The sequence below is a fragment of the Nocardia nova NBRC 15556 genome (assembly GCF_001613005.1).
GTDB classification, from domain to species: Bacteria; Actinomycetota; Actinomycetes; order Mycobacteriales; family Mycobacteriaceae; genus Nocardia; species Nocardia nova.
Genome location: NZ_BDBN01000031.1, coordinates 1 through 57,671 on the forward strand (window position 1 = coordinate 1; position 57,671 = coordinate 57,671).

At 69.9% G+C, this 57,671-nt stretch carries 19 protein-coding genes (1 of these 19 running past the window's edge); 6 read left to right on the forward strand and 13 right to left on the reverse strand.

The window, feature by feature from the left end; translation table 11 throughout:
• The 4 genes from NN2_RS13520 to mftF all read right to left on the reverse strand — a co-directional run.
• Positions 1–21,382 (reverse strand): non-ribosomal peptide synthetase (locus tag NN2_RS13520; RefSeq protein WP_063013604.1); only part of this gene is annotated, 21,382 nt, incomplete at its 3' end.
• Positions 21,382–39,039, reverse strand: a complete 17,658-nt coding sequence (locus NN2_RS13525) for a non-ribosomal peptide synthetase (RefSeq protein ID WP_063013606.1) — start codon at positions 39,037–39,039, stop codon at positions 21,382–21,384. The genes NN2_RS13525 and NN2_RS13520, both read right to left, overlap by 1 nt.
• Positions 39,040–39,490: 451 nt before the next feature.
• Positions 39,491–40,864 carry a GAF domain-containing protein gene (locus NN2_RS13530; RefSeq protein ID WP_063013607.1) on the reverse strand — a complete coding sequence of 458 codons (1,374 nt, stop codon included), beginning with the start codon at positions 40,862–40,864 and terminating at the stop codon, positions 39,491–39,493.
• A gap of 147 nt (positions 40,865–41,011) precedes the next feature.
• On the reverse strand, positions 41,012–42,409 hold the full coding sequence (mftF, locus tag NN2_RS13535) for a mycofactocin biosynthesis glycosyltransferase MftF (RefSeq protein WP_063013608.1): 1,398 nt from the start codon (positions 42,407–42,409) through the stop codon (positions 41,012–41,014).
• A gap of 373 nt (positions 42,410–42,782) precedes the next feature.
• On the opposite strand from mftF, the gene mftR2 reads away from it, so the two are divergent.
• Both mftR2 and NN2_RS13545 read left to right on the forward strand, forming a co-directional pair.
• A complete protein-coding gene (gene mftR2, locus NN2_RS13540) occupies positions 42,783–43,406 on the forward strand; it encodes a mycofactocin system transcriptional regulator MftR2 (protein ID WP_063013610.1) in 624 nt (207 codons plus the stop codon).
• 53 nt (positions 43,407–43,459) lie between these two features.
• Positions 43,460–44,521 carry a ferredoxin--NADP reductase gene (locus NN2_RS13545; protein ID WP_063013612.1) on the forward strand — a complete coding sequence of 354 codons (1,062 nt, stop codon included), beginning with the start codon at positions 43,460–43,462 and terminating at the stop codon, positions 44,519–44,521.
• Between the two features lie 112 nt (positions 44,522–44,633).
• On the opposite strand, the gene NN2_RS13550 is transcribed toward NN2_RS13545, so the two are convergent.
• The 4 genes from NN2_RS13550 to NN2_RS13565 form a co-directional block, all read right to left on the reverse strand.
• Complete coding sequence (locus NN2_RS13550) at positions 44,634–45,383, reverse strand: DNA alkylation repair protein (RefSeq protein WP_063013614.1); 750 nt, start codon at positions 45,381–45,383, stop codon at positions 44,634–44,636.
• 145 nt (positions 45,384–45,528) lie between these two features.
• Complete coding sequence (locus NN2_RS13555) at positions 45,529–46,692, reverse strand: hypothetical protein (RefSeq protein WP_156511332.1); 1,164 nt, start codon at positions 46,690–46,692, stop codon at positions 45,529–45,531.
• A 449-nt stretch (positions 46,693–47,141) separates the two neighbouring features.
• The gene (locus tag NN2_RS13560; RefSeq protein ID WP_063013618.1) at positions 47,142–47,921 is read right to left on the reverse strand and encodes a glutamate racemase; all 780 of its coding nucleotides are present in this window, start codon (positions 47,919–47,921) and stop codon (positions 47,142–47,144) included.
• Between the two features lie 126 nt (positions 47,922–48,047).
• The gene (locus NN2_RS13565) at positions 48,048–49,235 is read right to left on the reverse strand and encodes an NAD(P)/FAD-dependent oxidoreductase (RefSeq protein ID WP_063013620.1); all 1,188 of its coding nucleotides are present in this window, start codon (positions 49,233–49,235) and stop codon (positions 48,048–48,050) included.
• Between the two features lie 199 nt (positions 49,236–49,434).
• On the opposite strand from NN2_RS13565, the gene NN2_RS13570 reads away from it, so the two are divergent.
• Complete coding sequence (locus NN2_RS13570) at positions 49,435–49,782, forward strand: SPW repeat protein (RefSeq protein WP_030517125.1); 348 nt, start codon at positions 49,435–49,437, stop codon at positions 49,780–49,782.
• On the forward strand, positions 49,782–50,411 hold the full coding sequence (locus NN2_RS13575; protein ID WP_104364590.1) for a TetR/AcrR family transcriptional regulator: 630 nt from the start codon (positions 49,782–49,784) through the stop codon (positions 50,409–50,411). Before NN2_RS13570 ends, NN2_RS13575 begins: the two co-directional genes overlap by 1 nt.
• A 15-nt stretch (positions 50,412–50,426) precedes the next feature.
• On the opposite strand, the gene NN2_RS13580 is transcribed toward NN2_RS13575, so the two are convergent.
• Positions 50,427–50,687: a TetR/AcrR family transcriptional regulator C-terminal domain-containing protein gene (locus NN2_RS13580; RefSeq protein WP_218022021.1), complete on the reverse strand. Its 261-nt coding sequence runs from the start codon at positions 50,685–50,687 to the stop codon at positions 50,427–50,429.
• 68 nt (positions 50,688–50,755) lie between these two features.
• Here NN2_RS13580 and NN2_RS13585 point away from each other — a divergent pair, with 68 nt between their 5' ends.
• A complete protein-coding gene (locus NN2_RS13585) occupies positions 50,756–51,055 on the forward strand; it encodes a cupin domain-containing protein (protein ID WP_245658696.1) in 300 nt (99 codons plus the stop codon).
• Between the two features lie 81 nt (positions 51,056–51,136).
• The gene (locus tag NN2_RS13590) at positions 51,137–53,335 is read left to right on the forward strand and encodes a hypothetical protein (RefSeq protein WP_063013624.1); all 2,199 of its coding nucleotides are present in this window, start codon (positions 51,137–51,139) and stop codon (positions 53,333–53,335) included.
• Positions 53,336–53,416: 81 nt separating this feature from the next.
• On the opposite strand, the gene tuf is transcribed toward NN2_RS13590, so the two are convergent.
• The 4 genes from tuf to rpsL all read right to left on the reverse strand — a co-directional run.
• Positions 53,417–54,607 carry an elongation factor Tu gene (gene tuf, locus NN2_RS13595; RefSeq protein ID WP_063013626.1) on the reverse strand — a complete coding sequence of 397 codons (1,191 nt, stop codon included), beginning with the start codon at positions 54,605–54,607 and terminating at the stop codon, positions 53,417–53,419.
• Between the two features lie 115 nt (positions 54,608–54,722).
• On the reverse strand, positions 54,723–56,825 hold the full coding sequence (fusA, locus tag NN2_RS13600; protein WP_063013628.1) for an elongation factor G: 2,103 nt from the start codon (positions 56,823–56,825) through the stop codon (positions 54,723–54,725).
• Positions 56,826–57,030: 205 nt separating this feature from the next.
• Positions 57,031–57,501 carry a 30S ribosomal protein S7 gene (gene rpsG, locus NN2_RS13605; RefSeq protein WP_030517120.1) on the reverse strand — a complete coding sequence of 157 codons (471 nt, stop codon included), beginning with the start codon at positions 57,499–57,501 and terminating at the stop codon, positions 57,031–57,033.
• Position 57,502: 1 nt separating this feature from the next.
• Positions 57,503–57,671 carry the 3' end of a 30S ribosomal protein S12 gene (gene rpsL, locus NN2_RS13610; protein ID WP_014353064.1) on the reverse strand. The gene runs 206 nt beyond the window's last position, so the window shows 169 of its 375 coding nt (coding positions 207–375); the start codon falls outside the window, past its right edge; it ends in the stop codon at positions 57,503–57,505.

Here is a 57,671-nt window from a genome sequence, read left to right on the forward strand (position 1 = left end):
CCGGCGCGCCCTCCGGCGCCGCGGCGACGGCCGCCAGGGCGGCCACGGTGGGATGTTCGAAGACGGCGCGCACCGGCACCGTCGTGTCGAATGCCGATCCGAGCCGCGCGGCCAACCGGGTTGCGGTGAGCGAGTTGCCACCGAGTGCGAAGAAGTCGTCGTCGAGGCCGATGCGGCGGGCTTCGCCGAGGCCGAGCACCCCGGCCACGATGTCGGCGACCGTGGATTCGGCGGCCGTGCGCGGGGCGCGGAATTCGGCTACCCGGAAAACCGGCTCCGGCAACGCCTTCCGATCCAGTTTTCCGGTCGGCGTCAGCGGAATCTCGTCGATGACCATGATCGCGGCCGGGACCATGTACGCGGTGAGGCTGCGGGAGGCGTGGGCCACCAGTTCGTCCACGTCGACTACGTGCCCGGCTGCGGCGACCACATAGGCGACCAGCGAGGTCTCCCCCGCCGCATCGAGATGGCCGAGGGTGGCGGCGAATCCGACCGACTCGTGCGCCGCGAGCACCGCGTCGATCTCGCCGAGTTCGATACGCAGGCCGCGCACCTTCACCTGATGGTCGGAGCGGCCCACGTATTCGACGACGTAGTCCTCGCCGCGCGCCACCCAGCGCACCAGATCGCCGGTGCGGTAGAGCCGCTCGCCCGGCGCACCGTACGGATCGGCGACGAAGCGCTCGGCCGTCAGCGCCGCCCGCGCGTGATAACCGCGCGCGAGCCCGGGGCCGCGCAGATACAACTCACCGGTGACGCCGAGTGGCACCGGGCGCAGCCGCCCGTCGAGTACCACCGCCGACATTCCGGCGATCGGGGCGCCCATGTCCAGCGGGTCGCCCGGACGCTTCACCGCGCTCACGGTGGCGAACACGGTCGTCTCGGTCGGGCCGTAGGTGTTGTGGAATTCGCGGCCCGCGGCCCAGTGAGCCATCAGGTCCGGACCGTAGGCCTCACCACCGACCGTCAGCCGTCGCAGCCGGGGCAGCGCGGCGGGGTCGAGGGTCCGCAGCACGGCGGGTGTGATGAAGGCGTGCGAAACACGCTGCGCTGCCAGCAGTTCCGTCAGCTCGTCGCCGCCGTACACGCCGACCGGTGCGATGACGGCGGTCGCCGAGCCCGCGAAGGCCATCAGCAGTTCCAGCATCGACGCGTCGAAGCTCGGGGAGGAGGCGTGCAGCACCCGCGCGCCCGAATCGACCCGATAGTGCCGGCGATGCGCGGCCACGATGGCCCCGATACCGCCGTGGGTCACCACGACGCCCTTCGGCTTACCGGTCGTGCCGGAGGTGTAGATCATCCATGCCGGATTCTGCAACCGGACCGGGCGCAGCAGTTCGTGCGCCTCGATCGGCTCGGGAGAGATATTCCGCAGGCGCGCAGCGAATTCCGGCGCGTCGACGGTGAGCGCGCGCAGCGTCGCCGGGAGCGCGACGGCGTCCGCGACGGTGGTGATACCCACGGCCGCACCGGAATCGGCGAGCATATGGGCGATCCGCTCCGCCGGATAGTCCGGATCGACGGGCAGGAAGGCGGCACCCGCCTTCGCCACCGCCCACCAGGCCACCACCCACCGCACCGAGCGGGTGATCGCGATCGCGACGAAATCCTCCGCGCCGACGCCGGATTCGATCAGGACCCGCGCCAATCGGCTCGATTCGGCATCCAGTTCCGCGTAGGTCACATCCCGGCCGTCGCCACACAGCGCGATACCGGTGGGATTGCGTCGCGCCGCCTCCGCCAGGAAATCCGCGAGTGTGCGGGCGGCGACGAACGGCGTGGGCCGAGCGTCGAGCAGGGCCGCGTGTTCGGCCGGGGACAGCAGGTCGATATCGCCGACGGCGCGCCGCGGTTCGGCGACGGCGGCACCGATCACCCGGCCCAGCCGCCGCAGCAGTCCCGCCGCGGTGGCCGGGTCGTACAGGTCGGTGGCATAGGTGAGTTCGAGCGGCAAGTGCCCGTCGGCGTCCAGTTCGTCCGACACGGTGAACTGCAGGTCGAATTTGGCCACGGGATTGTCGAATTCGACCGGTTCGAGGATCAGCCCCGGCACGGCGTGGGTGTGCGAGCCGAGGTTGAGATAGCTCAGCGACACCGTGAACAGTGGGTTGCGATCCGCGGTGCGTGCCACGCCCAGGGCGTCGACCACGCGATCGAAAGGCAGTGCCGCATGAGCGAATGCGGCCAGGTCGACGGCGCGGGTGTGCGCGAGCACCGCATCGAAACTGTCGCCGATCCGAGGTCTCGTCCGCAGCGTCAGGGTGTTGACGAACATGCCGATCAGCTCGTCGAGTGCACTGGCGCCGCGTCCGGCGACAGGGGTGCCGATCGCGATGTCGTCACCGCCGGACAGCCGGCCCAGCAGCACGGTCAGGGCGGCATGCCAGACCATGAACGGGGTCGCGCCGTGCGCCTTGGCGAGGCGGTGGACCGCACCGGCGACGGCGCCGTCGATACGACCGCGCACGACCGCACCCCGGCGCGAGGCCACGGCGGGGCGCGGCCGGTCGGCGGGCAGGGCGAGTTCGCCGGGCAGATCCGCCAGCGTCCGGGTCCAGAAGTCCAGATGTTCGGCCTCGGCGGCAGCCAGCGACTGTCGTTGCCACAGTGCGTAATCCGCATACTGCACGGGCAGCGCGGGCCAGTTCGGCGCGGTCCGCGTCCGACGGGCCAGATAGGCGGCGATCAGATCCCGCAGCAGCGGATTCAGCGAATAGCCGTCCGCGGCGATGTGGTGGACGACCACGACGAAGACGTGGCTGGTGTCGGATTCGCGGATGAGCAGGGCCCGTACCGGCGGTGCGGCGGTGACGTCGAAACCGCGTCCGGCGAAGTCGGCGATCGGCTGCGCCGCGGCGCCCGTTCGGCTCTCGAACTCGATATGCGCCTGTTCCGGAGGCAGCACTGCCTGGCAGCCCTCGCCCTCGGCATCGAGCGGATAGTAGGTGCGCAGCGCCTCGTGGCGGGCGACCACATCGGTGAAGGCGCCGTACATGGTCGCCTCGTCCAGATCGCCGAGGATGCGCACCGCGACCGCGATATTGTCGGCCGCCGAATCCGGAGCCAGGCGGTTGAGGAACCACATGCCCTGCTGCACCGGCGCCAGCGGAACGACCTCGGGCCGTTCGGCGGCGACGGGCCCGGGCAGATCCGTTGCACTGCCGTCGATGTCGCTGATGGCGGCGGCCAGACCGGCGACGGTCGGGTGTTCGAACAGCAGGCGCACCGGAATGCGACGGCCGTGGCGCTCGCCGAGCCGGGCCAGTACCCGCGTGGCGACCAGCGAATTACCGCCGAGGGCGAAGAAGTCGTCGTCGGCGCCGACCCGTTCGATGCCGAGTACCTGTGCGAAGGTTTCGGCGACCAGTCGTTGAGCCGGTGTGCTCGGCTCCCGGTACTCGCCACCGCCGAAGACCGCCGCGACCCGCGGATCACCGGCATCGGGCAGCGCAGTGCGATCGAGCTTGCCGGAAGCATTGAGCGGGAACGCGTCCAGGACGACCACGGCCGACGGGACCATGTACCCGGGCAGTTGCGCGACGGCGGCGTCGCGCGCCCGCTCGCCGAGGCCGGATGCGGCGGAGCCGTCGCCGGCCGGGGTGACGAAACCGATGAGGTGATCGCCACCCGGAGCCGTCACGGTTCGCACGGCCGCCGCGGCGACACCGGGCACCGCCGCGAGCACCGCCTCGATCTCGCCGAGTTCGATGCGCTGACCCCGGAACTTCACCTGGAAGTCGGTGCGGCCGAGGTAGATCAGTTCCGGTGCGCCGCCGCCGACGTCCCAGCGCACCAGATCACCGGTGCGGTACATCCGGGAGCCGGGTTCGCCGGCGCCGTTCGACACCGCGAACGGATCGGCGACGAACCGGTCGGCGGTGAGGTCGGCGCGGCCGTAGTAACCGCGCGCCAGCTGGGCGCCGGCCAGATACAACTCCCCCGCGACACCCGGCGGGGTCGGCCGCAGCCGCGAATCCAGCACGTAGACGCGGCTGTTCCATTCGGGCCGGCCGATCGGCAGGGCCGGGCGGTCGGTCACCCCGGTGACATCCCGGTAGGTGATCGAGACTGCCGCCTCGGTGGGCCCGTACAGGTTGTGCAGCCGCGCCGAGCTGATCGCGCCGAACGCCCGCACCGTCTCGGCGGGCAGCGCCTCACCGATCACGAACACCTGTCGCAGCGACCGCACCTGCGCCGAGCCGACCTGCGCGGCGAAGACACTGAGCATCGAGGGCACGAAATCGGTGACGGTGACGCCGTATTCGGCGATGGTCTCGGCGAGGTAGCCCGGATCGCGGTGGCCGTCCGGAGCGGCCAGCACCAGGGTGGCGCCGATCCGCAACGGCAGGAAGTAGCCCCACAGCGAGACGTCGAAGGTGGTCGCGGTCTTCTGCAGGTACACATCGGCGGCGGTGAGCCGGTATTCGGCCTGCATCCACGTCATCTGATTGACGATCGCCGCGTGAGTGACGGTGACGCCCTTGGGCTTTCCGGTCGAACCGGAGGTGAAGATCACGTAGGCCGGATGGTTCGCGTACATCGGGCTGTGGCGTTCGTTCACCGCGATCGGGTCGTCGCGGTAGGCGTCGAGGGCGACGGAGTCGACCGCGACGGTCGGGCCGTCGAAGTCCACCTCGGCACCGGCGGTGGTGAGCAGGACCGCGGGCCGGGCCGTCTCCAGGATGTGGGCGATGCGCTGGGCCGGATGGTCGGGATCGATCGGAACGTAGGCCCCGCCGGCCTTGAGCACGGCGTACATCGCCACCACCAACGCCGGCGAACGCCGAATCGACAGGGCGACCAGCGATTCCGGGCCCGCCCCGGCGGCGATGAGGTGGCGGGCGAGCCGGTTGCTGCGGCTGTCCAGCTCGCCGTAGGTGAGGACGGTCGGCGCCGACCCGTCGTCCGGGATGTAGCGCACCGCGGGCAGTTGCGGCGCGGTCGCGGCCTGGGCTTCGAATTCGTCGAGCAGCAGTTCCGCGCCGAAACCGATATGCGCCGAATCGTTCCACTCGGTGAGGACGCGCTCGCGCTCACCGGCGGCGAACAGGTCGATATCGCCGACGACGCGCTGCGGCTCGTCGACGACCGACTCGAGCACCCGCAGGAACCGCGCGGCCAGCCCCTCGACCGTCGCCGCCTCGAAAAGTGCTGTCGCATAGGTGAACCCGATCTCGCGATCGGTGACGGTGACCTGGAGGTCGAACGGATTCACCGCGGTGTCGAGGCGCACCTCGCCGACGGTCAGCTCACCCAGTTCGACCGTCACCGGATTCAGGTTCTGGAAGAACAAGGCCACCTGGAACAGCGGGTGGTGGGCTTGCGATCGAGGCGGGTCGAGCACCTCCACCAACCGCTCGAACGGGATGTCGGCGTGGGCGAAGGCGGCGAGATCACTCTCGCGCACCTGCCGCAGCACGGCCGAGAACGGCAGCGCCGCCTGAATATCGGAGCGCAGCACGAGGGTGTTGACGAACATGCCGACCAGATCGTCGAGCACGGCCGCACCACGTCCGGCGACCGGTGCGCCGATGGCGATGTCGGCCGTACCCGACATCCGGGCGAGCAGTACCGCGAGCGCGGCGTGCACCACCATGAAGGGCGTGCTCTCGTAGCGTCCGGCCAGGTCGTCCAGGCCGGCGCGCAGCCGCGCGTCGAAGTCGACGGTGATCGTGGCCGCCGCGTGATCGGCCACCGCCGGGCGTGGCCGGTCGGTGGGCAGGTCCAGCCGGGCCGGAAGTCCGCGCAACCGGTCGCGCCAGAACTCCAGTTGGCGCGCGGCCGAGGACTCGGGATCGGATTCCGCGCCGAGTACTTCGCGCTGCCACAGCGCGTAGTCGGCGTACTGGATCGCCAGCTCGTGCCACTGCGGCGCGGTCCCGGCACTGCGGGCCGCGTAGGCCGTGGCGATATCGCGCGCGAGCGGTCCCATCGAGAAGCCGTCCGCGGCGATGTGGTGAACGACGAGAACCAGAATATGTTCGGGCGCAGCGCTTTCCGATCGCACCGGCAAAAGGGCCACGCGCAGCGGAACCTCGGCGGTCACATCGAAGGGTTCGCCGACGACCGCGGCGATGTCGTCGCCGTGCAGCCGCGACAACACCGGTACGTGGTCGGCGGGCCGAATCTGCTGGTAGCCGATGCCGCCGATATCCGGGTACACCGTGCGCAGCGTCTCGTGGCGCGCGACGATATCGGCGAGTGCGGATTCCAGCGCCGCCGTATCCAGCGCACCGGTGAGGCGCAGCGCGACGGGGATGTTGTGCACGCTCTGCCCGGGGTCGAACCGGTTGAGGAACCACATCCGCTGCTGCGCCGGCGAGAGCGGCACCAGGTCCGGGCGCGGGCGCGCGATCAGCGGCACGGCGGCGCCGCGGCCCGCGAATTCCGCGGCGCGGGCGGCCAAGGCGCCGACGGCCGGCGCATCGAAGATCAGGCGTACCGGTAGTTCGGCGTCGAGTTCGGCGCCCAGCCGGGCGGCCACACGGGTGGCGGTCAGCGAATTGCCGCCGAGGGCGAAGAAGTCGTCGTCCAGTCCGACCCGGTCCAGACCCAGCAGCTCCGCGTAGACGGCGGCGACGGCGAGTTCGGCCCGCGTGCCGGGAGCGCGGTAGGCGCGTGCCCGGAAAGCCGGCTCCGGCAGGGCTTTCCGGTCCAGTTTGCCCGACGCGTTGAGGGGCAGGGCGTCCATGGTCATGAGCACCGCGGGGACCATGTATTCGGGCAGCCGCCGGGCACAGTCGGCGCGCACCCGCTCGGCATCCAGGTCACGGCCGGACGCGGCGACCACGTAGGCGACGATCCGATCGCCGGTGTCGCGGTCGTCGCGCACCACGGCCACGGCTTGGGCGACGCCCTCGGATTCGCGCAGGGCGGCCTCGATCTCACCGAGTTCGATGCGCAGGCCGCGCACCTTCACCTGGAAATCGGCGCGGCCCACGTATTCCAGTTCGCCCGTGGCCTGCCAGCGTGCGATATCGCCGGTGCGATACATGCGTTCACCGGCGCGGAACGGATCGGCCACGAAGCGGTCCGCGGTCAGGTCGGGCCGGGCGACATACCCCTCGGCCAATTGTGCTCCGGCGAGGTACAACTCGCCCGCCACACCGGCGGGGACGGGACGCAGAGCCGAATCCAGCACGTAGACACGGGTATTGGCCACTGGACGGCCGATCGGCACGGTCACGGTGTCGGCATCGGTCACCTCGTGGAAGGTGACATCGACCGCGGCCTCGGTCGGACCGTACAAATTGTGCAGCGGCGCACCACCGAGCTCACGCCAGCGCGCGGCCGTATCCGCGGGCAACGCCTCACCCGAGGTGAACACCCGGCGCAGGCGCGCGGGAACCATCGCGGAGGCATCGGCCGCCGCGTCGACGAAGACCGACAGCATCGAGGGCACGAAGTGCGCGGTCGTGATCGCCTCGTCGTCCATCACGCGCGCGAGGTAGGCCGGGTCGCGGTGGCCGTCCGGACGCGCCACCACCAGCCGCGCACCCACCTGCAACGGCCAGAAGAACTCCCATACCGACACATCGAAGGTCGCCGGAGTCTTCTGCAACACCGCATCATCCGCACCGAGGCGATACTCCGACTGCATCCACACCAGACGATTCACGATCGCCCCGTGACTCACCGCCACACCCTTGGGACGACCCGTCGACCCCGACGTGAAAATCACATACGCCACATGCTCCGGCCGCAGCTTGCCCAGCCGATCCACATCGGTCAGCGGACCGTCGGCGTAGCCGGACACGTCCAGCCGATCGAGGTCGAGCACCGGCGGCGCCGACTCCGCGCGTACCGGCGCATCCGTGGTCGCGAGTACACAGGCCGGACGCGCGGTGTCGAGGACGTACCGGATGCGTTCGGCGGGATGGTCGGGGTCCAGCGGCACATAGCCGGCCCCCGCGGCGACGGTCGCGTACATGCCGACCACGAGTTCCAGCGATCGGCGCATATGCAGCGCCACCAGCGATCCGGGGCCCACGCCCTGCGCGATCAGGTGGCGGGCGAGCCGGTTCACGCGGGCGCCGAATTCGGCGTAGGTCAGCGTCGTCTCCGCGTAGGTGAGCGCGGGCGCCTTGGGCGTGCGCGCGGCCTGCACATCGAACAGCACGGGAAGTGTTGCGGTGCGGTCGATTTCGGCAGCGGTCGCATTCCAGATGTCGAGGACCTGCAACCGTTCGGACAGTTCCAGCAGGTCGATGTCGCGGATGCGGACGTCGGGGTCCGCCGTCACCGCGGTGAGCACCCGCAGCAGCCGGCGACCGAGTGCGGTCACCGTCGACGCGTCGAACAGATCGGTGGCATACCGCAGCACCGCCTGGAGTTCGCGGCCCTGCGCGCCGTCGACCTCGGCCAGCGACAGCGCGAGATCGAATTGCGCCACGGGATTGGCGAGCGGGTAATCGGTAACCTCCAGCCCGGGTAGCCGCAGGTCGGTGCCGGAGCGCTGCTCGAACGACAGCAGCACCTGCACGATCGGCGCATAGGCCTGGGAGCGTTCGGGATTCACCTCCTCGACCAGCCGGTCGAACGGCAGGTCGGCGTGGGCGAAGGCCCGCACGTCGGCGTCGCGAACCTGGGCGAGCAGCTCACCGAACCGTTCGTGCGCGCCGATCCGGGTGCGCAGGACCAGCGTGTTGACGAACATGCCGACCAGGTCGTCCAGCGCCTGCGCCGATCGGCCCGCGATCGGTGTGCCGACGGCCAGGTCCCCGGTACCGGACAGCTTGGCGAGCAGGGTGGCGTAGGCGGCGTGCAGCACCATGAAGGTGGACACGCCCGCGCGCCGGGCCAGGGTCTCGACGGCGGCGGTCAGCTCGGCCGGAATGCGGAATTCGATCGCCGCGCCCGCGCCCGACGCCACCGCCGGCCGCGGCCGGTCGCCCGGCAGGTCGACGACCGCGGGCAGGTCGGCCAGCTCGGCGCGCCAGAATTCTAGGTGGCGGGCCAGGCGGGATTCGGGGTCGTCGGCGCGACCCAGGACCGCGTGCTGCCACAGCGCGAAATCGGCGTACTGCACCGGCAGCGGCTGCCAGTCGGGTACCGCCGCGGCCCTGCGGGCGGCGTAAGCGGTCACCAGATCGCGAGCCAGCGGCGCGGTGGACACGCCGTCGGCCGCGATGTGGTGCACGACCACCAGCAGGATGTGTTCGTCGGGCGCTACCCGGAAAGCTCTGATCCGCAACGGAATGTCGTGCCGCAGATCGAAGCCGCGCGACGCCGCGGCGGCGAGTTCGGCATCCACGTCGCCGGCATTCACGGTATGTAGCGTGAGGGCCGTGGCGGCGCAGTCCTCGACGGCGCGAATGTCCTGGCGCGGGCCTTCGGCATCCTCGGGGAAGGCCGTGCGCAGCGACTCGTGCCGAGCCAGGACATCGGTGACCGCCTCGGAGAGGGCGAATTCGTCCAGATCGCCGCGCAGGCGCAGGGCGAACGGGATGTTGTACATCGCCGAATCCGGCTCGATGCGGTTCAGCAGCCAGATGCGAGTTTGGGCGAGCGACAACGGAATTCGGTCGGGACGCGGCCCGGCGATCAGCGGCGGGACGGTCGCGCCCGGTGCGTCGTCGACGAGGCGGGCGAGCAGAGCGGCGGTGGGTGCGCCGAAGATCTCGGCGACGTTGAGATCGCAGCCCAGCGCCTCGTTGACCCGGGCGACCACCCGCATGGCGAGCAGGGAGTTACCGCCCGCGGCGAAGAAGTCGTCGTCGGCACCGAAGCGATCGGCACCGGCCGGGTCGAGGCCCAGCAGTTCGGCCATCACGGCGGCGACCACGGCCTCGGCCCCTTCGGCCGGGGCGCGGTAGACGGACTTCTCCCCCGGGTCCACGGCCGGCAGTGCGGCGCGGTCGAGCTTTCCGGAGCTGTTCACCGGTAGTTGCGCCAGCACCGTGACCCCGGCCGGGACCATGTACGCCGGCAGGGCGCGGCCCGCGGCGGCCAGGACGGCAGCGGAATCGACGGAGGCACCCGCCACCGGCACCACGTAGGCGTGCAGCCGGGCCCGCTCGCCCGCTCCCGTCACCACCACCGCCGCCTGGGCGACGCCGACCCGGCCGGTCAGCGCGGCCTCGATCTCGCCGAGTTCGATGCGCAGTCCGCGCAACTTCACCTGGAAGTCGTTGCGGCCCAAGTATTCCAGTTCACCGTTGCGGTTCCATCGGACCAGATCGCCGGTGCGGTACATCCGTGCTCCGGCGTCGAACGGGTCGGCGACGAAGCGATCGGAGGTCAGGTCGGGCCGGCCGACGTACCCGCGCGCAAGCTGATCGCCCGCAAGGTACAGCTCGCCGGTGACACCGACGGGGACGGGACGCAGCGTCGAATCCAGCACGTAGACACGGGTATTGGCCACCGGACGGCCGATCGGCACGGTCACCGCGTCCGCCTCGGTCACCTCGTGGAAGGTGACATCGACCGCGGCCTCGGTCGGACCGTACAAATTGTGCAGCGGCGCACCACCGAGCTCACGCCAGCGCGCGGCCGTATCCGCGGGCAACGCCTCACCCGAGGTGAACACGCGACGCAACGACGCCGGGGCCGCCGCCACCGAGCTGACGAATACGGCCAGCATCGAGGGGACGAAGTGCGCCGTGGTCACGGCCTCCTCGTCCATCGACCGCGCGAGATACGCCGGATCGCGGTGCCCGTCGGGGCGCGCCACCACCAGCCGCGCACCCACCTGCAACGGCCAGAAGAACTCCCACACCGACACATCGAACGTCGCCGGAGTCTTCTGCAACACCACATCGTCGGAGCTCAACCCGTACTCGGCCTGCATCCACGCCAGACGATTCACGATCGCCCCGTGACTCACCGCCACACCCTTGGGACGACCCGTCGACCCCGACGTGAAAATCACATACGCCATATGCTCCGGCCGCAGTGGCGACACCCGGTCGGCATCGGTCACCGCGTCGTCGGCACAGCCGGACAAATCCAGCCGGTCCAGCCGCACCGCGTCCACACCGGCCGGTAATTCGGGTGCGTCGGTGGTGGTCAGCACACACGCGGGTCGCGCGGTGTCGAGGACGTGGCGCACCCGATCGGCGGGGTGGTCGGGGTCCAGCGGTACGTAGGCCGCCCCGGCGGTGACGATCGCGTGGATGGCGACGACCAACTCCAGCGAGCGCGGAATGCGCACGGCCACAGCGGTATCCGGTCGCACGCCGCGGGCGATCAGATAGCGCGCGAGCCGGTGCACCCGCCGGTCGAATTCGCGATAGGACAGACTGGTGCCCTCGAAGGTCACCGCCTGCGCGGCCGGGCGCTGCGGCCGGGCGGCGAGAAGTTCGGGCAGGGTACGGGGGCCGACCGGGTAGGCGGTGGCATTGTGCCCGCCGATCAGCCGCTCGCGTTCGGCCGGCGACATCAGCTCGACGTCGGCGACCCGGGTGGTCCCGTCGGCCGCCATCGCCGCCACGATCCGCTCAAACCCGTCCAGCAGCGCCGCGACGGTCTCCGGATCGAACAGGTCGGCGGCATAGTGCACGTGCAGGTCGATACCCGCGGCCGTACCGTCCGGCGCGTAGGTCTCGTTCGCGGTCCAGTGCTGGTCGACCTGGATCGGCGCCGCCGCGGGTTCGACCGCGGCGATCTCCAGCCCGTCGAGCCGCAACTGCGCGCGGGTCTGGTTCTGCAGCGTCAACGACACCTGGTACAGCGGCGAATGTGCCCGGGAGCGAGCCGGATTCAGGACGTCGACGAGCTGTTCGAACGGCACCGCGGCATGGTCGAACGCCGCGAGGTCGACGGCCCGCACGTGGTCGAGATGTTCGGCGAGACTGTCCCCGCCGTGCACCGGCGTCCGCAGCACCAGGGTGTTGACGAACATGCCGACCAGATCGTCGAGCGCCTGATCACCGCGCCCGGCGACCGGGGCGCCGATCACGATGTCGTCGCTGCCTCCGAATCGGGACAGCAGCACCGACAGCGCGGCGTGCAGCACCATGAACGGTGTCACCCGATGCGCGGCCGCGAGATCGTGAATGCGCTGGTGCAGGGCGGGACTCAGCCGCGCGGTGCGGGCACCGCCCCGCTGGGAGGCGATCGCGGGGCGCGGACGGTCGGTCGGCAGCGCCGACAGCTCCGGCGCCCCGGACAGTTGCGTACGCCAGAATTCCAGCTGCCGAGCCGAGTCCGAGTCCGGATCGGCGATCGACCCGAACGTGCGCTGCTGCCACAGCGCGTAATCGGCGTACTGGATCGGCAGCGGCGACCACTGCGGCGCAGCGCCCGCGGTGCGGGCCTGGTAGGCGACGGCGAGGTCTCTGGTCAGCGGGGCGAAGGACCAGCCGTCGGCCGCGATGTGGTGGACGACGAACAGCAACACGTGGGTCTGTGCGGCGCGATCGGCGTCGGGGGCGCGGCGCACCCGCAACAGCCGGATCCGCACGGGCACCTCGTCCGCCACGTCGAAACGACTGTGCGCCAGGGTTTCCGCCATGGCGGCGACCTCGGTGGCATCGATATCGGTGACCGCGAGATCCGGGACGGCGGCGGGTAGAACGCATTGGGTCGCCGCCCCGTCCCGCTCGGGGTAGCGGGTACGCAGGGTTTCGTGCCGCTCGATCACATCGGCGATCGCGGCGCGCAGGGCGGCGATGTGCAGATTGCCGGTCAGCCGCAGCGCGAACGCGATGTTGTAGCTGCCGCCGCCGGTGTCCAGGCGGTTGAGCATCCACATGCGCTGCTGAGCGATCGACAGCGGCACGATCTCCGGGCGCGGGACCACGGCACTCGGCCCGGTGTCACGGGAACCGTTGTCCGACAGTGTGATCCGTGCCGCCAGCGCCCGTACGGTCGGCGCGTCGAAGACCGCGCGCACCGGCACCGTGTCCCCGGTCGCCTTGTTCAGGCGTGCGGCGAGCTGCGTGGCGACGAGCGAGTTGCCGCCCAGGGCGAAGAAGTCGTCGTCCGCACCCACCTGTTCGACGCCGAGCAGGGCGGCGAAGGTGTTCGCGACCAGCACCTCGGCGGCGCCGACCGGCGCCCGGAACCGCGCCGGCGCCAGCACCGGTTCGGGCAGCGCCTTGCGGTCCACCTTGCCCACCGGGGTCAGCGGAATCTTGTCCAGGACGACCAGTGCGGCCGGCACCATATGCGAGGGCAACCGGCGAGCCGCGAAATCGGTGAGGCCGGCGGGGTCGATCGCGCGTCCCGGCTTCGGCAGGACGTAGGACACCAGCATGGTGCCGCGGGTGTCGTGGTCGCGGCCCAGGGTGGTCGCGTAATCGACGTCGGGGTGGGCGCCGAGCACCGCGTCGATCTCGCCGAGTTCGACCCGGAAGCCGCGGATCTTCACCTGGAAATCCGAGCGCCCGACGTACTCCAGCTCCCATTCCGGCTGTGCCTGCCGCACGGTCGGCGCGATCGCCCGCCAGCGCACGACGTCGCCGGTGCGATACATCCGGCTGCCCGGCGCACCCCAGGGGTTGGGCACGAACCGCTCGGCGGTGCCTCCCGATCGGTTGCGGTATCCCCGCGCCAGGCCACCACCCGCCAGGTACAACTCACCGGCCACTCCGGGCGCCACGGGCCGCAGCCGTCGGTCCAGCACGAGCGCCGACATACCGTGCACCGGAGTTCCGATGGTGACCGGCCGACCGGCGGTCAGGCGCGCGTAGGAGGAGATGATGGTGGTTTCGGTCGGACCGTAGCCGTTGAAATAGCGGCGGCCGGGCTCCCAGGTCGCCAGCAGTTCGTCGGTGGTGACATCGCCGCCGACCGAAAGTACCTGCAGCTGTGGCTGTTCCGCGGCATCCAGGGTGCCCAGCACGGCGGGCGTGATGATCGCGTGCGTCACCACCTCCGTGCGCAGCAACGCGCCCAGCTCGGGGCCGCCGATGACGCGCGCCGGCACGATCACCAGCGTCGCGCCGGTGGCGAAGGCGCAGATCCATTCCAGGACCGAGGGGTCGAAGCTCGGCGAGCAGATGTGCAGCATGCGATGTTCGGGCCGCAACCCGTACCGCTCGATCGCGTACTGGGCCAGCCCGCCCAGGCCGGCGTGCGTCACGGTGACGCCCTTGGGCATACCCGTCGAGCCCGACGTGTAGATCACATACGCCGGATGGGACATCCGCAGCGTGGCGATCCGTTCGGCGTCGCCGATCGGCCCGGCGGGCAGGGCGGCGAGCTCGGCCTCCGTCGCCGGTGCGTCGAGGACCAGCCAGCGCACGCCCTCGGGCAGTGCGTCGGCGTACGCGGCGACCGTGATGCCGACCCGCGCCGCCGAGTCGGTGACCATGTAGCGCACCCGCTCCGCGGGATAGGTGGGGTCGACCGGCACGTGTGCGCCGCCGGCCTTGGCCACCGCCACGGCCGCGGCGACCATCTCGAAGGACCGCGGAAGCGCCACGGCCACCAGCTGTTCCGGGCCGACGCCCGCTGCGATCAACCGGCGGGCCAGCCGGGAGGAGTAGTCGTCGAGGTCGCCGTAGGTGATCGAACGGCCCTCGTAACGCACCGCGATCCGGTCGCGCCCCAGACTCAGCCCGGCGGTGAGCAGTTCCGGCAGCAGCGCGGTCGCCATCACCTCGTCGGGCCGCACCCGGGTCAACCGGACGTATTCGTCGGCACTGAGCAGCGACGTATCACCGACCGCGGCCTCCGGATCGGCGACCAGCTGCCGCAGCAGACCGAGGAAGCGGCTCGCGAAGCCCTCGATCGTGGCGTGGTCGAAAAGGTCGCGGGCATAGGCGAATTCCGCGGCCATCCCGTCGGCCGTCTCCCGGATGTTCAGGGCCAGATCGAATTTCGCGGTTCCGGCGTCCGGCTCGACCGTGCCGACCCGCAGCCCCGGCAGCTCCAGCTCACCGGTGGGCAGATTCTCGAAGGCCAGCGCCACCTGGAAAAACGGATGCCGCGCGGTGGACCGTTCCGGATCGAGCAGTTCCACCAGTCGCTCGAACGGCAGGTCGGCGTGTGCGAAGGCACGCAGGTCGGCCTCGCGGGTGCGGTCGAGCAGTTCGGTGAAGCTCGCGCCGCCGGGCACCGGGGTCCGCAACACGACGGTGTTGACGAACATGCCGATCAGATCGTCGAGTTCGCGCTCGCCGCGCCCGGCGATCGGCGAGCCGATCGCCACGTCGTCGGTACCGGCCATGCGGGCCAGGAAGATCGCCAGCGCGGTGTGCACGGCCATGAAGGTGGTGGCCTGCCGCCGCTGGGCGAGTTCGCGCAGGCCGTCGCGGATGTCGCCGCCGATATCGAATCGCACCCGGCCACCGGCGTAGGAGGGACGCATCGGGCGCGGCCGGTCGGTGGGCAGATTCAGCTCGTCGGCCAGCCCGGCGAGCGTCGCCCGCCAGTAGGCCGCCTGGGCGGCCAGGACACTGTCGGGATCCGATTCCGAACCCAGCACCGCGTGCTGCCAGATGCTGAAATCCGCGTACTGCACGGGCAGCGGTTCCCACTGCGGTGCGGTCCCGGCCACGCGGTGGCCGTAGGCGGTCATGAGGTCGCGGGTCAGCGGGGCGATCGACCAGCCGTCGGCCGCGATGTGGTGGGCCACGAAGACGAGGATGTGCTCGGGCTCCGCGCCGTCCGGGCCGGCGGCGCCGATGTCGCTGCCGTCGTCGGCGCGGCTGCGCAGCAACGCGATGCGCAGTGGCGGTTCGGCGGTGACGTCGAATCCCCGCGCGGTGAGCGCGGCGATGCGGCCCGCGATCTCCGCCGCCGGCACATCGACCGGTGTCAGGTCCACGCGCACATCGGCGGCGGGCAGCACCTCCTGGGCGGGCCCGTCCTCGTGTTCGGGATAGCGCGTGCGCAGGGTCTCGTGGCGTTCCAGCACATCCGCGACGGCGGCGGCCAGCGCCGCGACATCCAGGGCGCCGGTCAGCCGGACCGCGACCGGAATGTTGTGGACACCGGACTCGGGATCGAACCGGTTGAGGAACCACATCCGCTGCTGCGCCGGCGAGAGCGGAATGCGCTGCGGCCGTCGCTGTTTCACCAGCGCGGGCCGGGCCCGCTCGGCCACGTCACCGCCGACGGCGGCCGCGAACGCGGCGACGGTCGAGGCCTCGAACAGGGTGCGCACCGGTACCCGGGCATCCACGATCCGGCCGACGCGGGCACTGACCTGGGTGGCGTCGAGCGAACTACCGCCGAGGGCGAAGAAGTCGTCGTCGCGGCCGACCCGCTCCAGCCCGAGCACGTCGGCGAACACCGCGGCCACCCGCTCCTCGAGGGGGGTGCGCGGGGCGTGGAATTCGGCGGCCGCCAGCACCGGTAGCGGTAACGCCGCGCGGTCCAATTTGCCGCTGCTGTTGAGCGGGAATTCGGTCAGTTCGACGACGGCGGTGGGAATCATGTAGGCGGGCAGCACCGCGCCGAGACCGTCCCGCACGGCCTGCACATCGAGTTCGGCACCCGGCGTGCGGATCACGTATCCGGCGAGGTAGTCGCCGCTCTCGCCGGTGATCAGGCGCACCGCGGCCTGGCCGACACCCGGTGCGGCCAGCAGGGCGGTTTCGATCTCCGGCAGTTCGATGCGCTGGCCGCGGAACTTCACCTGGAAGTCGATGCGGCCCAAATAGTCGAGCTCGCCCTCGGGGGTCCAGCGCACCAGATCACCGGTGCGATACATCCGTTCGCCGCCCGGGGCACGACCGGCGGGCCCGGAGGCGGTAGCGGAGCGTGACCCCGCAGGGCCCTCGGGAGCGCCCCTTTTGGACACAGCGAAGGGATTGGCGACGAACCGGTCCGCGGTCAGGTCGGCGCGTCCGCAGTAGCCGCGCGCGAGCTGGGTGCCGGCCAGGTACAACTCGCCCGGCACGCCGATCGGCACCGGATGCAGCCGAGCGTCCAGCACGAAGACCTGCGAATTCCATTCCGGCTCGCCGATCGGCACGCTGCGCACGTCGTCCGGGGTGACCTCGTGGCAGGTGATCGACACCGCCGCCTCGGTCGGGCCGTACAGATTGTGCAGGGCGCCGTCGCACTTCTCGGCGAACAGCGCCGCGGTTTCGGCGGGCAGCGCCTCACCGACGACGAAGGCGGCCCGCAGGGTGGCCAGCTCCCGCGCCTCGGCATGGTTGAGGAAGACGGTGAGCATCGACGGCACGAAGTCGGTCAGCGTAACCCGCTGCGCGGCAATGGTTTCGGCGAGATAGCGGGCGTCACGGTGGCCGTCGGGGGTGGCCAGGATCAGGGCGGCGCCGGCCCGCAGCGGAAGGAAATAGCCCCACAGCGACACGTCGAAGGTGGTCGCGGTCTTCTGCAGGTAGATGTCGCCGGCCCGCACCCCGTACTCGGCGTGCATCCATTCGAGCTGGTTGGCGATGGCGCGATGGCTGACCGCGACTCCCTTGGGCCGCCCGGTCGAGCCGGAGGTGAACAGCACATAGGCCGGGTGGTCCGGATGCAGCGTGCCGCGGCGCTCCCGATCGCCGATCTTGGCGGCGGAGTACTCGGAGAGGTCCAGTTCGTCGAGGTGAACCACCGCCGTATCGGAGGCCGTCGGCGGCAGTTCGAAGCCGGCGGCCCGCGTGGTCAGCACCGTATGCGGCCGCGCGGTGGCGAGGATGTGGCCGATGCGTTCGATCGGATGGGACGGGTCCACCGGAACGTAGGCGCCGCCCGCGTGCAGCACCGCGTACATGCCGAGCACCAGTTCGATCGACCTCGGCATGGCCAGCACGACCAGCGTCTCCGGCCCGACGCCGGATTCGATCAGCTTGCGGGCGAGGCGGTTCACCCGGTCCGACATCTCGCCGTAGGTCAGTTCGGCGTCCTCGAAGACGAGCGCGCGATTGTTCGGCGTGCGGCGCGACTGCCGGTCGAACCCCTCGTGCAGGAAGTGGTCGGCCACCTTGTGGCCGCTGGCATTCCAGCTGGAGGTCACATAGTCGAGTTCGCCGGCGTCGAGCAGTTCCAGATCGCCGACCGGCAGGTGCGGGTCGGCCGTGGCGCCGCCGAGCAGGCGCAGGAATTTGGCGGCGAATTCCTCGACCGTCGGCGCATCGAAAAGATCGGTGGCATAGGTGAATTCGGAGCGGTATCCGCCCTCGGGCGGTGTGGAAACGGTGAGCTGGAGGTCGAATTTCGCGAAGCCGGGATCGAAATCCACGAGCTCGGTCTCGAGGCCCGGCAGTTCCGGCGTGCCGACCCCGATGTTCTGCATGAACAGGCCGACCTGGAACAGCGGATGCCGCGCCTGCGACCGCGCCGGATTCAACACCTCCACCAGGCGTTCGAACGGAATCTCGGCATGGGCGAAGGCATCGAGATCGACGGCGCGGGTGCGGCGGACCAGTTCGGCGAAATCGGCGTCGCCCGCCACCCGGGTCCGAAGGACGAGCGTGTTGACGAACATGCCGACCAGATCGTCGAGTGCGCGCTCGCCCCGGCCCGCGACGGGGGTGCCGATCGCGATATCGCTCGTCCCGGACAACCGGGCGAGCAGCAGCGACAGGGCCGCGTGCAGCACCATGAACGGCGTGGCCCGCAGTTGTTCGGCCAGTTCGTCGATGGCGGCACGCAGACCGGCGTCGATGGCGAATTCGACGGTCGCGCCCCGATACGAGGCCGCGGCCGGGCGCGGCCGATCGGCGGGCAGATCCAATTGCGCCGGGAGCTCGGCCAATTCGTGCTGCCAGAACGTGAGCTGGCGGGCCGCCTCGGAGTCCGGATCGGTGTCGTCGCCGAGTACTCGCTGCTGCCACAGCGTGTAGTCGGCGTACTGCAGCGGCAGCGGCGACCATTGCGGGGCGGTGCCGCGGCTGCGCGCGGTGTAGGCCTGGATCAGGTCGCGCAGCAGCGGTCCCATCGACACGCCGTCGGCGGCGATGTGGTGGACCACCAGCGCCAGGGTGTGATCGTCGGCGCCCGTACGCAGCAACCGCACCCGCACCGGAATCTCGGCGGCGACGTCGAAGCCGGTGGCGGCCACCTCTCGCACCGCCGCGACCAGATCGGCCTCGGCGACCTCGACCGGCGCCAGCTGCGGCTCGGCGACGGGCCGCACGACCTGCACGGCCCCCGCGGCGGTCTGGGGATACACCGTGCGCAGCACCTCGTGACGCGCGGTCACGTCGGCGACGGCCGCACGCAATGCCGCGGTGTCGAGCCGGCCCCGCAGGCGCAGCGCGACCGGAATGTTGTCCACCGCGGCCGCGGCGTTGCCGGTGGCGTCACTGTTGGCCAGGCGGTTGAGGAACCACATCCGGCGCTGCGCCGCCGAGAGCGGGACGGTATCCGGGCGCGGGCCGGCGACCAGCGGCGGCCGCATGCGCGCGGTGGTGGCCAGGGCGGCGAGCCCGGCCGGGGTGGGACGGTCGAAGAAGTCCCGCACGTCGACCGCGATGTCGAGAGCGGCCGAGATGCGCGCGATCGCGCGGGTGGCCAGCAGCGAATTGCCGCCGCGGGCGAAGAAGTCGTCGTCGGCGCCCACTGCGTCGATGCCGAGCAGTTCGGCGAAGATCTCCGCCACCGCCCGCTCGCCCGGGGTCGCCGGTTCGCGGAATTCGCCTGCGGTGTCGCCGAATTCGGGTTCCGGCAGCGCCTTGCGATCCAGTTTGCCGTTGGCGTTGACCGGCATGCGGTCCATGGCGACGAGCAAGGACGGCACCATGTATTCCGGCAGTCGCCGCGCGGCGTCGCCGAGAATCACGCCGGAATCGAGTTCGCATCCGCCGGCCGCCACGACGTAGCCGATCAGGTGATCGCCCGTGCTGTGCCGGTACAGCACCACCGCGGCCTGTGCCACCGATTCGTGCGCCAGCAGCGCCGCCTCGACCTCACCCAGTTCGATCCGCAGACCGCGCAGCTTCACCTGGAAGTCGCTGCGGCCCAGGTATTCCAATTCGCGCGGGCCGCCGTCGATACCGCTGTTCCAGCGCACCAGGTCGCCGGTGCGGTACATGCGGTCACCGGGCGCGCCGTGCGGGTTGGCGACGAACCTCTCGGCGGTCAGCCCCGCGCGGCCGAGGTAGCCGCGGGCCAGCTGCACACCGGACAGGTAGAGCTCGCCCACCACACCGTCGGGGACCGGTTGCAGATTGTCGTCGAGGACGTGCAGATCGGTGTCGTCGGCCGCGGCGCCGATCGGGACCGAGACCGTATCGGCCGCGGTCACCTCGTGGGCGGTCACGTCGACCGCGGCCTCGGTAGGCCCGTACAGATTGTGCAGGCTCGCCCCGCTCACGTCACGGAAGGCGGCGCCGGTCGCGGCGGGCAGCGCCTCACCGGAGGCGAAAACCGCACGCAGGGAGTCGATATCGCTCATCGCCTCGGCATCCGCGACCGCGGCGGCGAACACCGCCAGCATGGACGGCACGAAATGCGCGATGGTGATGTGCTTGCCGGCGATGGTCCGGATCAGATACGCCGGATCGCGATGGCCGTCCGGCGCGGCGATAACCAGCCGGGCACCGACCTGCAGGGGCCAGAAGAACTCCCACACCGACACGTCGAAGGTGAACGGGGTCTTCTGCAGCACCACATCCGCGGCGTGCATGCGGTAGCACCGCTGCCGCCAGCGCAGATTCGCCACGATGGCGCGGTGCGAGACCGCGACCCCCTTGGGCCGGCCGGTCGAACCCGAGGTGAAGATGACGTAGGCGATGTTGTCCGGGCGTGCCGGCACCACCTCACCGGACTCCAGCACCGAGATCGAAGCCTCTGTCTCCCAGTCGAATTCGTCCACCCGCAGCACGGGCACACCGTCGAACGAGGGACTGCCGGCATGGGTGAGGACCACGACGGGCGCGGCGATCTCCAGCACGTACGCGATGCGATCGGCGGGATGCTCCGGGTCGATCGGCACGTAGGCGCCACCGGCCTTGTGGATGGCGTACATACCGATCACCAGTTCCAGCGACCGGTGCATGGACACCCCCACCCGCGCATCCGGGCCCACTCCCAGCCGGACCAGCTGCCAGGCCAGTGCGTTCGCCCGGGCGTCGAGTTCGGCGTAGGTGAGGGTGCTGCCGTCGAATTCCACCGCGACCAGACCGGGTGTGCGCCGCACCTGCTCGGCGAACAGCGTGGCGAGCGTGTCGGCGGGAGCCAGGCCGGGATCGAGCACATCCGCGGCCGCGGTGAGCGCGTCGTCGAGCAGATCGGAGACGGCGGCGGCCAGTGCGCCCTCCCCCGATTCCAGCAGTGCCGGCAGCCGGCCCGAGATCACCACCTGCACGAGCGCATCGGGGGTCAGCGCATCACCCATCGCCGCGGCCAGCGTGGTCAGCTCCGCGCCCAGCTCGGCATAGGTGATCGCGACGTCCGCGTGCCGCACCGCGACGCGCTGCGGTTCCAGGTCGGCGACGACCTCGATCAGGTACGGCAGATCCGCGATGCCGTAGGCGCCGCGCAGCGCGGGGTGCTCGGTGGACCGGACGGGTGTAACCGACTCTGCATGCGTCATCAGTGGGTTCCTTCCGTGGTGATCACGCCCTGTGCGCGCAGATGCAGGGCCTCGAGCATGGTGGTGAGTCCGCCGGCGCCGGCGGCGAGAACGCCGGGCAGCAGGCCGGCCAGCGCGACGTTGACCAGCGCGTCGGGAGTTGCGTTCGCGCCCATGGCCCGGCCGACGGTGACCAGTTTGTGGTGCAGTTCCGCGAATCCGATTCCGCGCCCGCCGAATTCGACGGCCAGCGAATCGGGCGCCGTTCCGGCCGCGGCGGCGATGAGATCGACCAGATCATCGGGCAGCCGGGTGGTTGCCGCGCGGCCGGTGCGGCGGTTGCGCTCCTCGGCGGTGCGAATGTCGATCGCGCGCACGGTGATCGACGGATCCGCCGCCACCGCCCGCACGATCAGCTGTAGTCGTTCGGCGAACAATCGCACCGTGCGCTCGTCGAAGATGTCGGTGGGATAGCAGAATTGCATCCGCAGCCGCTGCAGTTCACCGTCGGCGCCGAATTCCTCCAGCGCGGTGAGCTGCAGATCGAATTTCGCCTCCGGCAGCGCCGGTTCGAGCGTCTCGACCCGCAGACCGGGCAGTGTGACCGCCGTGGCCGGCAGGTTCTGGAAGGTGAACAGCACCTGGAAGATCGGCGTGTAAGCGCTGGTGCGGGTGCGGCCCAGCGCCTCCACCACCCGTTCGAACGGCAACTCGGTGCGGCCGAGCGCCGCCAGGTCGGCTTCCCGCACACTCCGCAGCAGCTCGGCGAAACTCGTTCGGGCGTCGATCTCGGTGCGCAACGCCACCGTGTTGACGAACATGCCGACCAGATCGTCGAGTTCACGTTCCCCGCGCCCGGCCACCGGCGCGCCGACGACGATGTCGGACTGTCCGGACAGCTTCGCCAGCAGCACCGCGAAGGCGGCGTGCATCGTGGAGAACAGGGTCGTCCCGTGTGCTCGCGCGACACCGGCCAGCTGCGCGACCAGCGGCTGATCGAAGGCGAAGTCGACCGTCGCACCGCGCATCTCGCGGCGGGCGGGACGCGGCCGGTCGGTGGGCAGCGCCAGCTGCTCGGGCGCGCCGGCCAGGCGGTCGCGCCAGTAGCCGAGCTGTTCGGACAGCACGCTGTCCGGGTCGGTCTCGGCGCCGAGTACGGTCCGCATCCATTCGCTGTAGTCGGCGTACTGGATCGGCAGCGGACTCCACTGGGGCGCGGTTCCGGCCAACCGGCTGGTGTAGGCCGCGATCAGATCGCGGGTCAGCGGGGCCATCGAATAGCCGTCGGCACTGATGTGGTGGACCACCACGACGAGGATGTGCTCGTCGTCGGCCACCCGCAGCAGACGCACCCGCACCGGTGGGGCGGCCGTGACGTCGAAGCCGACGGCGACGATCTCGGCGATGCGCTCGTCGATCTCGTCGCGCCGCACCGGCATCGGCTCGAGGCCGACCGGCGTGGCGGGCAGCACCTCCTGCACCGGTTCCGGTTCGCCGGAGGTGGTGCGGGCTTCCGGATACCGGGTGCGCAGGATGTCGTGGCGCTGCACCAGATCCGCGAGCGCGGCCCGGAGGGCGTCGAGTTCCAGCGTCCCGGTCAGGCGCAACGCGACCGGCACGTGATAGGCGGCCGAATCCGGGGCGAGCCGGTTCAGCACCCACATCCGCTGCTGGGCGAGCGACAGCGGTACCGGCACGCCGGTGGTCCGCGGCCGCAGCGGTGGACGGACATCCCGCTCGGCCGCATCGATCCAGGCGGCCAGCGCCGCGACGGTCGGCGCGGTGAAGACCGCGGCGACCGGCACCCGCACGCCCGAGGCCGCACCCAGCCGCGCGGCCAGGCGGGCGGCCGCGAGCGAGTTGCCGCCGAGTTCGAAGAAGTCGGTGTCGGCGCCGATGGGCGACTCGCCGTCGGCGGACCGCCCGACGATATCGGCGAATTCCGCCGCCACCAGGCGTTCGGTCTCGGTATCGGGCGCCCGGAACTCGGCCTCGGACAGCACCGGGGCGGGCAGCCGGTCGCGGTCGACCTTGCCGTTGGCGTTGAGCGGCAGCGCGTCCAGCACCACCACGGCCGCAGGCACCATGTATTTCGGCAGTTCGCTGCCGAGCGCCGCGCGCAGCGTGCCCGCGTCGACATCGGCGCCGGGCACCGCCGCGTAGGCGATCAGGCGCGGTCCCGCGTTGCCGTCGGTGCGGGCCACCGCGACCGCGGCCTCGACGCCGGGCCGGCGCAGCAGGGCCGCCTCCACGTCGCCGAGTTCGATCCGGAAACCACCGATCTTGACCTGGAAGTCGGCCCGCTCCAGATACTCGAGCAGCCCGTCGGCGCGGCGGCGCACGATATCGCCCGTGCGGTACATGCGGCCGCCGTGGAAGGGATCGGCGACGAAACGGCCCGCCGTGAGCGCCGGTTGTTCCGCATAACCGCGGGCCAGCTGGTCGCCGGCCAGATACAGCTCGCCGGGCACGCCCGGCGGCACCGGCCGCAGCCGCCGATCGAGCACATAGGTCCGGCTGTTCCACACCGGCGCGCCGATCGGCACCACCGGCTCCGGATCGGCGCCGACCCGGTGCGAGGTGATCGAGACGGCGGTTTCGGTGGGACCGTAGAGGTTGAACAGCGTTGCGTCGCAGCGTGTTCCGAACTGGCGCGCCGTCGACTGCGGCAGCGCCTCACCGATCGCGAGGACGGCCCGCACCGTCTGCGGCAAGCCGATCTCGTCGGCCAGCAGCATGCCCAGCAGCGAGGGCACCGTGAACAGGATGCTCACCCGGTGCCGCCGCATGAGCTCGCGCAGGTGGTCGGGATCGCGTTCGCTGCCCGGCTCGCTGATCACCAGGGCTCCGCCGCTGACCAGCAGCGACCAGAACTCCCATACCGACAGGTCGAAGGTCGCGGGCGTCTTGAGCAGCGCGCGGTCGGCACTGTCGATGCCGAATTCGCTACGCAGCCACAGCAATTGGTTGACGATCGCGCCGTGCGAGATCGCCACGCCCTTGGGGCGTCCGGTGGAGCCGGAGGTGAACACGACGTAGGCGGTATTCGACGGCCGCAGCGGCGCGAGCCGATCGGCGGCGGTGATCGGCGTGCCCGGATACGCGGACAGATCCGTACCGGGATCCACCGTCGCGATGTCGTCACCCACGCCCGGCACCGCACCGCCGCCCAGGACGCACACCGGCCGCGCGGTCTCGACGATCTGCGCGATCCGATCGGCCGGATGGTCGGGATCGATCGGCACATAGGCGCCGCCGGCCTTGGCCACCGCGAACATGGCGATCACCAGATCGACCGAACGGCGCAGCGCCAGCACCACAGTCGTCTCCGGGCGCACGCCGAGGCCGATGAGGTGACGGGCCAGGCGGTTGACCCGGACGTCGAAGTCGCGATAGCTCAGTTCGGCGCCGGCCGCGTCGATCAGCGCCACCGCCGCGGGATTCGCGGCGACCCGGGCATCGAACAGATCCACCAGCGTCGCCTCGGGAACCTCCCGCGCGGTCCGATTGCCGTCCTCGATCACGAACCGGTACTGCTGCTCACCGAGCAGGTCGAGATCGCGAATCCGGGTCGCGGGCGCGGCGGCCACCGCATGTAGGACGCGGTTCACCTGCGCGGCGATCCGCTCGGCGGTCTCGGCGGTGAACAGATCGGTCGCATAGCCGAGAGCCAGCTCGATGCCGGCCGGGACTCCGGACTCGGTGTGGTGGTCGACGGCGAACAGATGCAGATCGAATTGCGCTGTCGTGCTGTCGGATTCGACCTCGGTGACGGTCAGGCCGGGTAGTCGCAGGGTGGCGCGATCGTGGTTCTGGAACGACAGACCCACCTGCACCAGCGGATGCCGAGCGGTCGAGCGGCGCGGATTCAACACCTCGACGAGGCGTTCGAACGGCACATCGGTATGCGAGAGCGCGGCGATATCGGTGGCGCGCACGCCGTCGAGCAGCGTGTCGAAGCGCGCGTCCACATCGACCGCGGTCCGCAACACCACGGTGTTGACGAACATGCCGATGACCTCGTCCAGCGCGGCGTCGTTACGCCCCGCGACGGGCGTGCCCACCGCGATGTCGCCGGTATCGCAGAGCCGGGCCAGCACCGCCGCGAACGCCGCGTGCACGACCATGAACACCGTGGCGCCGGCGCTGCGGCCCACGCCGGCCAGCCGCCGGTGCACCGCGGCGTCGACGGCGAATTCGACGCGGCGGCCGTACAGGCTCTGCCGGGCCGGGCGAGGCCGGTCGGTCGGCAGGTCGAGCTGATCCGGCAGCCCGGCCAGCGTCTCGCGCCAGAACGCGATCTGCCGGGCGGCCACCGATTCCGCGTCGTCCTCGGCGCCCAGCAGACGCTTCTGCCACAGCGCGTAGTCGGCGTACTGGATCGGCAGCGGCGACCAGCCGGGCCCGTCGGACCGGACCCGTGCCTCGTAGGCGCGCATCAGATCGGCGACGAACGGCACGATCGAGGATCCGTCGGCGCAGATGTGATGCAGCACCGCCGCGAGCACATGCTCGTCGGGGGCGAGTTCGAACACCCGCACCCGCACGGGCACGTCGGTGGTGACGTCGAATCCGGTGCCGAACAACTCCCGGATTCGTTGCGGCAGTGCGTCTTCGGCGACCGGCACGGCCGTCGTGTCGATGTGGACCCGCTCGACCGGCAAGATCACCTGCGCCGGTTCGCCGCCGATCTCGGGGTAGACGGTACGCAGCGATTCGTGCCGCGCCACGACATCACGCAGTGCCGCGGCGAGGGCCTGCTCGTCCAGGTCGCCGGACAGGCGCAGCGCCAGCGGAATGTTGTAGGCGGCCGAGGCGCGGTCGAACCGGTTGAGGAACCACATCCGCTGCTGCGCCGGCGAGAGCGGCAGCCGGGCCGGGCGCGCACCGGCGACCAGGGCCGGCCGGTCACCGCCCGTCAGTGCCGCCACCGCGAGATCGGCGACCCGCGGATTCTCGAACAGCGTGCGCACCGGGACGCTCACACCCAGGGCCGCGCCGATGCGGGCGACGGCCTTGGCCGCCGAGAGCGAGCTGCCGCCGAGGGCGAAGAAGTCGTCGTCGGCGCCCACCGCCCGGTCGGTGCCGAGTTCGCCGAGCACCTCGGTGAACACATCGGCCACGATCTGCTCGGCGGCGGTCGCCGGCCGGCGGTAACCGACCGTCTCGAACACCGGCGCCGGAAGGGCGCGCACGTCGAGCTTTCCGTTGACGGTCAACGGAATTCGGTCGACCGCGACCACGGCGGCCGGAACCATGTGCTCGGGCAGCCGCTCGGCGACCGCGCGGCGCACCGACGCCACGTCGAGGTCGGCGCCCACCGCATATCCGACGATCCGGGCCTCGGCTCCGTCGTCCGCGCGGACCACGACCGCGGCCTGTGCCACCGCGTCCACCGCCATCAGCGCGGCCTCGATCTCGCCGAGTTCCACCCGGAAGCCGCGCAGGTTGACCTGGTGGTCGGCGCGTCCCAGATATTCGAGGTCACCGGTCGCGGTCCACCGCGCGAGGTCACCGGAGCGGTAGGCGAGTGAACCCGCCGTCCCGTAGGGGTCGGCCACGAAGCGCCCCGCGGTCAAGGCGGGCCGCCCCAGATATCCGCGGGCGAGTTGTCCGCCGGAGACGTAGATTTCGCCCGGCACACCCACCGGCACCGGCCGCAGCCGCGAATCGAGCAACCGCACGGTCAGACCCGGCAGGGCGCCTCCGATCACCCCGGCCGCACCGGTGCGCGCGTCGATCGGCCGGAACGACACGTGCACCGTCGTCTCGGTGATGCCGTACATATTGATCAGCCGCGGTGTGTGCGGATACCGCGCCAACCAGTCCCGCAGCCGCGCCGGCTCCAGCGCTTCGCCGCCGAAGATCACACAGCGCAGCCGGTAGTCGGCCGGAGCGTCGGCCAGGTCCGCGCTCATCAGCTGGTAGAACGCCGAGGGCGTCTGGTTGAGGACCGTCACGCCCTCATCGATCAGCAGCTCCCGGAATTGCTGCGGCGACCGGGAGGTGAAGTAGTCGACGACCACGATCCGGCCGCCGTGCAGCAGCGCACCCCACAGTTCCCACACCGAAAAGTCGAAGGCGTAGGAGTGGAACAGCGTCCACACATCGGAGTGGTCGAAACCGAATCGCTCGCGGGAATTGTCCAGCAGCCGAATCACATTGGCGTGCGGAATCTGCACACCCTTGGGTCGGCCGGTGGAACCGGAGGTGTAGATGACGTAGGCGGTGTTGTCCGGGCGCAGCGGCGAGCGGCGGTCGGCATCGGTGATCGGCGCGGTGTCCAGCTCCTGCCAGGACACGGTGTCCAGATCGATTACCGGGCCGTCGAACCAGCCGCGGGCCGGGCCGTCCGTACCGGTGATCGCGCACACCGGCCGGGCGTCGGCGAGGATGTATTCGATCCGGTCGCCGGGGTAGTCCGGATCGATCGGCAGATAACCGGCGCCGGATTCGACGACCGCGAGCAGTGCGACGATCAGGTCGGCCGAGCGTGGCAGCGCCACGGCGACAAGTGTTTCCGGACCGGCGCCGGCCGCGATCAGGCGCCGGGCGAGGCCGTGGGCACGGTCCTCGAGTTCGCCGTAGGTGAGGGCCGCGTCGCCGGCCCGCACCGCGACGGCCGTTCGGTCCGCCCGCGCGGCCGCCGCGAAACGCGCTGCGATGGTGGTCGTTTCGGAACGATCGTCGCCGCTGACGGACCATTCGTACAGCGCGCGATGCTGTTCCTCGGCGCTGAGCAACTGGATGTCGCCGACCACGACGGTGTGGTCGTGGCTGACCGCGGCCAGCACCTGCTCGAAGCGCCGGGCCAGCTCCGCGATCGTCGACGCATCGAAAAGATCGGCGGCATAGGTGATCTCGACCGACATCCCGCCCGCACGACCGTCGTCGTCGATGGACTCGACCAGCGTGAACTGGAGGTCGAACGCGACGGCGGCCGCGTCGACCGCCTCGGGCGTGACGTGCAGCCCCGCCAACTCGACCTCGGGCAGGGTGAAGTTCTGGAAGGTCAGCGCCACCTGGAACAGCGGATGACGGCTCGCCGTGCGGGCCGGCGCCAGCATCTCCACCACCTGCTCGAACGGCACGTCCACCTGCGACAGGGCCGAAATATCCTGCGCGCGAACGGTATCGAGCACGGTGTGGAAGTGCTCACGACTGTCGATCTCGCTGCGCAACACGATGGTGTTGACGAACATGCCGACCATCGGGTCCAGCGCGGCCTCGCCGCGCCCGGCCACCGGGGTGCCGATCGCGATATCGGAGGTGCCCGACATGCGCGACAGCAGCACCGCCAGCGCGGCATGCACCGTGCTGAACAGGGTGGTCTCGTGTTTGCGGGCCAGTTCGCCCAGTTCGCTGTGCAGATCGGAGTCGATCTGGAAGCGGTGGCTGCCACCGCGGTACGACGGTGTCGCGGGACGCGGCCGATCGGTGGGCAGGTCCAGCTGTTCCGGCAGCCCGGCCAGGCGGGTGCGCCAGAATTCGCGCTGGCGGGACAGTTCGGATTCCGGATCGGCCGGATCGCCGAGGACTTCCGCCTGCCACAGCGTGTAGTCGCGGTAGCGCACCGGCAGGTCCTGCCAGCCGGGCGCGCGTCCGTCGCGGCGCGCGGCGTACGCGGCCGTCACATCCGCGGCCAAGGGGCCCAGGGAAAGGCCGTCCGCGCAGATGTGATGCAGGACCAGCAGCAGTACGTGATGATCAGCGGACAGCGCGAAAAGCTCGGCGCGCAAGCCGGTTTCGACGGTGAGGTCGAATTCGGTGGCGCAGATCCCGGCGATGCGCTCGGCCAGCGTCTGCTCGCTCACCGCGGCCACGCGCAATGCCGGGATGTGCGCCGCGGCGGGCTCGACGACCTGCACCGGCCCGTCCGCGGTATCGGGGTAGCGGGTGCGCAACGTCTCGTGCCGCTCCACCACATCGGCCAGGGCCGCGCGCAGGGCGTCGATATCCAGTGCTCCGCGCAATCGCAGCGCCAGCGGGATGACGTCGACCGCGGCGGCCGCCCGCTCGTCGGCGCGGAAGCGGTTGAGGAACCAGATCCGCCGCTGCACCGCCGAGAGCGGCACCTGCTCCGGCAGCGTGCGCGCGGTCAGCGGCGCGCGCGCACCGGTGCCGGCCAGCAGCTCGGCCCGCGCCGCCAGCTCGGTCACCGTGGTGGCCTCGAACAGCAGGCGAACCGGCAGCTGCGTGTCCAGAGCGGCGCCGATGCGGGCCAGCACCTGGGTGGCGAGCAGCGAATTGCCGCCGAGGTCGAAGAAATCGTCGTCGCGCCCTACGCGCTCGGCGCCCAGCACCTCCGCGAAGACCTCGGCGACCACGGCTTCGGCCGCCGTCGCCGGCGCGTGATATTCGCGCGCCTGCCAGACCGGATCGGGCAGGGCGCCGCGGTCCAGCTTGCCCGAGCCGTTGAGCGGGAACGCGTCGAGTACGACGTAGGCCGCGGGGAGCATGTAGGCCGGTAGTCGCTGCGCCAGTGTGGCTTTCACCGCGTCGATATCGATGCCTGCGCCGTCGGCGGGCAGCAGATACGCGACCAGCCGGTCACCGGTCTGCGGATCGTGGCGAACGATCACCACGGCCTGTGCGATCTCGGGCACGGCGGTGAGCGCCGCTTCGATCTCGCCCAATTCGATGCGCAGGCCGCGCACCTTGACCTGAAAGTCGGTGCGGCCCAGATACTCCAGTTCACCACGCGGGTTCCACGCCACCAGATCGCCGGTGCGGTAGAGCCGCTCCCCGGTACCGAACGGATCGGCCACGAACCGTTCGGCGGTGATGTCGGGGCGGCCGACGTACCCTTCGGCCAGTTGCGTGCCGGCCAGGTACAGCTCACCGGCGACGCCCACCGGCACCGGCCGCAGCCGCGCGTCCAGCACGTACAGCCGGGTGTTGAACACCGGGCGGCCGATCGGCACGGTCGCGGTGTCGGTGTCGACGACCTCGTGGCCAGTGACGTCGACCGCGGCCTCGGTCGGCCCGTAGAGGTTGTGCAGTCGCGCACCGGTGACCGCCCGCAGGCGCTGCGCGACCTCCGCGGGTAGCGCCTCACCGGAGGCGAACACCGTCCGCAGCGAACCCGGCCGCGCGTGCGCGAGGAACACCGCGAGCATCGAGGGCACGAAATGCGCCACCGAAACGTGTTCGGCGCGAATCAGTTCGGCGAGGTAGGCGGGGTCGCGATGGCCGTCGGGCCGGGCCACCACGAGCCGGGCGCCGACCTGCAACGGCCAGAAGAACTCCCACACCGACACGTCGAAGGTCGCCGGAGTCTTCTGCAGTACGACGTCGGCGGCGGCCAGTTCGTACTCGGCCTGCATCCACACCAACCGGTTCACGATCGCCCGGTGGCTCACCGCCACACCCTTGGGTTTGCCCGTCGAGCCCGAGGTGAAGATGACATAGGCGGGATGGCCCGGCCGCAGCGGTCGCAGCCGGTCGGCGTCGGTGAGCGGCGCCGACGAGTAGTCGCCGGTGTCGAACAGGTCGATATCGAGGACCGCGCAGTGACTGACCAGACCGCTCGTATCGAGATCGAGCCCATCGGTGGAGCGGGTCAGCACGCACACCGGCCGCGCGGTGCGCAGTACGTCACCGATGCGCCGGGCGGGATGGTCGGGGTCGAGCGGTACGTAGGCGGCGCCCGCGGCGACCACCGCGTACATGGCGACCACCAGATCGTCGCTGCGGCGGATGCCCAGGGCCACCGTGCGGCCGGGGCCGACGCCGATCGAAACCAGCAGCCGCGCCAGTCGATTCACCCGCGCCGAGAAGCCGGCATAGGTCCATTCGGCGCCCTCGAAGCGCAGGGCGACGGCATTCGGGCTGCGCCGCGCCTGCTCGGCGAACAGGTCGGCCAGTGTGGTCGCCGGCACCTCGTGGGCGGTGTCGTTCCATGCGCCGAGGATTTCTTCGCGTTCGGCGGCCGACATCGGTTCGATATCGCCGATGGGCCGTTCCGGCTGTGCGAGGAGGGCTTCCAGTACCAGGCGGAACCGGCGCGCGAATCCCGCGACGGTCGGCTCGTCGAACAGGTCCGTCGCATATTCGAAGACCGCCGCCAGGCTGCCGTCGGCCGCTTCCTCGGCCGTCAGGTGCAGGTCGAATTTGGCGGTGCCGGAATCGAGTTCGAGCGTCGTCGCGCGCAGCCCCGGCAGTCGCGGTTCGCCGGCGGCGGCCTGGCGCAGATCCAGCATCACCTGGAACAGCGGGTGCCGGGCCGCCGAGCGCATCGGATTCAGCACCTCGACCAGACGCTCGAACGGAACGTCGCGGTGGGCGAAGGCGCGCAGGTCGCCCTCGCGCACGGCGTCGAGCAGTGCGGTGAACGAGGACTCGGGCGCGACGTCGGCGCGCAGCACCAGCGTATTGACGAACATGCCGACCAGATCGTCGAGCGCGGCCTCACCCCGGCCGGCGATCGGCGTGCCGATCGCGATATCGCGCTGCCCGGACAGTTTCGCCAGCACCACCGCGAAGGCGGCGTGCAGCGCCATGAAGAAGGTGGCGCCGGTCCGCTCGGCCCGCTCACGCAGCGCGGAGACGGTCTCGGCGGGCACCGCGAAGCGGTATCGGGCGCCGCGGCCCGTCGCCGTCGCCGGCCGCGGCCGATCGCCCGGCAGGGCCAGCACGTCGGGCAGGCCCGCCAGTTCGCCTGCCCAGAACCGGATCTGCTCGGCGATGGGTGAATTCGGATCGTCCTCGGAGCCGAGCACGGCCCGCTGCCAGAGCGCGAAGTCGGCGTACTGCACGGGCAGCGGCAGCCACTGCGGCGCCCGGCCGGCCGTGCGCGCGGCATAGGCCTGCATCAGATCCCGCGTCAGCGGCGCGATCGACCAGCCGTCCGCGGCGATGTGGTGAATGGAGACGACGAGCACGTGCACATCGGCGGCGCTACGCAGCAGCGCCGTCCGAATCGGCGCCTGGTCGCGCACCGCGAAGGCGACGGCCGCCTCGGCCCGCAGGCGCTGCGCCAACTCGTCCTCGGGCACCGGCTGCGGCGCCAGGTCGACCACCACGTCCGCCGGGTCGAGTACCTGCTGGAAGGGCACGCCGTCGACGGCGGGATACCGGGTACGCAGGGCCTCGTGCCGCGCCAGCACATCACGCACCGCCGCGGCGAGGGCGGTGACATCCAGCTCGCCCCGCAGCCGGATGGCGGTGGTCAGATTGTCGACCGCCGATTCGGTGTCGAACTGGTTGCGGAACCACATCCGCTGCTGCGCGTAGGACAGCGGCAGCCGCTCCGGCCGTGGTCCGGCGGTCAACGCGCGATGCCGGCGGGGAGACGAATCCCGCAGTCGCCGGGCAAGATTCGCGACCACCGGGTGCTCGAACAGCAGGCGCACCGCGACCTCGCGGTCCAGCGCCTCGGCCAGCCGGGCCGACACCTGGGTCGCCACCAGCGAATTGCCGCCGAGGGCGAAGAAGTCGTCGTCGAGCCCGACCTGTTCGGCGCCCAGCACAGCGGCGAAGACCGCCGCCACGGCCTTCTCCTCGGCGCTCTCCGGCGCACGGAACCGTTCGGTGGCCAGTACCGGATCGGGAAGGGCGGCGCGATCGAGTTTGCCGGAGGCCGTCAGCGGCATGGCCGCCAGCGCGACGTAGGCGCTGGGCACCATGTACGACGGCAGCCGATCCCGCAGCCTGCTTTCGGCGAGGGTCCGCGGATCGCCGTCGCACACCGCATAGGCCACCAGCAGATCGCCGGCCCGATGCCGGTACACCCGCACCGCCGCCGCGTCGATGCCGGGCGTGGCCAGCAGCGCCGCCTCGATCTCGCCCAGTTCGATGCGCTGGCCCCGCACCTTCACCTGGAAGTCGCTGCGCCCCAGATATTCCAGATCCCCGTTGCGGAGGCGGCGCACCAGGTCGCCGGTGCGGTACATGCGAGCACCCGCGGGGCCGAACGGATCGGCCACGAATCGCTGGGCGGTCGCACCGGTCCGGCGGTGGTACCCCCGGGCGACCTGCGCACCGGACAGGTACAGCTCGCCGATCACCAGATCGGGGACGGGCCGCAGCTGCCGGTCGAGCACCAGAATGTGGCTGTCGCGCACCGGCTTACCGATCGGCGCGGGACCGATGCGGTCCGGCGCAACCGGCGCGTGGGTGGCGTGCACGGTGAATTCCGTGGGCCCGTACAGATTGTGCACGGCGGCATCGCTCACCGCGGCGAACGCCCGCACGGCCTCTCCGTTGAGGGCCTCGCCGGCGACGAGAACACACCGCAGCGTGCGGATATCGGCCGGTGTCACGGTGTTCGCGAAAGTCGCCAGCAGCGACGGTACGAACGAGATCATGGTCACGGCGTGCCGGGCGATGGTCGCGGCCAGATACGCGGTGTCGCGATGCCCGTCGGGCGCGGCGACCACCAGCCGCGCTCCGCTGCCGAGCGGCGCGAACAGCTCCCATACCGAAACGTCGAAGGTCGCCGGGGTCTTGAACAGCACCACGTCCCGCTCACCGATCCCGTATTCAGCGGCGATCCAGGCGATCTGGTTGTCGAGCGAACCGCGCTGGACGGCAACGCCTTTCGGCGTTCCGGTGGAGCCGGAGGTGAAGATGACGTATGCGGTGTCGGCCGACCGCACCGGGGCGATCCGGTCGGCGTCGGTGAGCGGGCGATCGGACATGCCGTCGAGCTCGAGCGCATCGATCGCGATTCGCGGAATGTCCAGATCGGGCGCATCCCCGGCGGTCAGCATGCATACCGGCGCGGCGGTCTCGGCCATCTGCCGCAACCGGGCCGTCGGCTGATCCGGGTCGACCGGTACGTACGCCCCGCCGGCGGCCAGCACGGCGTAGGCGGCGATCACCAACTCGGCCGACCGGCGCATCCCCAGGACGACCAGCGACTCCGGGCCGACGCCCGCGCCGACGAGATGGCGGGCCAGGCGGTTGATCCGCGCCGACAGTTCGGCGTACGTGTATTGCCGCTCGCCGTCGACCACGGCCACCGCATCGGGCCGCAGGAGGGCCTGCCGCTCGAACGCGGCGAGCACGTCGGGAGCCGTTTCCCCCGCGCCGCGGCGGCCGGCGTCGATCGTGCGCCGCAACTCGGCGGCGTCGAGCAGCGGCAGCCGGCCCACCACACGAGTGGGCTCGGCGACCACCTGGACGAGCAGTTGCCGCCACCACCGCGCATACGCCGCGATGGTGTCCGACTCGAAAAGATCTGTGGCGTAGGTGAACTCCGCCGTGATCCCCGCCGGTGCCGGACCTTCCCCGGGACCGGCACCGGCGAAGCTTTCGGTGACCGTCAGTTGAAGGTCGAACTTGGTCACCGCCGTGTCCAGGGTACTCGTCCGCACGGACAATCCGGGTAACTCGACGGCGATGTCCTGAGTGTCGGCCACACCCAGCATCACCTGGAACAACGGGTGGCGGGCCTGCGAACGGACCGGGTTCAGCGCCTCCACCAACTGTTCGAACGGCAGATCGGCGTGCGCGAAGGCGCCCAGGTCCACCGCCCGGACCCGTTGCAGCAGAGCGGTGAACGGTTCGTCGGCCGCCACTCGGGTGCGCAGCACCAGCGTGTTGACGAACATGCCGATCAGATCGTCGAGTTCGCGGTGACCACGCCCGGCCACCGGAGTGCCGATCACGATGTCGTCGCCGCCCGAGATCCGCGCGAGCAGCGCGGCCAGCGCGCCGTGCAGCACCATGAAGGTCGAAACACCTTGGGCACGGGCGAGTTCGGAGATCGCCGCGTGCAGGTCCGCGGGTAGGTCGAAGCGATAGGTGGCGCCCCGGCCGGCGGCCACCGCGGGCCGCGGCCGATCGGCGGGCAGGTCCAGCTGGTCGGGAATACCCGCCAGCGTGTGCGCCCAGTAGCCGAGCTGCTGGGCGGCCAGGGATTCGGGATCTTCGGAGATACCGAGCCGATCCCGTTGCCACAGCGCGTAATCGGCGTACTGCACCGCCGGCAGCGCCTCGGGGGCGTCGATACCCGACCGGCGGCGGGTATAGGCCGCGGCCACATCCCGCGCCAGCACCGGCAGCGAGAGTCCGTCCGCGGCGATGTGGTGCAGCACGATCGCCAGCGCGACATCATCGGCGGCGAGTTCGAAAATCGTCGCTCGCAACGGGATTTCGGCGGTCAGATCGAACCCGCGTGCCGCCAGGCGCGTCAACTCCGCGTCGAGGCCCTCCGCCGCAACGGTTTCCACCGCGAAGGACTCCGGCCCGACCTGCCCGGCGGGGAGAATATGCTGCCGGGCCACGAGCTCGTCGTCCGCCGGAAAGACGGTGCGCAACACCTCGTGGCGGGCCACCACATCGGCCAGGGCCGCTCGCAGGGCCTCGGTGTCCACCGCGCCGGTCATCCGGACCACGAACGGCATGTTGTAGCCGGCGCTGTCCTCCTCGAACCGGTTGAGGAACCAGATGCGCTGCTGCGCGGGCGAGAGCGGCAGCACCTGCGGTCGCGGCCCGGCGACCGGCCCGGCGCTCTCGTGCATGTCCTCGGTTTCGAAGGCGCGGTCGATCAGCTCGGCCAGCGCCTCGACCGTGGTGGCCTCGAACAGTTCCCGCACGGTCAGCGCGCAGCCGAGGTCGGCGTTCAATCGTGCCGCCACCTGCGTCGCGACCAGCGAATTACCGCCCAGGGCGAAGAAGTCGTCGTCGAGTCCGAGGCGCTCACGGCCGAGCACCTCACCGAACACCTCGGCGACCGCCCGCTCCGAGACCGACTGCGGGCGGCGGTACTGTCCGGCCGTCCGCTCGGGCGCGGGAAGCGCGGCCCGATCGAGTTTGCCGGAGGCGTTGACCGGCAGCGATGCCAGCATCACATATGCCGCCGGCACCATATAGCCGGGCAACTCGCGCGCGGCCGCGCCGCGCACGCGCGCCACGTCGACCGCGCCGGCGGTGGTCTCGACCAGATAGGCCACCAGTTGCGCACCGGTGCCGGCATCGTCGCGCACCACGACCACCGCGCGCGCGACCCCGGGCACCGCGCCGAGCACCGCTTCGATCTCGCCGAGTTCGATCCGCAGCCCGCGCAGTTTGACCTGAAAATCGGTGCGGCCCAGATACTCGAGCTCACCGTCGGCCGTCCAGCGGACCAGATCCCCGGTGCGATACATCCGCGCCCCGGGGCCGGCCTCCGTCTCACTGTCCGCGAACGGATCGGCGACGAACCGTTCGGCGGTCAGCTCCGGCCTCCCGACGTAGCCCCGGGCGAGCTGAACCCCCGACAGATACAGCTCACCCGGAACGCCGACGGGCACCGGCTGCAACCGTGCGTCGAGCACGTACAGCCGGGTGTTGAAAACCGGTGCGCCGATCGGCACACCGGTGGTATCGAGCGGGCCCACCTGATGCGCGGTGACATCGACCGCTGCCTCGGTGGGTCCGTACAGATTGTGCAGCCGCGCGCGCGGCGCCGCGGCCCGCAGTCGCTGCGCCAGTGGTCCGGGCAACGCCTCACCGGACGCGAACACCGCACGCAGCGAACTCAATTCGGAGGCGTCGACCACGCCGCCGAGGAAGGCCGCCAGCATCGAAGGCACGAAATGCGCGATGGTGACACCGAATTCGGCGATCACCGCGCGCAGGTAGGCCGGGTCGCGATGCCCGTCGGGCGTCGCCAGCACCAGGCTCGCGCCGACCTGCAACGGCCAGAAGAACTCCCACACCGACACGTCGAACGTGGCGGGGGTCTTCTGCAGGACGACGTCCGCGGCGGTGAGCCGGTAGGCGCTCTGCATCCAGACCAGCCGGTTGACGATCGCGGCATGGGTGACCGCGACGCCCTTCGGCCGCCCGGTGGAGCCGGAGGTGAAGATGACGTACGCGGGATGCTGCGGCCGCAGCGGCGAGATCCGCTCGGCGTCGGTCACCGGCCCCGCGGACAGCGCCGACAGGTCCAGTTCGTCGATGTCGATCCACCGGGTGTCACCGTCGCCGTGATCGCCGGCGGTGGTCAGCACGCAGACCGGCTTCGCGGTCTCGAGCACGTAGCCGATGCGTTCGGCGGGATGGTCGGGGTCCAGCGGCACATACGCCGCACCCGCCGCCAGTACCGCGTACATCGCGACCACGAGCTCCGGGGAACGCCGAATATGCAGCGCCACCGTGGTTTCCGGTCCGGCGCCGCGCGCGATCAGATAGCGCGCGAGCCGGTTGACCTCGGCCGCGAACCCGGCGTAGCCGAGGGTCCGCGATCCGCGCAGCGCGACGGCCTCCGGGGTCCGCGCCGCCTGGCGCTCGAACATCGACACCAGGGTCGCGTCCGCACCCGCAAGCGCGGCGATATCCACCTCGGTGGCATTCCAGATCCGGAGGCTGACCTCACGCTCCAGATCGGTCGTGACCGCGACCGACGACAGCGGCCGCTCGGGATCGAGGTCGACCAGCCGCTCCAGGAACCGCACGAAGCGGGCGTGATGGCGGGCGATGTCGTCGGCGCGGTACAGATTCGGGTTGGCCTCGAAGTCGACGTGCACCCGGTCGCTGTCGCCGTAGTAGACGTTGAGGCTCATATCCTCGACCGGCCCGGTCGAGAGCACGTGGTAGCGGCCGGTGGTATCGCCCAGGGTCAGGTCACTGCGGAACAGCATGATGTTGGCCAGTGGCCCGAACAGCGCGCGGCGGGTGGCCAGGCCTTCCATGCCGGCGTCGCGGCGGATGTCCTCGTGCCGGTAGCGCTGATGCCGCAGGGCCCCGGCCACCTCGACCCGGGTCTGCTGCAACAGCTGCGCCCAGGTGGCCTGCCCGACCTGCAACCGCAGCGGGACGATATTGGAGAGCATGCCGGCCGAGCGCCGCATGACGGCCGTCGTGCGGGCGGTCACCGGCAGGCTCAGCACCGCCTCGTCGCGTCCGGTCAGCCGGGCCAGATAGGCCGCGAAGGCCGCGAGCAACACCACGGCCGCAGTCGAATCATGCGCTGTCGCAAGGTCGTTCATTCGGGTGGCGATCTTGTCCGGCAGCCGGCGGCCGTAGACCAGGTTTCCGGCCGCGCGGGGTGCGCTGCGGCCGTTGAGCGTGGTCGCGCCGTCCAGATCGCGGACCCGCTCGCCCCAGTACCCGCGATCGGAGCCGAACCGGGTGCTGTCGCGGTAGCCGCGTTCACCCTCGACCAGCGATTCGAGGCTGCCGGCCTTGGCGGGTTCGGGTTCGATGCCGCGCAGCTCGGCGGTGTAGCGCTCGGCGACGCGCATGGTGTTGGTCAGGGCGCCGAATCCGTCGAGAACGATGTGGTGGGCGCGCAGATACCAGAACCAGCGCCGTTCACCGACCCGCAGCACGGCGCCGGCGAACAGCCGGTCCGTCAGCAGATCCACCGGCTGCGTGTAGTCCGCGCGCATCCAGTCGTGGGCCGCCGCGACCGGATCGGGGGCGTCGCGCAGATCGACCGGCACGATGTCGACGGGTAGCCGCGGGTCCACGCACTGATACGGCTCGCCGTCGACTTCGCCGAGCCGCACCACCGTGGACCCGAACTCCCGGGCCGCCTCGACCGAGACCTTTTGCAGCACTTCGACATCGAGGTCTCCGTGCACGTCGACGTACTGGGCGATGTTGATCGGAGTCCGCGGATCGAGCAGCTGGGCGTACCAGACGCCGAGCTGCGCCGGCGTCAACGGGAACGGCGACGGATCCGATGTGATCTCGGCGCCGTGACCTTCACCCGGACCGAAACCGCTCAACTCCGAACTCTGCACCAGAGCCTCCTCGTTTGACGAAATACCCAGCGACCGAACGCTTTTCGGGCAGCACGAAATAAGCCCCGGGCCCCGCGCGACGGCGCGGACCCTGGCTTTGCCACGGATGGTTCGGCGAATACACCTCACGCGATCGCGAAGGTGTGAAAGAGCGAAATGGTTTGTGTCTCAGTAATTTCGGTGAACCGGTGCGGTCACCAACTCATCCTCGAACTCGACTTCCTCCAACATCGCGGCCCCGAGCTCCCGCGGCCTCATCTCCTGCATCGGCCGGTGGCGACCCGCGCCACCGTTCATGCAGCGAACACTAGGCCGAAGACTAATAAAAAGGAATCAGTTCCTTCAAAAAAACTCGGACTAGCGTCCAATTCGGTCGATCTCGGGGCAGAGATGTGCCCGAAACCACACTGTGACCTGTTTGTGTGAGTCAGGACACTTTCAGACGCGGAGCCTACGAGCCGAAACGTTGCATCTGCGTTGCATCGGCGCCCATCCGCCGGTCGAGCACCCGAATTTTGGCCTCGATCTGGGCATACAGGGCGGAATCGCGATCGGCGGTGGCTCGATAGGCCACCCATGCGGCGGCATCGTCACGCCCCTCGGCTCCCGAGGTCCAACGGCTCAGCACGGTCGCGTCACCGGAACGTAACACTGCGGTTCGCAGCCGCACCCGCAATTCATCGCGAATGTCTATAACTCCGGGAGCGGTCGAACGGGGCAGCACCGGTCCGGTGTAATGGCGGACCGCACTGTGCACATCACCGGAGTCCAGTGCCGCGCGCAGCGCCTCCACATCCGTGGACACCGGCACCCGCAACCGATACGGCCGCGAGCCGAAGACGTCCGGGCCGACCACCGAGCGCAGCCGCGACATGGCGGCGCGGATGGTGGCGTTGTCGAGGTCGGTGTCGTCGAGCAGCAACGCCAGATGATCGGCGGACAGACCTTCGGCGTGTTCGGCCAGCAGCAGCAGGATCTCGGCATGCCGCTGCGACAACGCGATGCGCTCGCCGTCGACCGACAACTGCGGCTGGCCCAGCCCCAGCACCTCCAGCGCCAGCCGGCCGGCGGTCCGCGGCGGCGTCGAATGCCCCACGGACGCACGGCGATCCGCGCCTCGTTGTTCGGTGCGCACGGCCGCGAGGACCAGATCCATTTCCGCCGCGGTCGCGGCCGCCTTCACCAATGCCAGAATCTCCGGGCGCGCGACGCGCACGCCGCCGGCGATCATCAGCACGCCGACCAACCGGCCGTCCGGATCGTGGACGGGCGCGGCCGCCCCGGTGAGCTGATGCATCCGGTGCAGAAAGTGTTCAGGGCCGTGGATCCAGGTGGCGCGCCCGGTGCGGACCACCAGTCCGACCGCGTTCGTGCCGATGCGGCGTTCGGACAGATCGTCGCCCTCGCGCAGGCCGACCTCGGCGGCGGCCTCGACCCGGTCGGGATTGCCGTGCACCGACAGCACCCGGCCGAACTGGTCGGCGACGACCACGATCAGGCCGATGCCGGTGGCGTCCTGCAGCAGCAGCTTGTCGACCAGTGGCATCACCGCGGCAATCGGATGGTTGTCGCGGTAGCGCTGCAGATCGGCACCGCGCAGACCGCGGCCGTCGAGTACGTCCATGGGGTCGACCCCGCCGCGCAGACTGCGCAGCCAGGACTCCAGAACCAGCGGACGCAGCAATCCGGGCAGCTGATTGAGCTGATCACCCCCGACGCTGAGGTAACCGTGGGCCTGAGCGGCATAGGCTTCCAGCGCACCGAGCTGTGTCCCGGGCTCGACCCTGCCCTCGGGACGGTTATCGCCTGTGAGATTGCTGACCATTTGCCTTTCTTTCCCGTCCCACACTGTACCGGCGGGTCAGGAAGGGCATGGGCGAAGCATACGGTTTGTCCGACAGGTCACACCAGCATCGGAGCGCGGCGAAATGTGAGGTAGACGGCATATCGGGGCCAACTGTGACCCCGGCCATCAATGCCGCGGAACGGCCGGGCGCAGCGCGGCCACGTTGCGAGCACGCAGCGCACCCGACCAGAGGCCGGTCCCGTAGGCGAGGTCGTCGAGCCGCTTGCACATCAGATACCGCACCGGATCCAGGCCGCCGGCATCGCGGTGGGTGAACCAGTCGGCCAGTCCGTCGGCGATCGCCAGCGCGACCGCCAGCCGGCGGATGCGCCGGGAGGCGATCATCGCCAGCACGGTCACCGGCCAGTAGTGCCGGCACAGCGCCGAGACGATCCGCCACACCCCGGCGGAGAATCCGCGGGCCAGATGGATGGCCGCCACCCGCGTCGGATTGTCGAGTTCGGCGAACACCCGCCGCAGCCGGATCAGCGCGGCGAGCAGCGTGGCGAGCCCGCCCAGGATTCCGGCCCGCGAGGCGGTGGCCAGCAGCGCGGTCGCGGCGACGGTCCAGAACGGCACCGACAGCGGGGCGACCATCCCGGCGTGGCGCCGGGCCAGCGGCGCCGCGGCGGCGCCGTGAGAAACCTTGCGCCCGAACCACTTACCGAACGAGGCCGGTTGATCGCAGGCGACGTGCGCGGCGGGCTCGTAGCGCAACCGCCAGCCGGCGCGCTCGAGTCGCCAGCACAGATCGATATCGGCGGCCGAGCGCATCTGCTCGTCGAATCCGCCCTCGGCCAGCAGGGCGTGCCGCCGCACCAGCAGGGCCGCGCCCGGCGCGTACGACACCGAGCCGCGCGAACTGACCGCGGTTTCCCGGCGGCCGAAATCCAGCGACGACCGCGCGCTCTCGTAGCGGCCCAGCACACTGGCATCCGGCTCGCGCGCGACGATGCGGGGCGCGACCAACGCGACCTCGGGATCGCTGAAATGGCCGAGCATGACCTCCAGCCAGCCCGCGCGGGGGACCACATCGGAATCCAGGAATGCGACGAATTCCGTTGTCGCCGCCCGCAGTCCGGCATTGCGCGCGGCGACCACGCCCTGGCGTGCATCGTGGCGGAGCACCGTGACGCGGCAACGGCCACCGGTACGCGGGATCCGAACCGGCCGGTCCGAACCGTCGTCCACGACCACCACGCTGTGCCCGCGCAGGGCAGAGAGCAGCCGCTGCAATCCGGCGGCGTCGTTGCAATGCGGCACCACGACCGTGACCTCTTCCGGGGAAGGAAGCAGGCGCGGACGCGGGTTGGCCACCCCGGAGTCGAGCAGCCGTCTGGCAACCACCGCGGACTGGGGATCCGTCACTTCGAGATACCCGTCACCGATCAGGGCGGCCGCTTCCGGAGCAAGTTTCAGCAACCTCGTCGGCGAGCCACCGACCAAGAGCCGTCCACCGGAATAGGTGCGCACCCGAGGATCGATTCGCACCCCGAACCCGTTGGGCAGTCGATCATGGCGCATTCCAAGAATGCTATGCGCTAACCGCCCTCCGGGCATCCCGTGTCGAAAAAAACGGACCGAATTCGATACGAATCCGGCGGCAACCCACCGGCTCCGGCGTTGCGTGGGTGTCAATGACCATCGACGCTATCTGGCTATCGCACGGCAACATTCGCTTCATGATCAACGAGATTCCGCGTGGGACGCGATAGTTCATCTCCGGCTACTACCGCGTGAGATGCGGCGTCGCCGTGTGCGCCGATCTCCTCCACGTACCGGGCCGCGACCACGAACGCGCACTCTAGACTGCGGAAGGCAAGCACGTTGAACAGCAGATGACGGGTGGCCGTCGGGCGGGCTGCGCAGGTCTAGAGGTGGCATGGGAGTCGGACGGATGCAGACGAGCGGGGGCGGCAACACACTCTCGGAAGCCGAGATAGTCGAGGCCGCATTGCGTGTGGTGCGCGCCGACGGCGTGGAGAAGCTGTCGATGCGCCGGCTCTCCCGCGAACTGGGCGTCTCGCCGATGGCGCCCTACTACTACGTCGCCGACAAGCGCGAATTGCTCGATCTGGTGGCCAGCGCGGCCCTGACCGGCGTGCGGACCCCACCGCCGGAATTCGGCACCTGGCAGCAGCGCCTGCGCGAACTCATCGATCAGATCGACGAGAAGCTGCGCAAACATCCGGGCCTCGGCGATGTGCTGATCGAACAGACGCTGGGCAAACAGCTCGATCTGATCGCCGCTGTGATGGAAATCCTGTCCGATGCGGGCTTCGACGATCGCAATGTGCTCGCCGCCTATGCCACCATTCACACGTATCTGTTCGGCCGCGCCCGGGTCAATCCACGGGACCGATCCGCGCTGGTCGACATGCCGCTTCCCGAAGCCGTCGAGCGGGCCGTCAAGCACATGAGCGATCTGCGCGGCAAATACTCCTACGACTTCGGTATGGATGTGCTGATCGCGGGGCTCGAGGCCCAGCTTGTCCGGCAGCGGGACGGCCACGTATCATAAATTAGAACACGTTCTAGTTTACCTGCTCCAGCGCCCGGCCCCGAGAGGACACCATGACCACCGCCGATCCCGTCGTACCGCACAGCTCACGATCGGCCGTGCTGCGGGTCGCCGCTGTCGTCAACGAGACGGCCGACGCCTGTTCACTGGTCTTCGACGTGCCCGAAGAACTGCGCGAGCGCTTCGCCTACCAGCCCGGCCAGTTCCTGACGCTGCGCATCCCGAGCGAGCGCACCGGTTCGGTCGCGCGCTGCTATTCGCTGGCCAGCTCACCGCACACCGATGTGCAACCGAAGGTCACCGTGAAGCGCACGGTCGACGGATACGCGTCGAACTGGGTGTGCGACAACGTGCAAGCCGGTGACGAGATCGAGGTGCTGCCACCTTCCGGCGTCTTCACGCCGAAGGATCTGGACGAGGACCTGCTGCTGTTCGCCGCCGGCAGCGGTGTCACCCCGGTGATGTCGATCCTGAAATCGGCGCTCGCCCGCGGCACCGGCCGGATCGTGCTGGTCTACGCCAACCGCGATCCGGAGTCGGTCATCTTCGCCGACGAACTGCGCGAACTCGCCGACAAGAATCCGCAGCGGCTCGTGGTGGTGCACTGGCTGGAGACGCTGCAGGGCCTGCCCACCGCCGACGGACTGGCCGCGCTGTGCACCCCGTACACCGGTTTCCGCGCCTTCATGTGCGGGCCGAAGGCGTTCATGGACCGGGTGCACGACGCACTGGCCCAGCTGGAGGTGCCGCGCAACCGCACCCACGCCGAGGTCTTCAATTCGCTGTCCGGCGATCCGTTCGCCGCCGGCGCCCCCGTCGAGGTCAGCGAGGAGGACGCCGCCGACGCGGCCACCGTGGAGGTCGAACTCGACGGCCAGACCCATTCCATGCAGTGGCCGCGGCGTCAGACCCTGGTCGACATCATGCTCGCCAAGGGCCTGGACGTGCCGTACTCCTGTCAGGAAGGCGAATGCGGCTCCTGCGCCTGCACCGTGCTGGAAGGCAAAGTGGAGATGGACAATTCGGAGATTCTCGATCCGGAGGACATCGAAGCCGGGTACATCCTCGGGTGCCAGGCGCATCCGGTCACCGATCATCTGAAGATCCAGTTCTGAGGACCGCCGCTGCCGCAGCCGACCGCTGGGCCGCGCGCGGCAGGGGAATCCGCCGCGGTGCATGGGCGCCGTATCGGCACCGCGGCGGACACCGCGTAGTCGGCGGGCCGGCTTACGGCGCCTGCCGTTGCGCCCGATAGGCCGCGCGCGTCTCGGGTTCCAGATGTTCGGTGGCGTAACTCAATGCCGTGCGGCCCATATCGTGGGCACGGCGGTCCAGGAATTCGGTGAGCAGGGCGCGGTCCACCCGTTTGCCGACTTCCCGCAGCATCCATCCGACCGCCTTCTGAATCAGGTCGCGCCGATCGTCGAGCAGCCGTTCGCACAGTGCGAACGTGGTCGAGGCGTCGCCGGCCTTGATGAATGCGAAGGTCGTCAGCAATGCGACCCGTCGTTCCCACAGCGATTCCGACCGCGCCAGTTCGTCGAGCAGATCGCGCGGCCGTTCCAGTAACCACGGGCCGAGGATGTTCTCGGCCGACACGTCGACCAGATCCCAATTGTTCACGCGCCCGCCGCGCACCGCCGCCAGATACATCTCCACGATTTCCTGTTGCGCGGCAACGTCGTACGTGCGCGGTTTCCCCGCCTTCGCCATGGCATTGTTCGCGATCACCAACGCCGCGAGCCGATGTTCGTGCACCGGACTCCGCAAAAGCTCAGCTATCTCCGAAACGGGCAGTGCGGAAAATTGTTTCGCGACCTTGCGGGTCTGCGGCACAGGGACTCCGAGGAAGGCGTCGCCCTCGCCGTAGTCCCCGGGCCCGGTTTTGAAGAACCGCCGCAACTCGAGGGCGCGGCCGGGATCTCCCAGCTCGTCCATGGCACGGGCGACATCGGCGGCGGTCGGCGCGGAGTTCATGCCCGCACTCCGCCGACACCGCCCGACGCCGAATGCCGATCCTCCGGATGATGCGCAACGATCATGTACGGCAGTATCACTCACTCTTCACCCGATTCCCGACGACAACGTGTCCGGCCGCGGCCGGACACGTGCCGTTGCGGATCTAATTGGCGAAGGTGCGCTCCCCCCGCGCCGGAGCGTGCGCGGACACCGCTCCCGCGGGAATGACGATGCGCCAGCTCGGTTGTTTCCGAACCGGAAACGGCGGGAGTTCGGCGGCGGGCTCGTGCCGCTCCGCGGTGATATCCCCGAATTCGACAACGGGCGCCGGGGGTGTCGCCGGTGCGGGCGGCGCCGGATTGGGTGCTGTCGGAGCCGGGTGCGTTGCCGCCGGCACCGGATCGGGAGCCGTCGGCACCGGCTGCGGTCCCGCCGGCGCCGGAGTGGGTGCGGCCTGGACCACCTGCGATGCGGCCGACGTCAAATGGGATGCGGCCGGAACAAGCTGCGTTGCCACCGGAGCCAGCGGGGATGCGGCCGGAGCCGGGTGCGGTGCCATCGGCATCGGATTGGGGGCGGTCGGCACCGGCTGGGATGCGATCGACGCCGGATAGAGCGCGGCCGGCGCCACGTGAGGTGCGGTCGGCGCCGACGGAGATGCCGGCGGCACGAGCTGCGGTGCGGTTGCTGCGGGCGACACCATTTGCAGGGCTGCCGGTACCGGACGAGGTGTGGTCGGTGTCTGCGGCCGTGCGGTCGGTGTCGAGGGGTGTGCGACTGCGACCGATCGCGTCGTCGGCCGGGCAGCGGTGCGCACAATCGGATTGTCGCGCAGGTGATTCGTCAGCACACAGGCCGCGGCGCCGAAAGCCGTGATTCCGGCGAGCATCGCGGCGAAATCGAGATGGGCCCCCGCCAGTTGATGCGCGGCATGTGCCCCACCGAAGAGACCGCGGAGGATGCCGGAGAAACTGCTGTCGTCCGCGACCGCCGCGCGCATCTCGGATTCCTTGTTGTCGAGGTACAGCACATCCGCGAGGACGAACACCGCCACACCGGTCCCCGCCACCGCGGCCGCGGCGGAGAATATCGACGCGCGGGTGCGCAGATAGGCCACCGCGGCGAAGATCGTCGCGAGCACCGCGACACAGGTCAGCACCGCCCACGTGCCGCTGATATCGGTGTCGCGCAGCCCGGCACCCGCCCAGTCCTGCTGGGACACGGTGGTACCGGTCAGCCTGCCGAAGGCATCCGACCGGATCGCGCCGCCCGGTCCGGAGGCCGACAACCAGGGCTGGAACAACAGGACGAGAGTCGCGGCGCTCAACACGGCCCCGCACAGGTATCCCCAGCTCGGACGGCGACCACCCGGTGGCGTCGGTAGTGAGCCGGACGATTCGAGGTCGCCGGTTCCGGGATGAACATCGCTCCAAGGCGTTCGGGTAGCCATAACTCCGGGTCTGTCTGTTACCGATGCGCCGGCCTCGTGGCGGCCGGCCCGGTAGGGGTGGGTGCGGAAATGCGTCGACGACCGCGCTGTACGTCTGCGAAAAATCACGGTAGAACCGCGTCCGAGTACGGGCCACCAGACCTCCCACGGCTGACTGGGGCGCAGGTCACAGCCCTTTTCCGGAGCACCGGCGAGATATGGTGAAAGAAGTTGTCCCGGAACATGTTTCGATCGTCGGCACCGGCGCCGGTAGTGCCCGGCCGGCGGGAAGCGCGGGCGCGAACGTGACCGGGTCGACACCGGCTACGCCGAGTGCCCCCGCGAAGCTAGGCGGTCGGGCACGCGGTGTCGACCGCTCCGAGCACACGGCCGGATTCGAAGGCCGCCGCACTCGCGGGCAGTTCACCGGCGCGGCCGCTGTTGTAGACCGTCACCGTGCCGGCGCCGGCGGTCGGCCGGCCCAGGGCGTCGATGCGTCGAAGTGTCTGGCCCGCAACAGCTTCCGCGCTGTCGAACAGCCGGACGCCCGAGGGCAGCGCGGCCACGATGGAATCGAGGACCAGCGGGTAGTGGGTGCAGCCGAGGACGACCGCCTCGGTGCCGGCGGGAGTCTGCTCGGCGGCGCGGGCGATGGCGTGCTCGACGGCCTGGAGATCTCCGCGGTCGATCGCGTCGGCGAGGCCGTGGCACGCCACACCGGTCACATCGGCGTCACCGCCGAAGCGAGCGATGAGATCGGCCTGGTAGCGGCTCGCGGTCGTGGCCGCGGTCGCCCACACCGCGACCGAGGCACACGCGGCGGCCGCCGGTTTGATCGCGGGGACGGTGCCGATCACCGGCACCTCGGGCCCGACCTCGGCCCGCACCTGTTCGAGTGCGGTGACGCTGGCGGTATTGCACGGCAGCACAATGGCCTCCGCGCCGAGCCGCAACGATCGGCGGGCCGCATCCAGCACCCGATCGATCACCCACTGCTCGGGTTTGGGCCCCCACGGCGCACCATTGGGATCCAGTTGCAGCAGCAGATCGAGGTCGGGACGCAACTTGCGCAGCCACGCCCCCGTCGGCAACAACCCCAGTCCCGAATCGATGAGCGCAACGATCACCCAGCCACTGTATTAGCGTCGCCACGAACCCTTACGCCCGACCGGGGTATCGACCGGACCTGTTCCGCGCGGCGCTGGCGTGCCGTCGCACCGACCGATCCGGGCGGCACGGCGCGTTGCGGGCGTTCAGCTCGCGGGTGCGGCGGACCTGGCGTTGGCTGCGAGTTCGGCGCGCATCTTCATCACCTGCGCGGTGCGACCGCCGCCGACCACGGCGGTCAGGACTCCGCCGTCGAAGTAGTGCGCCAGGAATTTGCGGCCGTCGTCCTCGACGATCCGGATCTCGTCGGCGCCCGCCGGGGTGCCGAGGACCTGGATCTTCAGGTCGTACTGGTCACTCCACACGTACGGCACCCGGGCGGCCGTGGGAACGTCGCCGCCGAGCAGCGCGGTCACCAGCAGCCGTGCCTGCTCGCCGGCGTTGGTCCAGTGCTCCACCCGCTTGTGCCGGCCGTTGTCGTGGCGCCACGCGGCGACATCGCCGACCGCCCACACCCCCTCGACCGAGGTGCGGCCCACCTCGTCGGCGAGGACACCCCCGCCCGCCTGCGGTTCCGCCAGCGGGATGCCGGATCCGGCCAGCCATTCGGTGATCGGCGCGGAGCCGACACCGATGACCACCAGATCGGCGGTGACCGTAGTGCCGTCGGTGAGGGTGGCCCCGGTGACCGCGCCGTCTTCGACCTGCAACGAGCTCAGTCCGACGCCGCAGCGCAGGTCCACCCCTTCGTCGCGGTGCATGCGCCCGACCAGGCGGCCGACCGCCTCGCCCAGCGCGGCGGCCAGCGGGGTGGGCTGTGGTTCCACCAGCACCACGTCGACGCCGCGGGAACGGAAGCTCGCCGCCAGCTCGCAGCCGATGAATCCGGCGCCGACCACCAGCGCCCGGCGCGCGGTGGCCAGTCCGTCGCGCAGCGCGGCCGCATCCTCGTGCCGCCGCAGGACGTGGACACCGGCGGCCTCGGGCAGACCCGGAATCCGCTTGGGGCGCAGGCCTGTTGCGATGATCAGCTGTCGGTACTCGAGCACGGAGCCGTCGTCGAAGGTCACGGTGCGCGCCGCGGTATCGACTCCGGTCGCGGCCAGGCCCAGTCGCAGCTCGATGTTCTTCTCGGCGAAGAATTCGGCGGGGCGCAGCGTCGTATCCTCGGTCTCGCCGCGCACGAACTGCTTGGACAACGGCGGCCGATCGTAGGGCAGGCGCTGTTCGTCACCGACGAGGATCACTCCGCCCTCGTATCCGGCGCGGCGCAATTCCTCCGCGGTACGCAGGCCGGCCAGACCGGCGCCGACGATCACGATCGGGGCTGTCATCGCTGCGCTCCTGGCTCGGTTCCCACTGCTGGCACGTATTGCTGCACCAATCCACCATAAACTAGAACACGTTCTAGAATGCGGTGACGGGCGCCATATCCGACGCGAGTGCAGGAATTTTCCGGAACAAGTATTGATCGGGCGGTCAATCAGAGTTATACCGAGATCAGAACATAATTCCGCCCCCGAGGAGGCACCCATGCTCACCGAAAACCGCACCCTGAGTTCCGTGGCCGTGGCACTGGGCGTCTATACCGCCCTGTCCCCCATCTGGACCGACCACAGCAACCGCGCCATGTGGACCCTGATCGTGCTCGGCGTGCTGATCGCCCTGGCCGGCCTGGTCCAGTTCACCCGTCCGGGCATCGCCGGAACCGATTACGCGATGGGCCTGTTCGGCGTCCTGCTGTTCATCTCGCCGTGGGTGATGAACTTCAGCTCCTTCAGCGCGGCGTCGTGGACCGCGTGGATCGTCGGCGTACTGACCGTCGTGGTCGCCCTGGCCGCCCTTCCGCAGGTATCGGCACGGATGCATACTGCTCACTGATGCAGATGCCCAAACCCCGTCGAGCGGGGCGTCGCCGCAGCAGCAAGGTCGACGGCGACGCCCGCGCCCTGATTCTGGATGCCGCCGAAAGCCTGTTCGCGGCACACGGATTCGACGCGACCGCGACGGCTGCGATAGCCGCCGCGGCCGGCGTTCCGAAGGGGCTGGTCTTCTATTACTTCCCCACCAAGGACTCGATCCTCTCGGCGCTGATGGCCGAGCGAGTTCCCGCGCATCCGATCGACGACATCGCCACGGTGGTCCGGCCCGGCGATCCGGCGACCAGCCTGGTGAACCTCGACGCGGCGCTGAATCTGCGCGACCACCATTCCTCGGTGCTGCGCGTGATCATGTGGCGCGAGGCCGATACGCATCCGGATGTGCGAAAACAGGTGCGCCGCATGCGCGATCAGCTGCTCGACGTCACCGCCCGGGTATTGCAGGCGAGTGCGCCCGGGCAGGTACAACCCGGAACCCTGCGGGCCTGCGCAGCCGCCTGGGTGTCGGCCATGCTCACCATCGCGAGCACCGACCGGTTGCACGCACTGGACGGATTGACACTCGCCGGCGCCGAGGAGATCACGAACCTCTCCCGGGTCGTCGCGGCCGGCATGACCGGCCTGGGCTGAGCCGGCGCCGCCGGTTCAGCGAGCCGGCAGCAGACCATCGACCAACGCGCGCAATCCCTCCTCGTAGGTGTCGGCCGCGGTGAGCGCGCCCCACCGGTCGGCCACGGCCGCCAGGCGCGGAAGTTCGCCGGCATCGATATCGGCGAAGACGCGCTCCCGGAACACCGGCCGGTCGTCGTCGCGACGCCGGCGAGCCGCGGCCCGAATCAGAATTTCCCCGGCGGTGTAGTACCAGATCGTCCGATAGGCGTGCACCGCCCGCTCGGCACCTCGCACTTGTCGACCTGTTCGCCCGCGGCATCCGAATGCTGCCCGACGGCCGGGTTTTCGACGAACAACGCCGTATGTCCGGAGATATGGAGGGGTGGACGCTGGCGACTTTCCGGGTGGCCACCGACGCCGACGTCCACGGCGACCACTGGGAAATGCATCCGAGCGGAGAGGAGTTGGTGGCGGTGCTCTCGGGCGGAATCCGGATGTATCTGCGTGAGCCCGGCGACGCGGCGGGACCGGTATCGCTGCGCGCCGGACAGGCGTTCATCGTGCCGCGGGGGTGTTGGCATCGGATCGAGGTGGACGAGCCGAGTGAACTGATGTCGCTCACCCTGCGCCACGGTACCGAACTCGCAAAACGGACGGATTGAGCTGCGGCGCAAGGGCGGCGGGAACCGTCGCACACCCCCGCGAACTCGCACCCCGAAACGTGAGCGATAAGAATGGAGTGTATGACGGATCCCGCCAATGCCCGTTTCGGAGAACCCCATACTGCACGAGAGGGGCACCGACTGACCCGCTCCGAGGAGGAGCCGGGCCAGCAGACGGGTGGCGGCGGTCCCGCGCACGGCGGTGCCGAGAAGTTCGGACTGCGCTGGGACAGCGCCGAATTCGGTGAGTCCGGATCGGGTGAGAGCGTTTTCGGCCCGCCCCCGGTCGCCTCGCCCACCGATGTCCCGTCCTTTTCACCCGACTACCTCGCCGGCACCGCGGTTCCGGCACCTCCCGCCGCACCGCCGCTGCCGGTCCGCGACACATCGGCCCGCACGAACATCCCGCCGCTGGCCACCCGAGAACCCGCGCAGCGCAGCATGTTCGCCTCACCGTTCGATGCGGATTACGAGCAGGGTGCGGCGCGGTCGCGGAACAATCCTGCGGCCGACGACGAATCCGCTCCCACCTCCAGTTTCGCGGTGAGCGCGGCGGAGACGCCGCCGGTGGATCCGAGATCGGGTGTCCTGGGATCGTCCACGGCTCCCGGCGACAACGAGAACCCGACGCCGGAGAAGGCAACCTGGGAAACCGAACTCGATGCCGGATCCCAGGATCCGGAGGACACCGTCCGCCGCATCGCGCAGAGTCTGGGCATCGACCCCGGGCGGCAGACTCGCTCCCGTTCCGCCGAAACCGAGCCCGCCGAGACGTCTGCCGAGCCGGCGGAACCGCGGCGATCCGATCCGGCCGAATCCGGCGCCCCGTCGACCGCATCCGTCCCGGCTCCGCCGAAACTCCCGATGCGGCTTCCCACTCCCGCCCACGGCATCGCCCGGACCGAAGCGGCCGGTGCCGGAACGGGTCTCGCCGCCGACGCGACACCGGCGAGCACCGACCCGCGCCCGGACACGCCCCGCCGGCCCATTCCCCGTGCGGCTCGGCGGGCACGCGGCGACGAGCAGCACGCCGCGAACACCGCCGCGGCCCGGCTGCCCGGCGACATCGCGGCAACCGAATCGGCAACCGGTGAGCAGCACACCACCGCGGTGACCGAACCGGCATCCGCCGGCAACGAGCCGCCCGCAGCCGCCTCCGGGAGCGAGAGTGAATCCCGCCCCGCGACAGCGGAAGGTGTGAACCGCACGGCGATCGGTCACGCGACATCGGCCGGCGGCGACGCCGATCCCGCACGGCTCGCCGCGACCCCACTGACCGACCGGTCGCCCGACGAAGCCCTCCGACCCACCGCGACCACCGAATCGGCAGCCGGGAGCGAGCACACACCACGCCCCATTACGCGGGCCGAATCCGTCGCCGAGAGCGCCCAGGCCGCCGAACACACCGTCGCCGAGGCGAATACGGGCGCAGCGGAGGACGACAAGGGTGAGCCGGCGACCCCCGCGGCGCGGCTGCCGCACCGGCATTCGAACGAGCCGGCACACTCCCACCGCGCGGAGTCGACGCCCCCGGCCCACTCCGATCCGGCCGACCGAACGGACGAAGCCGGCTCCGGAGATCCGCAATCGTGGCAGAACACCGACATGCTCCCGGCGATCCGCAGCCGCGCGGACAACGCCCACGCCGCTTCCCACCAGCTTCCCTCCCGCAACGGGGCGACGGTCGGCCTGCGCTCGGCCCCGACGAGTACCCTCGCCGAACAGTCCGATACCGACGTCCTGCGACGACGCGCCGCGGAAGCCCGGGTGGCGGAGTCCGTTCCGACCAGCCGGCACCGGTCGCTCGCAGCGGAAACCCGAGCCGACGACTCGACGACCGAGGCCCCGGAAGACGGTGCGACACAGCCGGATTCGGCGATCGGTGCCGCCCACATCGAATCGTCCACCAGTGCCGCGGGTACCGGCGGTCGCCGAAATCGTCGCGCCACCGGGGATCAGCACTCCGGTGACACACCGGACGACATCGCTTCGCGCACCGGCCTGCCCCCCACCTCCCGCCGCGCGGCCCGCCGCCGGGCCGAGACCACCGGCGAACCCCCGGCCATCGACGTCGGCCTGGTGATGCAGTTACTGCTGGCCAGCCACACATTGGAAAATGTGGCTCGCAACGCCGAAGCCGGCGACGTCGACCTCAACGGCCTCATCACCGCCGCCCACCGAACCCGCACCGCCGCAGTCGAACTCGTCACCACCTGGTTCGGCGGCGCCGACCAGATGCGCGAATTCGCCGAAGCTCTCCTGGCGGCGACCGAGAACTGAGCCAGCGACGCGAAAAGGGCCGCTCCCCGAGGGGAACGGCCCTTTTCATGCTGTCACATGTCGTGACGGCCGATCACAAAGTCACTTGATGACCTTGGTGACGCGGCCGGCGCCGACGGTGCGGCCACCCTCGCGGATCGCGAAGCGCAGGCCCTCTTCCATGGCGACCGGCTGGATCAGCTTGACGCTCATCTCGGTGTTGTCGCCCGGCATGACCATCTCGGTGCCCTCGGGGAGGGTCACGACGCCGGTCACGTCGGTGGTGCGGAAGTAGAACTGCGGGCGGTAGTTGTTGAAGAACGGGGTGTGGCGGCCGCCCTCGTCCTTCGACAGGATGTACGCCTGGCCCTCGAACTCGGTGTGCGGGGTGGTGGTGCCCGGCTTGATGACGACCTGACCACGCTCGACATCTTCGCGCTTGATACCACGCACCAGCAGACCGACGTTGTCACCGGCCTGGCCCTGGTCCAGCAGCTTGCGGAACATCTCGATGCCGGTGATGGTGGTCTTGGTGGTCTTCTCGCGGATACCCACGATCTCGACCTCTTCGTTGACGTTGATCACGCCACGCTCGACACGACCGGTGACCACGGTGCCACGACCGGTGATGGTGAAGACGTCCTCGATCGGCATCAGGAACGGCTTGTCGGTCTCACGGACCGGGTCCGGGATGGACTCGTCGACGGCGTTCATCAGCTCGACGATCGACTCGACCCACTTCTCGTCACCCTCGAGGGCCTTCAGGCCGGAGACGCGGACGACCGGAGCCTCCTCGTCGAACTCCTGGGCGGCCAGCAGCTCGCGGACCTCCATCTCGACGAGCTCGAGGATCTCCTCGTCGTCGACCATGTCCGACTTGTTCAGCGCGACCAGGATGTAGGGCACGCCGACCTGACGGGCGAGCAGCACGTGCTCACGGGTCTGCGGCATCGGGCCGTCGGTGGCGGCCACGACCAGGATGGCGCCGTCCATCTGGGCCGCACCGGTGATCATGTTCTTGATGTAGTCGGCGTGACCGGGGGCGTCGACGTGCGCGTAGTGACGCTTCTCGGTCTGGTACTCGACGTGGGAGATGTTGATCGTGATACCACGAGCCTTCTCCTCCGGAGCCTTGTCGATCTGGTCGAACGCGAAGCTCTGGTTCAGGTCCGGGTACTTGTCGGCCAGCACCTTGGTGATGGCGGCAGTCAACGTGGTCTTGCCGTGGTCGACGTGACCGATGGTGCCGATGTTGACGTGGGGCTTCGTCCGCTCGAACTTCGCCTTCGCCACTGTTGTCCTCCTGGACTAGTTAGTGCGTGCTTTTGTGCAGCAGTGCGGTTTGTATTTACAGGGGGTCGTACGCGACCGAACGGGGCGGATTCTCGCAAATCCGCCCCGACTGCGATTACTCGCCGGTCGCCTTGGCGATGATCTCCTTCGCCACGTTGGCCGGAACCTCCGCGTACGAATCGAACACCATGGAGTAGTTCGCCCGGCCCTGGGTCTTCGACCGCAGGTCACCGATGTAACCGAACATCTCCGAGAGCGGAACCAGCGCCTTGACGACACGGGCACCACTGCGTTCCTCCATGGCCTGGATCTGGCCACGGCGGGAGTTCAGGTCGCCGATCACATCGCCCATGTAATCCTCGGGCGTGATGACCTCGACAGCCATGAGCGGCTCGAGGATCACCGGACCGGCCTTGCGGGCCGCTTCCTTCAGAGCCATCGAACCCGCGATCTTGAACGCCATTTCCGAGGAGTCGACCTCGTGGTAGGCGCCGTCGAGCAGGGTGGCCTTCAGGTTGACCAGCGGGTAACCGGCGAGGACACCGTACTGCATGGAGTCCTGGATGCCGGCGTCCACCGACGGGATGTACTCGCGCGGAACGCGGCCACCGGTGACCTTGTTCTCGAACTCGTAGGTCGCGCCGTCCTCGCCGGTGAAGGGCTCCAGGCCGATGATGACGCGGGCGAACTGACCCGAACCACCGGTCTGCTTCTTGTGGGTGTACTCGAGCTTCTCGACCTTCTTGGTGATGGTCTCGCGGTAGGCCACCTGCGGCTTACCGACATTCGCCTCGACCTTGAATTCGCGCTTCATCCGGTCGACCAGGATGTCGAGGTGCAGCTCGCCCATACCGCCGATGACGGTCTGGCCGGTCTCCTGATCCAGCTTCACCGAGAAGGTCGGATCCTCTTCGGCGAGCTTCTGGATCGCGGTGCCCAGCTTCTCCTGGTCGGACTTGGTCTTGGGCTCGATCGAGACCTCGATGACCGGGTCCGGGAAGGTCATGGACTCCAGCACGATCTGGTTCTGCGGATCGCACAGGGTGTCACCCGTGGTGGTGTCCTTCAGGCCGATGACCGCGTAGATGTGGCCGGCGGACGCCGAGGGAACCGGGTTCTCCTTGTTGGAGTGCATCTGGAACAGCTTGCCCAGACGCTCCTTCTTGCCCTTGGTCGAGTTGATGACCTGGGCGCCGGAGTCGACCTTGCCCGAGTACACGCGGACGTAGGTCAGCTTGCCGAAGAACGGGTGCACCGCGATCTTGAACGCCAGCGCCGCGAACGGCTCGTCAGCGCTCGGCCGACGGGTGATGACCTCGTCCTCCTTGCCGGGGACGTGGCCTTCCACGTTCTCGACGTCCAGCGGCGAGGGCAGGTAGTCCACGACGGCGTCGAGCATGGGCTGCACGCCCTTGTTCTTGAACGCCGAACCACACAGCACCGGGTAGAGCTCCGAGGCGACGGTCAGCTTACGGATGGCGCCCTTGATCTCGTCGATCGTGAGCTCCTCGCCGCCGAAGAACTTCTCCAGCAGCGCCTCGTCCGACTCGGCGACGGTCTCGAGCAGCTCCTGGCGGTACTGCTCGGCCTTCTCCTTCAGATCGGCCGGGATCTCGGTGACCTCGTACTTCTCACCGAGCTTGGTCTCGCCGGTCCACACCTTGGCGTTCATCTCGACCAGGTCGACGATGCCCTCGAAGGAGTCCTCCGCGCCGATCGGCAGCTGGATGACCAGTGGCTTCGCGCCCAGGCGGTCCTTGATGGTCTGGACGGTGAAGTAGAAGTCCGCGCCCAGCTTGTCCATCTTGTTGACGAAGCAGATTCGCGGCACGTCGTACTTGTCGGCCTGACGCCACACCTGCTCCGACTGCGGCTCGACGCCCTCTTTACCGTCGAACACCGCGACGGCGCCGTCGAGCACACGCAGCGAACGCTCCACCTCGACGGTGAAGTCGACGTGGCCGGGGGTGTCGATGATGTTGATCTGGTTCTGGTTCCAGAAACACGTCACCGCCGCCGAGGTGATGGTGATGCCGCGTTCCTGCTCCTGCTCCATCCAGTCGGTGGTCGACGCACCGTCGTGGGTCTCACCGATCTTGTAGTTCACACCGGTGTAGAACAGGATTCGTTCGGTAGTGGTCGTCTTGCCGGCATCGATGTGAGCCATGATGCCGATGTTGCGGACCTTGTTGAGGTCGGTGAGCACGTCCTGTGCCACGGAAATCTTCCCCGCTCTGCTCTGTTAGCGATCAGCTAGTTGGGATTTTCGGGAACGGCCCGGGCGGTTCCGCTTCGATGCGGGCCCCTGGCCATCACTATGTCAACGTCGGGTGCGGCTGATTGGTGCCCTGCTGAGCACGTGCCGCACCCGACTGTGACTCGCCTCCCGGCGCCGTTCCTTCACCGGCGGACCGGGTGACCAATCACCAGCGGTAGTGCGCGAACGCCCGGTTGGACTCGGCCATCTTGTGGGTGTCCTCGCGACGCTTCACCGAAGCGCCCAGACCGTTGCTCGCATCCAGCAGCTCGTTGGCCAGACGCTCGATCATGGTCTTCTCACGACGCGCGCGCGAGTAGTTGACCAGCCAGCGCAGCGCCAGGGTGTTGGCGCGACCCGGACGAACCTCGACCGGGACCTGGTAGGTGGCGCCACCGACACGACGCGGCTTCACCTCGAGGGCGGGCTTCACGTTGTCGAGCGCACGCTTGAGGGTCACGACCGGATCGGTGCCGGTCTTCTCGCGCGCCTGCTCGAGGGCACCGTAGACGATGCGCTCGGCGGTCGACTTCTTGCCGTCCAGCAGGATCTTGTTGACCAGCTGAGTGACCAGCGGCGATCCGTAGACCGGATCGTTGATCAGCGGACGCTTGGGTGCGGGGCCCTTGCGTGGCATATCAGCTCTTCTCCTTCTTGGCGCCGTAGCGGCTGCGGGCCTGCTTGCGGTTCTTCACACCCTGGGTGTCGAGCGAGCCGCGGATGATCTTGTAGCGCACACCGGGGAGGTCCTTCACACGACCACCGCGAACGAGCACCATCGAGTGCTCCTGCAGGTTGTGGCCCTCG

Excerpts from the sequence above, each read along its gene's own strand:
- NN2_RS13545 (WP_063013612.1), top strand. The coding sequence starts at position 43,460 with ATGACCACCGCCGATCCCGTCGTACCGCACAGCTCACGATCGGCCGTG.
- NN2_RS13565 (WP_063013620.1), bottom strand. The coding sequence starts at position 49,235 with ATGACAGCCCCGATCGTGATCGTCGGCGCCGGTCTGGCCGGCCTGCGT.
- NN2_RS13585 (WP_245658696.1), top strand. The coding sequence starts at position 50,756 with ATGTCCGGAGATATGGAGGGGTGGACGCTGGCGACTTTCCGGGTGGCC.
- mftR2 (WP_063013610.1), top strand. The coding sequence starts at position 42,783 with ATGCAGACGAGCGGGGGCGGCAACACACTCTCGGAAGCCGAGATAGTC.
- NN2_RS13530 (WP_063013607.1), bottom strand. The coding sequence starts at position 40,864 with ATGGTCAGCAATCTCACAGGCGATAACCGTCCCGAGGGCAGGGTCGAG.
- NN2_RS13575 (WP_104364590.1), top strand. The coding sequence starts at position 49,782 with ATGCAGATGCCCAAACCCCGTCGAGCGGGGCGTCGCCGCAGCAGCAAG.
- NN2_RS13550 (WP_063013614.1), bottom strand. The coding sequence starts at position 45,383 with ATGAACTCCGCGCCGACCGCCGCCGATGTCGCCCGTGCCATGGACGAG.
- NN2_RS13590 (WP_063013624.1), top strand. The coding sequence starts at position 51,137 with ATGACGGATCCCGCCAATGCCCGTTTCGGAGAACCCCATACTGCACGA.
- rpsG (WP_030517120.1), bottom strand. The coding sequence starts at position 57,501 with ATGCCACGCAAGGGCCCCGCACCCAAGCGTCCGCTGATCAACGATCCG.
- mftF (WP_063013608.1), bottom strand. The coding sequence starts at position 42,409 with ATGCGCCATGATCGACTGCCCAACGGGTTCGGGGTGCGAATCGATCCT.
- NN2_RS13570 (WP_030517125.1), top strand. The coding sequence starts at position 49,435 with ATGCTCACCGAAAACCGCACCCTGAGTTCCGTGGCCGTGGCACTGGGC.